The sequence below is a fragment of the Tenacibaculum sp. TB-56 genome, assembly GCF_059716275.2.
In genome coordinates, this window is sequence record NZ_CM201367.1 from 315,001 (window position 1) to 372,671 (window position 57,671).

The 57,671-nt window shown below is 34.3% G+C and carries 45 protein-coding genes, 5 tRNA genes, 4 rRNA genes and 2 pseudogenes (2 of these 56 only partly in view); 8 read left to right on the forward strand and 48 right to left on the reverse strand.

Features of this window, described 5'->3' with window-relative positions; all coding sequences use genetic code 11:
• From AC3VI6_RS01495 to AC3VI6_RS01530, 8 genes are all read right to left on the reverse strand, one after another.
• A 16S ribosomal RNA gene (locus AC3VI6_RS01495) occupies window positions 1-523 on the reverse strand; it reaches 996 nt to the left of the window's first position.
• 1,105 nt (window positions 524-1,628) lie between these two features.
• A 5S ribosomal RNA gene (gene rrf / locus AC3VI6_RS01500) occupies window positions 1,629-1,737 on the reverse strand.
• A 100-nt stretch (window positions 1,738-1,837) separates the two neighbouring features.
• Window positions 1,838-4,712: ribosomal RNA gene (locus AC3VI6_RS01505) — 23S ribosomal RNA — on the reverse strand.
• Window positions 4,713-4,941: 229 nt separating this feature from the next.
• Window positions 4,942-5,018: transfer RNA gene (locus tag AC3VI6_RS01510), tRNA-Ala, on the reverse strand.
• A gap of 159 nt (window positions 5,019-5,177) precedes the next feature.
• Window positions 5,178-5,251, reverse strand: a tRNA-Ile gene (locus AC3VI6_RS01515).
• A 130-nt stretch (window positions 5,252-5,381) separates the two neighbouring features.
• A 16S ribosomal RNA gene (locus AC3VI6_RS01520) occupies window positions 5,382-6,896 on the reverse strand.
• The 16S, 23S and 5S rRNA genes sit together here with 2 tRNA genes alongside, the layout of an rRNA operon.
• 955 nt (window positions 6,897-7,851) lie before the next feature.
• Window positions 7,852-8,607 (reverse strand): calcineurin-like phosphoesterase C-terminal domain-containing protein, encoded by a 756-nt coding sequence (locus AC3VI6_RS01525; protein ID WP_497704917.1) that lies wholly within the window; start codon window positions 8,605-8,607, stop codon window positions 7,852-7,854.
• 605 nt (window positions 8,608-9,212) lie between these two features.
• A complete protein-coding gene (locus AC3VI6_RS01530) occupies window positions 9,213-9,410 on the reverse strand; it encodes an SMC-Scp complex subunit ScpB (RefSeq protein WP_298997459.1) in 198 nt (65 codons plus the stop codon).
• A 219-nt stretch (window positions 9,411-9,629) separates the two neighbouring features.
• Here AC3VI6_RS01530 and AC3VI6_RS01535 point away from each other — a divergent pair, with 219 nt between their 5' ends.
• The 5 genes from AC3VI6_RS01535 (at window position 9,630) to AC3VI6_RS01555 (ending at window position 11,814) form a co-directional block, all read left to right on the forward strand.
• Window positions 9,630-10,385: a hypothetical protein gene (locus AC3VI6_RS01535; protein WP_464837871.1), complete on the forward strand. Its 756-nt coding sequence runs from the start codon at window positions 9,630-9,632 to the stop codon at window positions 10,383-10,385.
• A 2-nt stretch (window positions 10,386-10,387) separates the two neighbouring features.
• Entirely contained in the window at window positions 10,388-10,834 is a 447-nt protein-coding gene (locus AC3VI6_RS01540; RefSeq protein ID WP_298997465.1) for a DUF5675 family protein, read from the forward strand.
• On the forward strand, window positions 10,812-11,051 hold the full coding sequence (locus tag AC3VI6_RS01545; protein WP_497704918.1) for a hypothetical protein: 240 nt from the start codon (window positions 10,812-10,814) through the stop codon (window positions 11,049-11,051). Before AC3VI6_RS01540 ends, AC3VI6_RS01545 begins: the two co-directional genes overlap by 23 nt.
• Window positions 11,041-11,211, forward strand: a complete 171-nt coding sequence (locus tag AC3VI6_RS01550) for a hypothetical protein (protein WP_497704919.1) — start codon at window positions 11,041-11,043, stop codon at window positions 11,209-11,211. Before AC3VI6_RS01545 ends, AC3VI6_RS01550 begins: the two co-directional genes overlap by 11 nt.
• Before the next feature lie 276 nt (window positions 11,212-11,487).
• The gene (locus AC3VI6_RS01555) at window positions 11,488-11,814 is read left to right on the forward strand and encodes a YegP family protein (RefSeq protein WP_497704920.1); all 327 of its coding nucleotides are present in this window, start codon (window positions 11,488-11,490) and stop codon (window positions 11,812-11,814) included.
• A gap of 343 nt (window positions 11,815-12,157) precedes the next feature.
• Here AC3VI6_RS01555 and AC3VI6_RS01560 read toward each other — a convergent pair whose 3' ends face one another.
• The 38 genes and pseudogenes from AC3VI6_RS01560 to AC3VI6_RS01745 all read right to left on the reverse strand — a co-directional run bounded on the left by AC3VI6_RS01560 (window position 12,158) and on the right by AC3VI6_RS01745 (window position 51,350).
• A complete protein-coding gene (locus AC3VI6_RS01560) occupies window positions 12,158-12,343 on the reverse strand; it encodes a hypothetical protein (protein WP_497704921.1) in 186 nt (61 codons plus the stop codon).
• An 81-nt stretch (window positions 12,344-12,424) separates the two neighbouring features.
• Entirely contained in the window at window positions 12,425-12,604 is a 180-nt protein-coding gene (locus tag AC3VI6_RS01565) for a hypothetical protein (RefSeq protein ID WP_497704922.1), read from the reverse strand.
• Between the two features lie 6 nt (window positions 12,605-12,610).
• Window positions 12,611-12,925 (reverse strand): nucleotidyl transferase AbiEii/AbiGii toxin family protein, encoded by a 315-nt coding sequence (locus tag AC3VI6_RS01570; protein ID WP_497704923.1) that lies wholly within the window; start codon window positions 12,923-12,925, stop codon window positions 12,611-12,613.
• A complete protein-coding gene (locus AC3VI6_RS01575) occupies window positions 12,922-13,209 on the reverse strand; it encodes a DUF6922 domain-containing protein (RefSeq protein WP_435255252.1) in 288 nt (95 codons plus the stop codon). The genes AC3VI6_RS01570 and AC3VI6_RS01575 overlap by 4 nt, the downstream gene beginning before the upstream one ends.
• A 728-nt stretch (window positions 13,210-13,937) precedes the next feature.
• Complete coding sequence (locus AC3VI6_RS01580) at window positions 13,938-14,387, reverse strand: hypothetical protein (protein ID WP_482271930.1); 450 nt, start codon at window positions 14,385-14,387, stop codon at window positions 13,938-13,940.
• A 59-nt stretch (window positions 14,388-14,446) separates the two neighbouring features.
• The gene (gene brxL, locus AC3VI6_RS01585; RefSeq protein ID WP_497704924.1) at window positions 14,447-16,459 is read right to left on the reverse strand and encodes a BREX system Lon protease-like protein BrxL; all 2,013 of its coding nucleotides are present in this window, start codon (window positions 16,457-16,459) and stop codon (window positions 14,447-14,449) included.
• Between the two features lie 37 nt (window positions 16,460-16,496).
• Complete coding sequence (pglZ, locus tag AC3VI6_RS01590; protein WP_497704925.1) at window positions 16,497-18,992, reverse strand: BREX-1 system phosphatase PglZ type A; 2,496 nt, start codon at window positions 18,990-18,992, stop codon at window positions 16,497-16,499.
• 3 nt (window positions 18,993-18,995) lie between these two features.
• A complete protein-coding gene (locus AC3VI6_RS01595) occupies window positions 18,996-20,438 on the reverse strand; it encodes a hypothetical protein (protein WP_497704926.1) in 1,443 nt (480 codons plus the stop codon).
• A 4-nt stretch (window positions 20,439-20,442) separates the two neighbouring features.
• Window positions 20,443-22,185, reverse strand: a complete 1,743-nt coding sequence (locus AC3VI6_RS01600; RefSeq protein WP_497704927.1) for a hypothetical protein — start codon at window positions 22,183-22,185, stop codon at window positions 20,443-20,445.
• A 10-nt stretch (window positions 22,186-22,195) separates the two neighbouring features.
• A complete protein-coding gene (locus tag AC3VI6_RS01605) occupies window positions 22,196-23,284 on the reverse strand; it encodes a DNA/RNA helicase domain-containing protein (protein ID WP_497704928.1) in 1,089 nt (362 codons plus the stop codon).
• Window positions 23,285-23,295: 11 nt separating this feature from the next.
• Window positions 23,296-24,312, reverse strand: a complete 1,017-nt coding sequence (locus tag AC3VI6_RS01610; RefSeq protein WP_497704929.1) for a DUF1848 domain-containing protein — start codon at window positions 24,310-24,312, stop codon at window positions 23,296-23,298.
• Complete coding sequence (locus tag AC3VI6_RS01615; protein WP_497704930.1) at window positions 24,312-24,926, reverse strand: alpha-ketoglutarate-dependent dioxygenase AlkB family protein; 615 nt, start codon at window positions 24,924-24,926, stop codon at window positions 24,312-24,314. Before AC3VI6_RS01615 ends, AC3VI6_RS01610 begins: the two co-directional genes overlap by 1 nt.
• An 11-nt stretch (window positions 24,927-24,937) precedes the next feature.
• Window positions 24,938-26,050 carry a phospholipase D-like domain-containing protein gene (locus AC3VI6_RS01620; RefSeq protein ID WP_497704931.1) on the reverse strand — a complete coding sequence of 371 codons (1,113 nt, stop codon included), beginning with the start codon at window positions 26,048-26,050 and terminating at the stop codon, window positions 24,938-24,940.
• Window positions 26,051-26,053: 3 nt separating this feature from the next.
• Entirely contained in the window at window positions 26,054-29,551 is a 3,498-nt protein-coding gene (pglX, locus tag AC3VI6_RS01625) for a BREX-1 system adenine-specific DNA-methyltransferase PglX (protein WP_497704932.1), read from the reverse strand.
• A gap of 29 nt (window positions 29,552-29,580) precedes the next feature.
• Window positions 29,581-31,428 carry a DUF262 domain-containing protein gene (locus tag AC3VI6_RS01630; RefSeq protein WP_497704933.1) on the reverse strand — a complete coding sequence of 616 codons (1,848 nt, stop codon included), beginning with the start codon at window positions 31,426-31,428 and terminating at the stop codon, window positions 29,581-29,583.
• A gap of 22 nt (window positions 31,429-31,450) precedes the next feature.
• Window positions 31,451-34,924 carry a BREX system P-loop protein BrxC gene (gene brxC / locus AC3VI6_RS01635; protein ID WP_497704934.1) on the reverse strand — a complete coding sequence of 1,158 codons (3,474 nt, stop codon included), beginning with the start codon at window positions 34,922-34,924 and terminating at the stop codon, window positions 31,451-31,453.
• Complete coding sequence (locus AC3VI6_RS01640) at window positions 34,921-35,505, reverse strand: DUF1788 domain-containing protein (RefSeq protein ID WP_286853575.1); 585 nt, start codon at window positions 35,503-35,505, stop codon at window positions 34,921-34,923. The genes brxC and AC3VI6_RS01640 overlap by 4 nt, the downstream gene beginning before the upstream one ends.
• Complete coding sequence (locus tag AC3VI6_RS01645) at window positions 35,498-36,103, reverse strand: BrxA family protein (RefSeq protein ID WP_520436364.1); 606 nt, start codon at window positions 36,101-36,103, stop codon at window positions 35,498-35,500. The genes AC3VI6_RS01640 and AC3VI6_RS01645 overlap by 8 nt, the downstream gene beginning before the upstream one ends.
• A 5-nt stretch (window positions 36,104-36,108) precedes the next feature.
• The gene (locus AC3VI6_RS01650; protein ID WP_476236966.1) at window positions 36,109-36,285 is read right to left on the reverse strand and encodes a helix-turn-helix transcriptional regulator; all 177 of its coding nucleotides are present in this window, start codon (window positions 36,283-36,285) and stop codon (window positions 36,109-36,111) included.
• Window positions 36,286-36,419: 134 nt separating this feature from the next.
• Window positions 36,420-36,812: a hypothetical protein gene (locus AC3VI6_RS01655; protein WP_497704936.1), complete on the reverse strand. Its 393-nt coding sequence runs from the start codon at window positions 36,810-36,812 to the stop codon at window positions 36,420-36,422.
• 21 nt (window positions 36,813-36,833) lie between these two features.
• On the reverse strand, window positions 36,834-37,790 hold the full coding sequence (locus AC3VI6_RS01660) for a HipA domain-containing protein (protein WP_497704937.1): 957 nt from the start codon (window positions 37,788-37,790) through the stop codon (window positions 36,834-36,836).
• Complete coding sequence (locus AC3VI6_RS01665; RefSeq protein ID WP_497704938.1) at window positions 37,787-38,104, reverse strand: HipA N-terminal domain-containing protein; 318 nt, start codon at window positions 38,102-38,104, stop codon at window positions 37,787-37,789. The genes AC3VI6_RS01660 and AC3VI6_RS01665 overlap by 4 nt, the downstream gene beginning before the upstream one ends.
• Window positions 38,076-38,315 (reverse strand): helix-turn-helix transcriptional regulator, encoded by a 240-nt coding sequence (locus AC3VI6_RS01670; RefSeq protein WP_482271945.1) that lies wholly within the window; start codon window positions 38,313-38,315, stop codon window positions 38,076-38,078. Before AC3VI6_RS01670 ends, AC3VI6_RS01665 begins: the two co-directional genes overlap by 29 nt.
• 515 nt (window positions 38,316-38,830) lie before the next feature.
• Window positions 38,831-39,019, reverse strand: a pseudogene (locus tag AC3VI6_RS01675) (ATPase); the annotation flags it as partial.
• 263 nt (window positions 39,020-39,282) lie between these two features.
• Window positions 39,283-40,548 (reverse strand): type II toxin-antitoxin system HipA family toxin, encoded by a 1,266-nt coding sequence (locus AC3VI6_RS01680; protein ID WP_497704939.1) that lies wholly within the window; start codon window positions 40,546-40,548, stop codon window positions 39,283-39,285.
• 1 nt (window position 40,549) lies between these two features.
• Window positions 40,550-40,813 carry a type II toxin-antitoxin system RelB family anti-toxin gene (gene relB, locus AC3VI6_RS01685; RefSeq protein WP_435255264.1) on the reverse strand — a complete coding sequence of 88 codons (264 nt, stop codon included), beginning with the start codon at window positions 40,811-40,813 and terminating at the stop codon, window positions 40,550-40,552.
• A gap of 68 nt (window positions 40,814-40,881) precedes the next feature.
• Window positions 40,882-40,992 (reverse strand): annotated as a pseudogene (locus AC3VI6_RS01690) (ATPase); the annotation flags it as partial.
• A complete protein-coding gene (locus AC3VI6_RS01695) occupies window positions 40,993-42,243 on the reverse strand; it encodes a type II toxin-antitoxin system HipA family toxin (RefSeq protein WP_482271946.1) in 1,251 nt (416 codons plus the stop codon).
• 1,252 nt (window positions 42,244-43,495) lie between these two features.
• Window positions 43,496-43,738 carry a helix-turn-helix domain-containing protein gene (locus AC3VI6_RS01700; RefSeq protein ID WP_435255266.1) on the reverse strand — a complete coding sequence of 81 codons (243 nt, stop codon included), beginning with the start codon at window positions 43,736-43,738 and terminating at the stop codon, window positions 43,496-43,498.
• Window positions 43,739-43,882: 144 nt separating this feature from the next.
• The gene (locus AC3VI6_RS01705) at window positions 43,883-44,557 is read right to left on the reverse strand and encodes a P-loop NTPase family protein (protein ID WP_497704940.1); all 675 of its coding nucleotides are present in this window, start codon (window positions 44,555-44,557) and stop codon (window positions 43,883-43,885) included.
• Between the two features lie 436 nt (window positions 44,558-44,993).
• The gene (locus AC3VI6_RS01710) at window positions 44,994-45,566 is read right to left on the reverse strand and encodes a hypothetical protein (RefSeq protein ID WP_497704941.1); all 573 of its coding nucleotides are present in this window, start codon (window positions 45,564-45,566) and stop codon (window positions 44,994-44,996) included.
• 380 nt (window positions 45,567-45,946) lie between these two features.
• Entirely contained in the window at window positions 45,947-46,225 is a 279-nt protein-coding gene (locus AC3VI6_RS01715) for a helix-turn-helix domain-containing protein (protein WP_497704942.1), read from the reverse strand.
• Between the two features lie 319 nt (window positions 46,226-46,544).
• The gene (locus tag AC3VI6_RS01720; protein ID WP_497704943.1) at window positions 46,545-47,390 is read right to left on the reverse strand and encodes an RteC domain-containing protein; all 846 of its coding nucleotides are present in this window, start codon (window positions 47,388-47,390) and stop codon (window positions 46,545-46,547) included.
• Between the two features lie 108 nt (window positions 47,391-47,498).
• Entirely contained in the window at window positions 47,499-48,719 is a 1,221-nt protein-coding gene (locus AC3VI6_RS01725) for a site-specific integrase (RefSeq protein ID WP_497704944.1), read from the reverse strand.
• 231 nt (window positions 48,720-48,950) lie between these two features.
• A tRNA-Arg gene (locus AC3VI6_RS01730) sits at window positions 48,951-49,024 on the reverse strand.
• A 6-nt stretch (window positions 49,025-49,030) separates the two neighbouring features.
• Window positions 49,031-49,105 (reverse strand) — tRNA-Pro (locus AC3VI6_RS01735).
• A 23-nt stretch (window positions 49,106-49,128) separates the two neighbouring features.
• Window positions 49,129-49,211, reverse strand: a tRNA-Ser gene (locus AC3VI6_RS01740).
• Window positions 49,212-49,307: 96 nt separating this feature from the next.
• Window positions 49,308-51,350 (reverse strand): HD family phosphohydrolase, encoded by a 2,043-nt coding sequence (locus AC3VI6_RS01745; RefSeq protein ID WP_497704945.1) that lies wholly within the window; start codon window positions 51,348-51,350, stop codon window positions 49,308-49,310.
• Between the two features lie 161 nt (window positions 51,351-51,511).
• On the opposite strand from AC3VI6_RS01745, the gene AC3VI6_RS01750 reads away from it, so the two are divergent.
• Genes AC3VI6_RS01750 through AC3VI6_RS01760 form a run of 3 tightly spaced genes read left to right on the forward strand, consistent with a single transcriptional unit; the run spans window position 51,512 to window position 53,868 of the window.
• Entirely contained in the window at window positions 51,512-52,687 is a 1,176-nt protein-coding gene (locus AC3VI6_RS01750; protein WP_497704946.1) for an acetyl-CoA C-acyltransferase, read from the forward strand.
• A gap of 27 nt (window positions 52,688-52,714) precedes the next feature.
• On the forward strand, window positions 52,715-53,077 hold the full coding sequence (locus tag AC3VI6_RS01755) for a four helix bundle protein (RefSeq protein ID WP_497704947.1): 363 nt from the start codon (window positions 52,715-52,717) through the stop codon (window positions 53,075-53,077).
• A 17-nt stretch (window positions 53,078-53,094) separates the two neighbouring features.
• The gene (locus AC3VI6_RS01760) at window positions 53,095-53,868 is read left to right on the forward strand and encodes a C40 family peptidase (protein ID WP_497704948.1); all 774 of its coding nucleotides are present in this window, start codon (window positions 53,095-53,097) and stop codon (window positions 53,866-53,868) included.
• A gap of 78 nt (window positions 53,869-53,946) precedes the next feature.
• On the opposite strand, the gene AC3VI6_RS01765 is transcribed toward AC3VI6_RS01760, so the two are convergent.
• Complete coding sequence (locus AC3VI6_RS01765) at window positions 53,947-55,185, reverse strand: tetratricopeptide repeat protein (RefSeq protein ID WP_298997533.1); 1,239 nt, start codon at window positions 55,183-55,185, stop codon at window positions 53,947-53,949.
• An 18-nt stretch (window positions 55,186-55,203) separates the two neighbouring features.
• A protein-coding gene (gyrA, locus tag AC3VI6_RS01770) for a DNA gyrase subunit A (RefSeq protein ID WP_497704949.1) crosses the window boundary here: on the reverse strand, window positions 55,204-57,671 show its 3' portion. The gene runs 34 nt beyond the window's last position; only the last 2,468 of its 2,502 coding nucleotides appear in the window; its start codon lies beyond the right edge, outside the window; its stop codon occupies window positions 55,204-55,206.

Below are 57,671 nucleotides of genomic sequence, written 5' to 3' on the forward strand. Positions count from 1 at the left end.
CGGCTGCTGGCACGGAGTTAGCCGGTGCTTATTCTTACAGTACCGTCAGTTAGTTACACGTAACTAAGTTTCTTCCTGTATAAAAGCAGTTTACAACCCATAGGGCAGTCTTCCTGCACGCGGCATGGCTGGTTCAGAGTTGCCTCCATTGACCAATATTCCTCACTGCTGCCTCCCGTAGGAGTCTGGTCCGTGTCTCAGTACCAGTGTGGGGGATAATCCTCTCAGACCCCCTACCTATCGTTGCCATGGTAAGCCGTTACCTTACCATCTAGCTAATAGGACGCATAGTCATCTTGTACCGATAAATCTTTAATTTAAAAATGATGCCATCTCTAAACATTATGGAGTATTAATCTTCATTTCTAAAGGCTATCCTCCTGTACAAGGCAGATTCTATACGCGTTACGCACCCGTTCGCCGGTCGCCGACATCTAGCAAGCTAGATTCGCTGCCCCTCGACTTGCATGTGTTAAGCCTGCCGCTAGCGTTCATCCTGAGCCAGGATCAAACTCTTCATTGTAAAATCTTTAATTATTTTAAATGTTAAGTTCCAAAAGAATTTTTTCGGTAATCTTTTAGATTATCCGTGGTAATTCTACTCTTTTAATTACGCTGTCAATTTCAATATTTTCAATGAACGTGGCGAGTCGCCAATAACAAGTCTTAAACTCATCTCTTTAACTCAACCTTCTTGTAGAAACACTAGACTCGAACTAGTAGCTTATCGCTTTCCAAAATCTCTCTGATCGTAACCGCTTTCTTAAAGCGGGTGCAAACATACAAACTCTTTTTACTCTGACAAAAACTTTTTTGAAGTTTTTTTTGTTTGTTTACTGCACTATTTTAATGAACTACTTCCCGTTAAAATCGGACTGCAAAGATACTACGTTTAATCTAAATAAAACAAGAAAAAATTAATCTATTTTTTAACCTTTTCTTTACGTATCTTACTCCCTATTTTAATGAACTATTACTAACTTCTTAAGCTTACCGCTTTTCCGTTTGCGGATGCAAATATAGATACCTTTTTCCTTATAACAAGCTTTTTTTTTGCCTTTTTTCTAAACCTTTTTTTAACACTTTAAAAATTAACACTTTACGTGTGAAAGTTTTTTGATTTTGAAATTCGATTACTTTACTAAATGTCCCTTTTTAAGGACTCTTCCTTCATTTATTAACCTTGGAAACCTGTTTAAAAACTCTAAAAATTAGGGGTGATGTAACATCTCTGCTTAAGTTATCAACAACTACTTCTTCTTTTTCTTGCGATCTCGCTTCTTCTTCATCCTTGAAAACATAGCCTTATACTCCGAAACATCTACGTATCCTCTACTCTTTGATACTATAACCTTACAAACTTGCTATATAACAGCAAATAATACCTTCTTCTAAAGTCTACGTGTTTTTATCCCTTTATAGTAGTTTAAATCCTATGATAACACTTAGGCTATAAATATAAGAGGTTAGATAAAAGCTTAAGTTATTTGTAGGTTTTCTATAATTTACTTTCATAGCCATTGTAAAATCTACCTGTATACCTATTTCCTGTTAAGGATATATTATAGTATTCTAAAAAAAATTGCAAAAAAAAACCTCAATCTACTAAAAGATTGAGGTTTGTTAAAGAAAGGCAACGACCTACTCTCCCACCAGTGGCAGTACCATCGGCGCTAATGGGCTTAACTTCTCTGTTCGGAATGGTAAGAGGTGAGCCCCATTGCGATAATCACCTTAAATCGTTGCAGTATATTTCAACTGTAAAAGTTAACATATTAGTAAAATCATATCATAAATCTATCAAAGAGTTTGCTCCCGGCCACTAGGACCGGGATACGTACATAAGCCTATGGGTTATTAGTACTACTCAGCTACATACATTACTGCACTTACACTTATAGCCTATCAACGTGGTGATCTTCCACGACCCTTTAAAGAAATCTCATCTTGTGGTGGGTTTCGCGCTTATATGCTTTCAGCGCTTATCCCTTCCCGACGTAGCTACTCTGCAGTGCCCCTGGCGAGACAACAGATACACTAGAGGTCAGTCCAACTCGGTCCTCTCGTACTAAAGTCAGATCCACTCAAATTTCTAACGCCCACAGCAGATAGAGACCGAACTGTCTCACGACGTTCTGAACCCAGCTCGCGTGCCACTTTAATGGGCGAACAGCCCAACCCTTGGGACCTTCTCCAGCCCCAGGATGTGACGAGCCGACATCGAGGTGCCAAACCCCCCCGTCGATGTGAGCTCTTGGGGGAGATCAGCCTGTTATCCCCGGAGTACCTTTTATCCTTTGAGCGATGGCCCTTCCATGCGGAACCACCGGATCACTATGCTCTACTTTCGTACCTGATCGACCTGTATGTCTCTCAGTCAAGCTCCCTTATGCCATTGCACTCTACGCACGGTTACCAAGCGTGCTGAGGGAACCTTTAGAAGCCTCCGTTACTCTTTTGGAGGCGACCACCCCAGTCAAACTACCCACCACGCACTGTTCTCATTGCTGAGTTAGGCTCTAGATAAGCAAAGGGTGGTATTTCAAGGATGACTCCACAACGCCTAGCGACGCTGCTTCAAAGTCTCCCACCTATCCTACACATTACTTATCCAAAGTCAATACGAAGCTATAGTAAAGGTTCACGGGGTCTTTTCGTCCCGCTGCGGGTAATCGGCATCTTCACCGATACTACAATTTCACCGAGCTCATGGCTGAGACAGTATCCAGATCGTTGCACCATTCGTGCAGGTCGGAACTTACCCGACAAGGAATTTCGCTACCTTAGGACCGTTATAGTTACGGCCGCCGTTTACTGGGGCTTCATTTGATTGCTTCGCCAAAAGCTAACAACTCCACTTAACCTTCCAGCACCGGGCAGGTGTCAGGCCTTATACATCATCTTTCAATTTAGCAAAGCCCTGTGTTTTTGATAAACAGTCGCCTGGATCTTTTCACTGCGGCCAACATTGCTGTTGGCGACTCTTCTCCCGAAGTTACGAGTCTATTTTGCCTAGTTCCTTAGCCATGAATCTCTCGAGCACCTTAGAATTCTCATCCCAACTACCTGTGTCGGTTTACGGTACGGGTTCTTATAACCTGAAGCTTAGAGGTTTTTCTTGGAAGTTTTTAGGCACACTATCCACGCATCCGAAGACTTGTGGTACTATCACACTTCAGCTAAACCAGCGGATTTGCCTACCAGTCTAATACCTAAATGTTTCAACGAACTATTCCGTCAGTTCGCGGTGCTTTCACTACTCCGTCACCCCATCGCAGTTATAAGAAGTACAGGAATATTAACCTGTTGTCCATCGACTACTCCCTTCGGATTCGCCTTAGGTCCCGACTAACCCTCAGCTGATTAGCATCGCTGAGGAAACCTTAGTCTTTCGGTGAGGGGGTTTCTCGCCCCCTTTATCGTTACTTATGCCTACATTTTCTTTTCTATACGTTCCAGCATGCCTCACAGCACACCTTCAGCACATATAGAATGCTCCCCTACCACTTTTAAAAGTCCATAGCTTCGGTAATATGTTTATGCCCGATTATTATCCATGCTCGACCGCTCGACTAGTGAGCTGTTACGCACTCTTTAAATGAATGGCTGCTTCCAAGCCAACATCCTAGCTGTCTGGGCAGTCAAACCTCGTTTTTTCAACTTAACATATATTTGGGGACCTTAGCTGATGGTCTGGGTTCTTTCCCTCTCGGACATGAACCTTAGCACCCATGCCCTCACTGCTGAAAAACATTTTATAGCATTCGGAGTTTGTCAGGAATTGGTAGGCGGTGAAGCCCCCGCATCCAATCAGTAGCTCTACCTCTATAAAACTTTTATTCAACGCTGCACCTAAATGCATTTCGGGGAGTACGAGCTATTTCCGAGTTTGATTGGCCTTTCACCCCTACCCACAGGTCATCCAAAGACTTTTCAACGTCAACTGGTTCGGCTCATCCACTGTGTGTTACCACAGCTTCAACCTGCCCATGGGTAGATCACTCGGTTTCGCGTCTACTACTACTAACTATATTCGCCCTATTCAGACTCGCTTTCGCTTCGGCTCCGATCCTTAAAATCTTAACCTTGCTAGTAACAGTAACTCGTAGGCTCATTATGCAAAAGGCACGCCGTCACACAGTTAATGTGCTTCGACCGCTTGTAGGCGTACGGTTTCAGGTTCTCTTTCACTCCCTTACTTAGGGTTCTTTTCACCTTTCCCTCACGGTACTAGTTCACTATCGGTCTTTCAGGAGTATTTAGCCTTACCGGATGGTCCCGGTGGATTCATACAGGATTACACGTGTCCCGCACTACTCAGGGTACTGCTATATCCTCTTCGATTACCTGTACGAGACTATCACTCTCTGCGGTTCGTCTTTCCAAACGATTCCAGTTCTCTTAGATTCTAATGTCGCAGCCCTACAACCCCAATATTGCCGTAACAACATTGGTTTGGGCTAATCCGCGTTCGCTCGCCACTACTAACGGAATCACTTTTGTTTTCTCTTCCTCTGGTTACTTAGATGTTTCAGTTCACCAGGTTTGCCCCACTTACGTGGTAATACATCTTCAATGTACTGGGTTGCCCCATTCGGAAATCTACGGATCATAAAATATGTGCTTCTCCCCGTAGCTTATCGCAGCTTATCGCGTCCTTCATCGCCTCTGAAAGCCTAGGCATCCTCCATACGCCCTTATTTAGCTTATTGTACTTTTTGCTCTAGCTTTACGCTAGAACGAGCTCTTTATAATTCTTGTTCTTATAAAAATATGTTGTTAGATATTATCTAACTCTCTATCTTGATTCTTTACGATATCATTTTACCAATATGTCAATGAACGTTGTGGCGAGTCGCCACTGACAAGTAATTAAACTTGTTAGTCACAATCTGCCTGCAATACTCTTGAAGATAATATTACTTATCTCTAGGCATCGCCTGGTGGAGAATATCGGAGTCGAACCGATGACCTCTTGCGTGCAAGGCAAGCGCTCTAGCCAGCTGAGCTAATCCCCCATCTCTTTTAGTTATGAGTTATTAGTCGTTAGTTATTAGTTGGTGTGAGTTTAACTTAAAACTTAGCACTCAACACGTAAAACCAAATCCCTCAACTTCTAAACTTTCCTTTAACTAAAATCTTTCAATTCTTTAATCATTCAATCTTTGAATAATTTGTAGTCTCGGGCAGACTCGAACTGCCGACCTCTACATTATCAGTGTAGCGCTCTAACCAGCTGAGCTACGAGACTGTCTTAGACAGCTTAGATATTAATATCAAACATCTAAAATTATCTCCTTTTTAAGATCTTAGTCTAAATTTTTAAAATTAACAGCAAAGAGTAAAATATACCTCTTATGTAACTCACCATCTTTCTCTAGAAAGGAGGTGTTCCAGCCGCACCTTCCGGTACGGCTACCTTGTTACGACTTAGCCCTAGTTACCAGTTTTACCCTAGGCAGCTCCTTGCGGTAACCGACTTCAGGCACCCCCAGCTTCCATGGCTTGACGGGCGGTGTGTACAAGGCCCGGGAACGTATTCACCGGATCATGGCTGATATCCGATTACTAGCGATTCCAGCTTCACGGAGTCGAGTTGCAGACTCCGATCCGAACTGTGATATGGTTTATAGATTCGCTCCAACTCGCGTTGTGGCTGCTCATTGTCCATACCATTGTAGCACGTGTGTAGCCCAGGACGTAAGGGCCGTGATGATTTGACGTCATCCCCACCTTCCTCACGGTTTGCACCGGCAGTCTCGCTAGAGTCCTCAGCTTTACCTGCTAGCAACTAACGATAGGGGTTGCGCTCGTTATAGGACTTAACCTGACACCTCACGGCACGAGCTGACGACAACCATGCAGCACCTTGTAAAGTGTCCGAAGAAAAAGATATCTCTACCCCTGTCACTCTACATTTAAGCCCTGGTAAGGTTCCTCGCGTATCATCGAATTAAACCACATGCTCCACCGCTTGTGCACGCCGTCAATTCCTTTGAGTTTCAATCTTGCGATCGTACTCCCCAGGTGGGACACTTATCACTTTCGCTTAGTCACTGAATTTGCACCCAACAACTAGTGTCCATCGTTTACGGCGTGGACTACCAGGGTATCTAATCCTGTTCGCTCCCCACGCTTTCGTCCATGAGCGTCAGTATATACGTAGTAGACTGCCTTCGCAATCGGTATTCTAAGTAATATCTATGCATTTCACCGCTACACTACTTATTCTATCTACTTCCGTATAACTCAAGTCAACCAGTATCAAAGGCAGTTCCATAGTTAAGCTATGGGATTTCACCTCTGACTTAATTGACCGCCTGCGGACCCTTTAAACCCAATGATTCCGGATAACGCTTGCACCCTCCGTATTACCGCGGCTGCTGGCACGGAGTTAGCCGGTGCTTATTCTTACAGTACCGTCAAGGTCGTACTCGTACGACTGTTTCTTCCTGTATAAAAGCAGTTTACAACCCATAGGGCAGTCTTCCTGCACGCGGCATGGCTGGTTCAGAGTTGCCTCCATTGACCAATATTCCTCACTGCTGCCTCCCGTAGGAGTCTGGTCCGTGTCTCAGTACCAGTGTGGGGGATAATCCTCTCAGACCCCCTACCTATCGTTGCCATGGTAAGCCGTTACCTTACCATCTAGCTAATAGGACGCATAGTCATCTTGTACCGATAAATCTTTAACTAAATTGTGATGCCACATCTCAGTATTATGGAGTATTAATCTTCATTTCTAAAGGCTATCCTCCTGTACAAGGCAGATTCTATACGCGTTACGCACCCGTTCGCCGGTCGTCAGCGGTGCAAGCACCCTGTTACCCCTCGACTTGCATGTGTTAAGCCTGCCGCTAGCGTTCATCCTGAGCCAGGATCAAACTCTTCATTGTAAAATCTTTAATTATTTTAAATGTTAAGTTCCAAAAGAATTTTTTCGGTAATCTTTTAGATTATCCGTGGTAATTCTACTCTTTTAATTACGCTGTCAATTTCAATATTTTCAATGAACGTGGCGAGTCGCCAATAACAAGTCTTAAACTCATCTCTTTAACTCAACCTTCTTGTAGAAACACTAGACTCGAACTAGTAGCTTATCGCTTTCCAAAATCTCTCTGATCGTAACCGCTTTCTTAAAGCGGGTGCAAACATACAAACTCTTTTTACTCTGACAAAAACTTTTTTGAAGTTTTTTTTGTTTGTTTACTGCACTATTTTAATGAACTACTTCCCGTTAAAATCGGACTGCAAAGATACTACGTTTAATCTAAATAAAACAAGAAAAAATTAATCTATTTTTTAACCTTTTCTTTACGTATCTTACTCCCTATTTTAATGAACTATTACTAACTTCTTAAGCTTACCGCTTTTCCGTTTGCGGATGCAAATATAGATACCTTTTTCCTTATAACAAGCTTTTTTTACCTTTTTTAAAAACCTTTTTTTAATACTTTAAAAATTAATGCTTTACATACGGAAGTTCTTCTGATGTGTGATTAACTATTAATTCAAACGAACAATTATATATAATATATGTATTGATAAGCAACCTCACGTTTGTATGTCTAATTGAATAAACTATAAGTCAAATGAGAGATATTGTTTTAAAAATATTATTATCTGGAGTTAATGCTAAAAAAACAAGTATATACTGAAACAACTGTAACCCCTACCTTTAAAAAATAGAGGAGGTTACAGTTACTTTATAAATAGAGTTCCTTTTTAATTTTACAACTCTTCAAAATAAGAGGAGCAAGGAAAGCTTATTAGTTAAAGTAACCTATACAAAGCTTTCGTGTTTCTATTTCCAGTCTAAACATCAACCTTCAAGAAACTACCCCTGCACTTTTATTTTTGCTTATAAAAAATCCTTACATCTTCTGCCTGTAACTTTAATAAGTCATCTTTTACTCTAACTCTTATTAAATGCATTCCTGTTGAAAGGTTTTCAGGCATTTTAAACCTCCATAAGTGTTTACTTTTTGTAGTTGGTTTAGGCATTTTTGACAATTTTTGTCCTTTATACCTTCCTAATTCTTGAAGTAAATAAAATCTTTTTAATTCTGGCGCTACTCCTTGGTGATACTCCATAGACTGCCATGCTATACCATCAAAAGAAACCTCAACTTTTGTAGTTTCTCCTCCTGCAAACACATTTACATATACATAAGGCTCATTTAAAACGTTCATTTCTGTATCCCATTCTTTGTTCTCTGGAACCCAAATATGTATTTGCTTTTCTGTAGGCGCTCCTGAAACTTTATAGTTAAGTTGACAATCGCTATCTTCTGTCTCTAAAATCCAATATCCTTTTGGAGTACCATCATACATTATAGCAAATGGAACTCCATGAATGTCATATGCTCCTTGCCACCAGGCACCACAAACCGCTCCTCCTACTAACTGATGAACTACTGGCTTTTGACTTCTTTTAAAAAAAGTATGATACTGTGTATGCGTATGACCTGCGGCAACCAAAACCTTTTCGAAAGGATTCATCAAACCTATAAGCTCTTCTTTATTTCTTGTATACTCTAAAGGAATGTGCGTGAAAATTTTTATTGAATTATATTTCTTTTCAAACTTCTTGATTATGTTAGACACAAATGTTAATTGATCTTCATCAAACTTACCTATATACTCACGGTTATTTATTGGAAAATTGTTGTTGAATACCAAAACAGGTTATCTCCATATTCAAATTCATACTTATAAGGCATATTACAATAAGAAGAATCAATTAATAATTTCAGGTTTGTTATATCCTATTACTTCAAACAATATCAAAAAAGAACCTGTTAATAGCATATTGAATGATTATACAAAGTTTGTAATTAGTGGTATTAACATTGAAGATATAGAGTGTACAGATAAATCATTGTTAAAATTTAAAGAATCATCAGAAGACCTCCTACTATCAATACAAAATCAGATATAATTTATTTCTCAAGCTCCCTATCCCCCCCTAAAACACAAAAAAACCTTGAAAATCAAAAGATTAACAAGGCTTATTGTGATCGCGACAGGAACATATCCTAATCGCTGTATACCTTATAAAGTCTATGATTTTTGATAACTAAAATTTAAGTGTAACCGAATTACGCACTTAAACATTGGTGGTAAATAGTGATTTTTATTTGCCTAATTACCTAGTAAATTTAAGAATTATACTATTCAAAAGCAACTAAATAGAGCTTAATAATATTACCTTAATCGGTAATGTATTCTACTATTAACTCCTCTTCTATCCCACTATATTCTGCAAATTCTTTTATCGTTACAAACTGGTAAGATTCTTTTCCAAAGTAATTTCTTATGTCATTTAAAAGCTTACGCCCGTAGCGTTCACTACGTCCTGTGATACGTTGAATATCTTTTGGGTATATGCACACTCTTTTTAGATTCATACTGCTTTATATATGCTTTATCCATACTTAAACTATACCTCATCTATTTATGATGGTGATGATAATCCGTTGTTAAAATGTTGGTAACACGCACGTGTTATCAATATTTTAATGACGTTTTTGGTTGTATCGGTATCGATGACCAAAAACGGCATCCTGTTTTTTTCTGGGAAACATAAAGTTACGTGATTTGAATTAGTAATCAAAAAACGAATTATTATGGCAAGACAAACAGGAATTATTAAACTAAAAGGAACTATCGGAGGTATTTCTTTTTACAAAACAAGTGACGGATACCTAGCACGTGAAAAAGGTGGTGTTGACGCCAATCGTATTGCTAATGATCCTGCGTTTCAAAGAACGCGTGAAAATGGGTCTGAATTTGGACGTGCTGGTAAAGGTGGTAAGCTATTGCGAAATGCTATTCGTATTCTTTTGCAAAACGCAAAGGACAAACGTGTGGTTTCTCGTTTAACTAAAAACCTTGTTGCTGTTACCAAAACCGACTCAACAAATGAAAGAGGTTTACGAACAGTTCAAGATGGGGATTTAAGCTTATTAGAAAGCTTTGAATTTAACTTGAACGGAAAGTTAGGAACTACTCTTTTTGCTGCTTTTGCAAATGCTTTTGACCGTGTATCTGGAGAAGCAACGTTAACTATCGATGCTTTTTCTCCGACTGTTAGAATTGCAGCTCCTACTGGAGCAACGCATTTTAAAGTAGTAATGGGAGCTTCTGAATTGGATTTTGAGAATGAAACCTCAACTTTTGAGCATGATGAAACTGCTATTTTACCTTACACAGCAGCTGATACTGCAGCAATCGCTTTAACAGCTTCTTTGACTGCAAACTCTACCTTACCTGTTGTACAGGTTCTTGGTATTGAGTTTTATCAGGAAGTAAACGGTCAAATGTATGCTTTAAAGAACGGAGCTTACAATGCTTTGGCTGTTGTGATTGTTGACACTCCTTAATTATGGAGTTAGTACTGTATAGAGCCTATTATAAAGAGGGTACCAACGGTACTCTCTTCATTTGGACTACGCTCAATGAACGTGCTCAAAATAGATTTCTTTGCTATACTATTGAATTGCCCTGGAACAATAACAAACGAAATATCTCTTGTATTCCTGAAGGGAAGTACGAGATTGAACCTCGTTTTTCAAAACGTTTCAAACATCACCTAATCTTAAAGGATGTTATAGGAAGAAGTTTGATTCTATTTCATCCCGCTAATGATGCTTTAAAAGATTTAGAGGGTTGTATTGCTCCGGTTACTTATCTCACTGGTATTGGAAAAGGACTCTACTCAAAAGGTGCTATGCAGCAATTATTGTCTTTAGTATATCAAGCTAAAGAAAGAAATGAAACTGTTTTATTAACTATTAAATCTCAAAATTATGAACATTGTAGAACGTTATAAAAAACCGACTCCTAAGTTTTTCAAGACTTTACGTAATATAGGTATTGCTTTGGCTACAGCTGGCGGTGCCATTATCGCTGCTCCAATTGCTATGCCCGCTGTGATTGTAACTATTGCGACTTACATGACGGTTGCAGGAACTGTTGCTACTGCAGTAAGTCAAGCCGTTGTAAAAGATGAGGAAATCCCTAAAGAAGATGCTGAGCATGAACCATAATACAAAAGCGGGTATTATTGGAGGCACTCTTTTATCTTCTATTGTAAACATTGGTGTAGAAGATATCATTACAACTGTAATTTTAGCCATTATTGGAGCTGTTGTCAGTTTTAGTGTATCCGCTTTTCTTAGGTGGTTATCTAAACAACTCAAATTTTAATTTAAACCGAAAAAGGAAAGAGAAAGCGAAGAACATCAAGCACGATAGTGCTTACTTTTGCTTCCTCTTTCCTTTTTTACTTTAATAAACACCCTTATTACTGGAAACAGTTCTTCACTGTTATATGTAAAAACATATAATTCTATCGAAAAACATTAAATTATATCTAAATACATATAATCACCGTATTAATACATTTTGTAAAAACCTCATCATGGATTCTTTCTTTTAAGAATACTTTTTTGTTATATTTAGATTCAAAATCTATCAAATATTATGGCAAAATTCGAAGTTTATCAAGATTCAAAATCTGAATATCGTTTTAGATTAAAAGCAAGCAATGGTCAAAAAATTTTAGCAAGTGAAGGATATACTGCTAAAGCAAGTTGTATGAATGGTATAGAATCCGTTAAAACCAATTCGCAAGATGACAGCAAATTTGATCAAAAAGTATCTAGTAACGATAAGCATTATTTTAATTTAAAAGCTAGTAATGGTCAAGTTATTGGTACTAGTGAAATGTACGAGAGCTCTTCAGGTATGAAAAACGGAATTGAATCTGTAAAAACAAATGCTCCTAAAGCACCCGTTGAAGAAGTATAATTAAGAGTATATTTTCAGGGGCTGAATGACGTAAGTGTACGTAATTTTTAAAGTTCAGCTAGGAGAAATAAATAAAGGACGTTTGTAACGTTCTTTTTTTATACGCGGTTTGAGGTGTATAGAGCGTCTGCCTTCTAAGCAGATGCTCTATATACCGCAGACACATGAAAGACTTTAAAAATTGCTGGAACTTACACCGCTAAAAGGGTCCTTCGACTACGCTCAGGATACACTTGGGGAATTGTGGCTCCCTTGTTTGTTAGTGAAATGAAACCAACAAAGACTTGAGGTAAGGAATACTTGGACTTAACGAAAGTTTTGTGCAGCTTGAATGAGATAACAATTAAACACTTCTTCCTTTTGGTTTTGGAAAATCTAACTCTAAATGGCGATATAAACTTCTCATTTTAGCACGCCATTCAATACCTGTGGTTATCCAAGTTTTACTATTGGGAACAGTTTCGATTAAATCGTTTGAATGATTTGGACGCGATGACTTTCCTTGTTTAGGGTTATCAAAATCTAACAATAAGTGTGGGTTTTGAATCGGGTTTACTTTGCCATCTAAATCGAAGATCGTTTTATCTTCTTCTGAATTGTAACGTTCTTGTTACGTTGCTAAATCTTTAAACAATTCGATAAGGTTATTATTATCTGTAATATAGTTTAGATCGTAAATATCTTTTTTTGCTAATCGACTTGATGCACTGATTAATTTGAAGACTCCAATATCTTTTGTTGAAATTAAACGGATACCATTAATTGTATCGGTATCATATATTAATTTCATGTTTTGTTATATCTCCACTTTAATAGTAGTCCCATCAGGTTTTGATATAAAAGTTCTTAAAAAGATATATTGATCGTTAATTTTACAAGGGTAATCAATCCCTAATAAATTATCTCCGTAAAATTCTTTGAGTTCTTTTTCTATGTTTTCAAATCCGTTAAAACCTATAATTTCACTACAAAATAAATCGATATCGATTGACTTTCGATGGTTATATCGAATTGCTAAATTGGTACCACCGCCTAATGCAAATTTTGATAGACTTGGTAAGTTTTGTAATTCTTTAATGGTTTCTATAAGTACTTTGGAAACAGCACTCATAATTTGTAACGATAAAAAACAGGAACGTTGTAGTGTTTAGCAACTAACTCACAAACGGCATTACTAATTCGTTCTTTGGTATTTTGTAAGACTGATAAAATATCTTGAAATGAATACAAGTTTTCTAATTTGGCTATATCGTTTTTAAACGTAGCCTTGGTTGTCGCATACAAAGCTCTTGGGATTATAATCTCTTTATCTTCTTCTAAAGATAATTTACTATAATCCATATCCCAAAATAAGTGTTTTGGAAATGTATTCGCTATGTTACTATTTGTTTTCACCTATTGTACCTAACGGTTTTATAGTACAAAGATAATCAAAAAATGTTCCAAATACTGTGAATATATCCTTTACTAACTCTTATGTACTTATGAATAGCCCTAAATACTATTTATAGTTACCATTTAAAGCGTTAGAAGGCGGGCTATTTAGTTCGTGTCATTATATTTTTACATTAAGGTACTCATGAATAGCCCTAAATACTATTTTCAGTTACCATTTAAAACGTTGGGATGCGGGCTATTTTACATAATGGAGTTATGGCTACCTGGAGTTTACGGAAAAGTACCATAACTACCCGTTATGTAACTTAGCTTTGGGGAGTTTAGTGTTTTTATGATAAAATAAAACGGAATAGCTTGTTGCAGTTTGGTTTGATTTTATGAAAACCAAAGCTGTAATGTGCTATTACCTTAAAGACCAAAAAAACGCTAAACTTGTTAGGTAAGCGGAACAACACAAAAGATATTTCGACTACGCTCAATACAGGCTATGGGTTATTGCTTTTTTTGCAAAAAACTGGGTTTTGTGTTGTGGGGGATTAAAAGAATATAGTTTAAATGCCACTACGCCAACTGGCCTTTTTGCTAAATCTATACACTGGATAGATTCTACACGCTCGATCCGGGTTTTGGGTTGTGGGGAAATTAATAACCGTTATTTATTCTGGTTTACTAAAATCCCGAATAAACCTATTAAATAAATATAGCCTTTATCGATTGCAGTGTAGTTAATTTTTATGCCATCGATCAAAAACACGATTTTGTATCTTCTCTAAAGAATATAAATCAACTACTTTTCCAATATCATAGTCGTCTTCTATAAAAGAAATGCCAATTACTCTTTTTTGATTTAAGTCGAATTTTAATTTTGTTGAAAAGCCAGTATTTACACATCCCATGAAATCACATACTATTGATTCACTTTTTAACAATTCTTCCTTATCTAAAACTAAAATATATTCATGATCACCATAAAACTGGTGTGCACTAATTTTTCCGTGTAGTTTTTCTGTAAATGACTGTTTTGTATGACCATATAGGTTTATATTTTCATTCAAAAGAAGATAAAACTCAAAAGTGCTAAATGATAATACTGCGTACCAAAATTTTTGTAATTCAGATAAGGATTTAACATTTTTGAAATCTGCTATTTCTAACTGTATTTTATCATTCAACATAATATATAATGCTTATTTTTTATTTTTTTTTATTCAATGAGTTGTTTTAAACATAATTATCACAAATTTTTGAGAAATGTTACCTCACAAGCTTTACAAATACGTTGCTCTTGAACATACTCGCTTATATCATACCAACCACCCGTTTTTTGCCAAATGTCTAAACCTCTACCCAAAATTATTTTCCAACCATTATCAGATATGATAGACCTATCATGAATAAAATCATCAAATTCATAAGAAAATATAATGCCCATAGACTCTAAAGAATATGTCATTTGATTAAATGCTTCTTTAACATTTTCTATATAGTCTTCATTATTACTTGTAACTAGATGTAATTTGACTTCTGCATCCGTTTCTTTCTTTTCTGCTATTAATTTTGCAAACTCCATTAAATTCCGCAATTGATAAGGTAATCTTATGTATGGATCTACAAGTGTAATATTTGAGCTGTTTAGCAGGTACGCACCAAATAAATTATCATATGATATACCTGTTTGGTTATCCCTAATGATTTTTTGACCAGGATTTAAATGTATACCTTCTTGTGTTTTATTATTACTTTCATTTGAAACCATTTCAGGCTCATTTTCTTCAGAAACAACGGGCTTTGGTTTGTATTGAATTTCTTCTAAAGTTTCTATGTCAAATGATTCACCTGAAGATTTGCTCACATAACTAAAATCAACTTCTTCAAAAGTTTCATCCATTTTACGTAATTGGTCTTTGACACGTTTCCTATTTTCAATTGCAAAATCTAAAATTTCTTTTGCTTCCATTTCTGAATATACATCATCTGGATAAATGACTTTAATTAAACCTGCATAGGTTTTTGCTATTGATGTTTTATCTCTTGTTGTAATAGAACTGGATAATTCAAAAAACTTCGTGTAATCGTGCGTACGGTCTTCTTTACGCAAGTTTTTTAATATTTCAGCGAGATAATCTACTATGAAACCGTATTCTGAAGTAAACATTTCGTTTCGTAGTTTTTGCACTTCCCAACCCGGTAAATACCCATGCATTCGGTCTAAAAAAGCGGTGTCGTAGTAATCTTTCGGTAGTGCATCAAATAAATCACAATGTTTTAGCATATAAGCTACAGAATGATCTGTATTGCCCACAAAAACCATAGAAGCAGATGCCCCATATACTTGTGTTCCTCTTGAAAATGACTTGTTTGCCATATAGTTTTTCATGATGTCTACTAAACCACGATCGACTCTTTTTGTTTTACCTGCAAATTCATCATAAGCAACTACATCCCAATACCCTACTAAACCAATTTCACCAGAACTGTTGTTAACAAATAACTTTGCTTTAGAAACTTCACCGCCAGATATTAAAATTCCATGTGGTGACATTTCTGAATAGATATGAGATTTACCAGTTCCTTTTGGCCCTAATTCAATCAGGTTATAATTGTTTTCTACGAAAGGTACTAAACGCGTTAGTTGCAAAAGTTTTGATCTAAACGTAAATTCACTCGGATTTAAACCAATAGATTGCATTAGCATATCTATCCATTCTTCTTTTGAAAACTCTTTTCGTGTACTTTTATATTCCTCAATATCTACATTGGATACCTGAATTGGTTTTAAGTTTTCAACAAACCAAGGAATATGATCTCTTTCGTCAGAAGGTGAGTACCCTAAAGTAAGGATGCACCAAACACCGCTTGATAACAATTTTTGATGTTCTTTTATGATGCTGTCTGAAATTGGTATTCTAGTCAGTCCTAAATTAGCGAAAGACGCTTCATACCTGTCTTGACGATCATTTAATTGTACAGCTATTTTATCAATAATTCTATGTGACCCTTTTTCTCGAATAATAGATTTTATAATTTGGGATTCCTCGCGATGTACAAAATGTTTAGCTATAATAGTTTTGACTGTTTCAACCCCTTGAATAATCGTTTCTTCATCATCAGTCGCACAATATTGACCTAATAGATATTCTAAAACGTAAGTGGGTACAATAGCATTACCTTTAACCAGTTTTGTTAAATCTTTACGGACTACTTTACCTGCGAAGTGGGTGTTTATTTTTTCATTTAATGTTTTCATATCCATTAGCTATTAGTTACTAGCGACTAGTTACTAGTTAAAATCCGTCAAAATCAGTTGTAAATGATATGTTAAGCGTATAGTAATATTCTTTATATACTTTCCATTTATTTGAACGATCCATAGGTTCTTCGAGGACTAATTTTACACGTTGGTTTTTATATTTACCGCTTGCCAATGCTGTTAATTGAAATCTGTGTTTCACTTCACGTTGCCTTTGGTTTTCATCTTCGCTATTAAATACGTATTTAAACTGGTCACTTAATAGCGTATTATCTTCAGCGAATAAGGCTGCTCGTATGGTTCTGCCTAAACTGTTTTTAGTTACTGCATTCATTTGGATAAATGAAACAGGCAATAAATTGGTTGTTATTTTATCTGTTGATTTAATAATATCAATTTCTACAGATGCTGTGGTGTCTTGTCTTTTTTTGTTGACCTTTATTACCGGAATAACAATTTCTTGTAGCGAGGTGCCTCCATGAACGAATTTAGAACCTGCTCCTTTTACTCGCAGTCTGTTTACTGATTTTGGAATTAAAACATCTCCAGAACTTGTAAGTCCTAATTGTTTTTGTGTAAACTGTTTTACAGTGTCGTTAGCGGTTATATCATTGCCTAAAACAAAGCGTCTATTGTATTTCACGACATCACCTTTTACTTCTAATTTTATATAATCACTTTCAGCAATATTTTGATACTGATATAAGAAACCATGATCTGAAGTGATGAGCATGTTATTACCATTCATATTGGCAATTTTCTTCAGCATTTCCATAAAGAAGTCCAATTCATCTTCAACTGCATCAAACACCTTATCTTCGGTTGTTTTATCATCTCCAGTTTTATCAATTCGATTATGATAGATGTAAATAACATCATATTGTTTTACGAACTCCCTTCCATCTGTATTGGCATTTAATTGCATGAAATCTTCCGCTTTTATTGCCGTAGCTCTTGCTTCTGAATTTTGTTGTAAAATTTTTGCTCTTCCAACAACACCAGAAGCAGATATGCCATCCACACTTACGGCATCGCTACCTTCATCAATTTTTATTTCTGTATTGGGAAGCAATGACGCCATACCTAATTGCGTATAGGAAGGTATTGAAGCTACCATACCTTGTATTGAGGCATCATAGCGATTTTCTTTTACTAAAAGGCTATTTAATTCTGCCCCACATTCGTAACGAAGCGCATCTGAAATAATCACAAAAACGCGTTGATTCTTATCAACAAATGGTTTTACGTGCTGCTTATAAAATTGGCGTTGGGCATAACTTTCGTTAATTGGCCAAGTATTAACATTATTAACGACTTCTTGCCATTGGTTATTAGATTTTAATAACCAAGTATTTGCATATAGTTTTTCTATAGTATTTGCTAACTCTCCTAAAATACTATCGTGGTTCGATTTTCTATACCATAGTATGAACTTACGATACAAATAGTCTATTTCATAATAGGTATTGGTATAGTTTTGTAGACCATCGGTAATGGATTTAAAAATACTTTGTGTGGTTTTTATTTTATCCTGTAATTGTGAAGCAAATGCTATGCATTGGTAGTAGGGTTCGAAAGTTGTATACCAAAATTTATTTTCTCTAGACTTAATGCTTGTTTGAATACTCTCATTTGATATACTTTCGTCAATTAATCGATGAACCAATTCGTGAATTATTTTTTTATCTATTAATTTGAATAGATCTTCTTCTAGAATTGTTTCAAGGTTTATGGTATTTAATTGGTCTTCTATGTTTAAATCTACAGCAATTCTTTCTGAAATGGTATTGAACCCTGTTCTATAAGTGATGGTGTCTTTCCAAAGCGACAGTAACAATTTAGACTCTTTTGATAATTTAGATGTTTCCGTTGTAATGACACTATTACTAAAGGCTTCAATTAAGAAATCATAAATTTTAGGTGCTTTATTTTGGTACTTAAACTTATCATTAATTTCATTCCAATAGAAATCCACTAAATTGTAACGCTCCAGATCACGATCCATTTTTTCGTTGCCATTGGCAAATGCGGTTCCATGTGCATGAATAAAGGTATTAAGGTTAACATGTTCTGTATTAAACACTACTGCCAGCATTTTATAGCGAATATCATTATGGCTATCGCCATTACCTAATAGACTTTTTAAATTGTCTAAACGCTCTTTAGATTTAAAAAACAATAGATGCTTCGCCACTAATGCTTTAAAATTGAAGTCTAACCCTAATTCTTGTAATATAATGGCTTCTTGATCTGTATGGAATTGGTGGTAGGCCAACTCTAAATCCAACAACCAGTTTTCGTTGTTTTTTGGTTTTTTGGTATTAAAGTACAGTAAGTATTTTTCTTCAGATGATTTAGTTGTTACACGGTGTTTTACTTCAAATTCATTACCGTTAACGTGAATTTTCTCAATAGTATTAAATACTAAATTTTCAAAATCTTCTTTGAGTTCACTGTTCTCATCATACCAAAATATGACATCGTGGGATTTAAATTTATGCTCTAATGCTTCTTGTATTTTTTGGCTCATTTTTTATAGTTCAATTTTAAAAACACGTATTACTTTTGACCACCCATTAATCCATGCTCCCTTCGTTTTTGTTTCTTCTAACAATACCATGCCTTTATTGAGTATTAATTTGGATACAAAAAGATTTATTCTTTCCGTTTTAGCAACATCAATATATGGACTACTTAATATTATATATTGAATTCCTGTAAAGCTTTGCTCAATCTTATTGATGAGAGACGATAAATTAAAGAAATCCATATCAATAACATTAGAAAATAAATGCACGTTTACAACATTTGGTATTGATTCTTCTTTTAAATCAGATACCTCTAACTCATCAAACCCTTTATTTATAGTTTTAATGTTTTCAACATCGTTGCTAACATGAAGTGACGCCCTTTTTAAAGCACACTCTGAAGGCTCTATTAGTGTTACAGATTTTACTACGCTTGCGCCAAAAGTATCTATGAACATTTTAGAAGCAATACCTTGACCACAACCCCAATCAATTAGTTTAACTTTTTTAAAATCAGCAGTGTTAATTATTTTAAATGCATCTTTGAGTTTAGCAATATGCTTTTTACCGTGCGCATACATATAAGCTAATAATTGTTTTTCAGATGCTAAAATAGCTGTACCACGACCTAATGAATAAAATATTTCATTAGACTGAATTGGCATATAAAGTCTTTTATTTAATTCCTGTATCTCAGAAATATTTAAGTTGTTACCGTTTAATTTTAATGCATAATCTGTGTTTTGCTCTAAAAGGAAACCCGTGATGTAAGATGAAGGGATTTCGTGTCTTTCGAGAAACCTATCCAGTAAATTCTGAATGTTGGTGTAGGGATCTGTTTTATAATCTAAATCAACTGCAAAAATATCCTCAATAAACTTATCATTTAAAAACGCATATGTTTTAGAGTTGTAGCTTGTCTTTATTTTTTCTTTAAGAATTAATACATCTTCCCGAGCAAATTCAGCAAAGTATTTAACAAAAAGGGCATAAAAATATACTAATATCGCGATAGGTTCTTTATTGCTATCTGTGTCATTTTTATAGGTTTCTTCGAGTAAATTAAGCATTGCATCGTAAGCATTTATAAAATCATGCGATGAGCGTGATAACATAAACAATGCACTAGCTTTTATTAGATTTGATTGGTTTAAGTTTTTTTCAACTAATAATCTATAAAACTGCTGGAATACAAATAAGTCACCCAATCTAACCGATGTATTTAAAACGAGGTTTACATAGGCTTCATTTTTTTTAGCATTAAAATCTAACGCTCTTATCGTATTTATGCGTAATGCGAGCCTGCTAAATTCTTCTCTGTTTTTTGAAATATTTTCGTGATTTGACAAGCTATAATTGTCATATATTTTATCAAAATTAGAATTGATGAATTCGTGTAAACTATCTGGGTTGCTTAAAGCATTATTATAAGATTGTATAAAACTCATGTAATTACTCTTGGTTTGAAAGTATGTATTGAATGATTTCTTTTTTTAGAGTAATATTTTTAGGTATTTCTATATTTAACTCATTTGCTAACTTTTTCAATTTTTCTATGGTAAAGCTTCTTTTACTTAACTCATCAGCATTATAAACTCTATTTTTTAATTTGGATTCTTCATTTAAATTTGAGTTAATTTCAACTTCTGCATTTTTGGTATTTGTACCACTAAATAAATCAGGCTTGTCATTTATAGGCTCTTCTTTTTGTTCTTCATTTGTTCTACTTTTTTCTTTAACAAGCTCAACAACATTTGTACTTAAAACTGTTTCTTTCGATTTGGTTTCATTCTTTACCTCATCAGTTATGACTGTTGGGGTGCTAAATTTTTCATCGTCCTTTATTTGATAAAGTGCTTCGCTGTCTGACCTAACATTTTCGATTAAACTGTTTAGTTTAGGATTTATAAGTGTGTTTAATTTATCTGATAACTTATTATCATCTATAGTAAATAATTCAGTCGGAAACCATTTTGAAACTTCTTTTATTAAGGCATCAATAATGTTAGTTTTTTGAAGTTTATAATCCACTTTTTTGTAAGGATAGTAATCGCTTAAAACCTTTATATACTTATATTTCGGGTTTCTTTTAGATATAGCTTGACTTGAGAGAAAATTAACACTCAAATATTCGAAATCATTACTAATTGTTTTGTTATGAAATGCGTATTGATATATAGATTCAATTGTGTAAAAATCTATTTTTGAGTTTAAATCAAATTTCACCTGTATTTTCTCATTATTAATTTTATAATAATTCCTTAATGTGTTATAACCAACATACAATCCATAAATTAAAGCTATTTCTTCACTGATATCTTCTTCAAGATTTGAAAGTAAACTATTAATTAAGTCTTCGACACTTTTAGAACTGTCTTTGCCAAAGGATTCTAAAATGGCTAATTTAAAGGTCAGTGAATTTTTAGGTAGGTTATTTAAATCTATAACACCAAATTTAGACTTTAATTGAATGCATTCCTGTTTAGATACGTTCTCAATTAGAGGCATGTTAATTTGCTTTGCTAGGTAATTAACAATCCTTGAATCACCTTTAAAAATATCATGGAACCGATCATCTACGGTACTATTATTCTTTTTAATGTCAGATGCAATTCTCTTATTGAAATAGGCTAATGTTGAGAAATAGCTTTCAGAAAAGTTAATCTGATTTTCAGAATTAATAGCCGCACTAACTTTTAGAAATGCCAAACCACCTAATAAACGATCAAAGCGTTTTAGCATAACTTCTAATTCTTTAGTTTGATCTTTTTTAGCGCTATGTGTAAACGGAAACTCTTCTGCTATTTCAGAATCCTCTTTTTCTGCATAGTTTATTGCCCATTTAGGCACAAATGCTACAGTACTGTTAATATTCCAGATTACCGTATCGGCTTTTTCTTTGTCTTCAAAATAGATTGCTTTTATACGAGATATTGGTATCGCTGTATGACATAAAAAAAAGTCTGTTGACATTATTCGTTCTAATGCCTTGTCTTCATTATTGTTTAGAACTATTTCAATAGAACAATCACTGGTTTTATTCCATTTTTTTAAGGATAAAATAATTTGATTACCACTATTACTCTGGAAATCATGTTCTCTATTTTTTATCAAGTTTGCTGGACGCATAATGCCATCTACCAAATAATGAGGTAGTGTGTTGGTGTTGAGGTGTATATAATACTTGTTTTCCATTTTTTATTTTTTAAAAAGGAAGATCGTCATCGTCTTCTATTATTCTTCTGGTTGGTGCTGCAGTTCTTAAATAACTTTTATCTACCTCAACAATACCATCACGTATTTGATTTTGAATAAAAGGAATGCTCGAATTACCGTTTACAGTTGGTCTGTGATCTATTAAGATTAAATTTCTTCTCGTTCTTGTAAATACTACATAGTAGTCTTTTTCTGTAACCACATGTAAACCATTAATAAAATCCTGGTATTTATTAAAATTAGGTATTATAACGGTATCAAACTCGAGTCCTTTACAAGACTTATAAGTGGTTACGTGAATATTTTCTATAGTATTCATTTCTTCTTCTGTATTTACATACATACTGCATGTATAACCACTGTTTTGTAATTCACTATGCCAATAACGCACATGACCTTCTAATGGTACTAAAACTGCGATATTATGTGTGTTACTTTGAAATGTATCGATAACATCTTTAATAATTTGTGTTTGGTTGCCATTAATGCCGTCACTACAAATTAATTGCGGTTTTGGACCATTAGACTGACCGTTTGAAATTATAGTTTGTGGGAATAATGACCGTACAAAACGTACCACTTCATTAGTGTTTCTATAATTTGCATGTAAAGTGAATCTAGGGTTATTAAAGAGCTCTTGTAATTGTGCCTCTGTAGTGGCTCTATTTGGATATAATATTTGGTTATCATCTGCAGTGTAAGAGACCATATTGGTTAAACTATCTATTTGCTCGTAACGGTATCTGCTTACATCTTGGGCTTCATCAATAATTATTTCGTCGTATTCGTCTGTAGCTTCATTGGTTGTCCACCAATACGTTCTATTTACATTGGAACCAGCTGCAGGATTTTCAGAGCTAGCAGATGACGCCAAATAGCTTTCTAAAGACACGGTGTAGGTTAATAGCAAACTATGTCTTCTGCCCATACCATGGTTTTGAATGTGACGCCACAACGAGACTACACTTTTTCCTGTACCAGGACCACCAGAAACGGCAATAGCATTAGGTTCGTTTAAAACCGCTTGTTGCTCTATGGTTAAGTCTGTTAATACCGGAAGTCTAAAATAATATGCCATATTTAATCCTTTTAATTACCAACTATGGTATCTGCAAATTGGTTTTCTTTATGTTTTTTGTAATTTTTTAATGCTAACTCTTTAGAGGTATTTGCATAGCAATACACACACTCATGCGGACAGGTATTATATTGCCCAATATCTTTACTCATTATACAACCACAAGCTTCGCGTTGCCCTTTGTCTTTTAGCACTTTTGTTTTTTGAATTGTATTTGATGTTTCAAACAAGGTTGCTTCTTCAAATTTTACTCCTAAAAAATCCATTAATGCCTTATCGTTACTAAATAATTCTATCATCAAGTCGTCGTCAACACATTTATTGTGTTTTACACCATACTGTTCTAATGGTATTTTTTCGGCACAGGTGGCTATTTCCAGATTCCAACTTTTGTTTAGTTCTTGAAGTCCTTTTGCGAATTGATGCATGGTATCTTGTGTGAACTCTACATAATTGATACTTTCTTTTTTAAGGTTATTTGCCACTTTTTTGTAAATAGCTATATCAGCAAAACTGAACACTAATTTTCTGGTATAGTCTTTTAACTGATCGCCAATGTTTTTTACGCGTTTCAGTAATTCATCAACATCAATTTCAGCAGTCAAAATCATAGGATCAAAGCGCCAAACCACACGTTCTTTCCCAATACGATTAGACAGATCAATAAACGATTTAATACGGCTTTCCAGTCTAGGTACTTTGCCTTCAAAACCTTCCTTATCGTAATCGTTTAACGAAAATTGGAAATAGTAATTTTGTACATGCTCCTCTAAAAAATCGATATGTTTCATAATGGGTTTTGGATTTTTTGTCCAAAACACAACACATCTTGTATTTTTAAAAGCGACATACGAAGGCACACCATTAAATGGATTCATCCATTTTACGTAACCTTTTTTCCAACGCTCCACAAACCAATCGGCATAGAAGGTTGGGATGTCTGTAGAGCGACTTGCAGAAATAATTACCGGTGCTTGGGCGCTAACCATGTCGCCATCATCATTTTGTATGTCTATTTTTTTCCACATTATTTTATCACTCTAAAGGTTAAATTCACACGCTCTTGCGTTATGGTTTTGCTTTTTGGTATTTGGTGTTTCCAGAAATGTTGTAATTCGCCTTGCATGATTAATAAACTGCCATGTTTTAACAGAATATCAATACGCTCATTAGTGACTTTATGTTTTAGTTGAAACTTACGTTCTGCACCAAAATTTACGGATGCTATTACAGGATTTTCACCCAGTTCTTTTTCGGCATCTGTATGCCATGAAATGGAATCGTTACCATCGCGATAGCGGTTTAACAGCACACTATTAAAAACCACACCGGCTTTAGGTTCTATATCTGCTTTAATTTTTGATAAACCGGGACTCCAAGGATGCGGTTGTAGGGTAATGCCAGAAAAACTATAGGGTTTGTCATTATCACCATACCAAGCTGTTAAACGTGGAAACGGGATTTCCTTGCCATACATTTTCATAGACTCTTGTTTCCATTTAATATCGCTTATTAAACGTTTTAAATAAGTATCTGCTGTGGCTTTATCATAAAAATTTGGAATATAAATGTATTCCCCATTATTTATTTTTATGGGTTCGCCATAAACAGGTTCATTTGAAAAGATGTCTATTTGATCCATAAAATTATGCTTTAATCATTTTCAGTTGCTTCTTTATATAAATACAAATCAAGAACTGCCATATTATCCATGTTAGATTCTCTAGCTATTTCTTTTAAAAAACTATTGACTGCTTTATACTTTTCTCCCTTGGAAATTCTTTTTGGGATTTCAATCCCATAATTTACTAAAACATCATCAATTTTTTTATTTCTTATTGAATATTCCTTTGGATTGTGAATTGTTAATATTTTTGAAACCATAGCTTCAGCAACACCACGAATTTTTAAATCTCCGGATAGCACTTCGTTAATTCTTAAAGCAATATCTATACTGTCATCACAAAGATATTTTAGCATCCGCCTAAACTTTTTAATCTCTCTTTTAAGTGTTGGTACTGGTATCGCTATTAAATGGCCTAACTCCCATATGGCAAAAAATGCATCTACATCTACATTTTTAAATGCAGGATAATCTAGACTTTCGCGAAGCCTTTTTACATTTTCTTGACGTTCTGCTTTGTGTTGTCTATAGATTGGTTGCTTGCGATGCCATTTCAAAACTTCTATGAGCTCGGTTCTAGCAGCCATGGTGACTTCATGTTCTTCCTTTAATTTTTTCTTTAGCCTTTGCGCTACTTTTTCATCTTTCAGCTTTCGTTCTTTCCGTTTTATAAAACTTTTTTCATACTCTTTTAAAAAGCTTTCTGTGATACTGAAGGCATCCTCGTTTAAATTTTCAAACCATTTTACAAGTTTTTTACAATCGGTTTGGTTCTCTATTTTATAGCTTAATTCAATGTTTTTTGACAATCCACTATTAGTGCAATTGGCAGAACCTATAAATGCGATATAATTTGAACCTTTTCTTATGAGGTATACTTTGGGATGATAAAATTCTTTTTCTGTATAAATTCGAGATTGAATTTTGTCTTTTACTTCCAGTCTATATAATTTTTTTAGTGCATTAGGTTCTGTAGGCAGGTTTATGCCTATCAAATAATTTTGAGCTGCATCTTCTGGTACTTGATTCAATATAAAATCCAAAGCATTGGTTGTTATCAAAGCAACTGCTATCCATACTTCATCAGCACTTTTAAGTTCCTTAAGCAAGGACGTTTTTAAATTTTGTATGATACTACTCATCGATTATCGTATTTCCGTTACATCTATCCAATCAAATTTTCTCACTTTGTCTTTGGCTTTTTTGTCGTTAAGACCTTTTACTTCTTTAATAATCTTACCAAACTTGTTGTAGTTAACCAATACGCCATCATCTAAATCGATGCTGATGCGTTCTGTGGCTAGTTTGTAAAGTTCGCGTTCGTATTCTTGTAATTCCAGTAATACTTTGTGTATGCGGTCTTCTTCTTTTTGTGCTAGGGTTTGCTCTCTGGCGGTACCTACATTTTTAATATGCGCTTGTCGGTCTAACTCTGCGGTTAGTTTTTCGCGGTAGTCTTTTAAGTAACCGTTTAGTATTTGGTTTAGGGTATCTGGTGTGTAACGGTGCATGTAAATGAGTACATTAAACGCACCAGAAGGCGATGAGAACATCCAGTAAATTGGGCGTTTTTTATAACGCTTCCAATGGTCATTGTAAAAATCTTTTAAGAAATATTTACGGATGTCTTTACCCAAACACTCTTCTACAAACGCTAGGTTTTTCTCGAAGTTGGGTTTACCAAAGGTGACTTTTAAAAACTCGTAAAAACGCCCTACAATGTCATCTTCAAACCATTCGTTGTCTAGGATTGGGATGATGTTGTCGTCGTCGGGAAGGAATGAGGTCTCGACTGCGCTCGAGCTGACAGCTTTAAGGTAGTCTTCTAGGGTTTCACCTTGGTTGGCGAGGATAAGACCAGGTTGGTCTAGACTGTAGCGCCCAAACATACAACCTACTGCATAGCTAACAAATTGTTGCAACACCTCTTTGGCATTAAACACCAACTCACCATTTACAATGTCTGTTTCTTCTTTTAAAATGGTAATGTATTCTAACGGCACGTCTGGTGTAAGCTCGTCTTGTAAGCCGTAAATGTCTATAAACTGTTTGTTAAGGGCTTCTTCATTTTTGTGCAACTCAAAAAACTTGTTTTGCCAATAGTGGCAATAGCTATCATAGGCTTCCTCTATGTCTTGACCATTGATGCGGATGAGTTCGTTTTGTTGGAAATCCCATGAGGTTTCTCGAGAATTCCATTCATTTTTAGATATTAAACAACATTCTTTCGAAAGTTCAATAATAACTTCATTTGACTTATTATAAAATGGAATACTTTTTATATCTCCAACTTGATAATTAAGAGTTGGTGCTAATACCTTCAAAAATTCAAAGCTAACATTAGAATTTAAATAAGCCATTAACAAAAATCTATCAACCTTTGGAAATAATGAAGAGCCTGCAACATCAAAAATAAATCCGTCAGGATATAACCTAGCACCAAAAGTCCCTGCACTTATAAATGACCAAGATATTGAAGGTTTAAAATAGTAGATTTCATTTTGAGGTCTTGAACGTAATTTGCCTTTATCATTTTTAAAATTTTTAATTTCATAACCGTCATTTTTCCAATTTACGACCAATTCCTGATTACCAAACCATTTTCTAAAATCTCCTCCCTTATTGTAAGGATACCAATGAACTGTAAAACTGTCTTCTGATATTTCACTCCAAAACCTTGTAAATTTGCTGTTATCTCCAGTTTGTAAGCCAACTTTTATTTCAGACTCATCATCAATAAAATGGTTTTGGTTAAATACCTTTAGCTTATTCTCACTCAACCAATACCCAATCGGACTACCAGGTATTTTCTCAAAATCTTTTTGGTTTGCTTTGTAAAACCAACCACAATTATGGTTTAGTATGGCTTCTTTGGTTTTGTCTCGTTTTAAGGTCGTATGGTTGTCGTCAACTAATCTAATATAGCTGCTGTTTGTATTTGATTTTTTATTTACCAAAGAAAACGCTGCATTTTGCACCACTTCGCCTCCAATTTCTGGAAAGGTTCTAGCTCCTAAATGTAGTAAGGTATCAATATGTGTTTGCTTAATGAGTTTTTTACGTAGTTTTTCGTAACTACTTAAAAACATCCAAGAATGTTGGTTAATCATGCCTAAATAACCTTTAGGCTGTAGTGCTTTTAAACCAGCTTCCATGAAACACGCCATTAAATCGGCTTTACTGTCTGGGTAATTGGTTTTTACAAAGTCACCTAAAGGTTTGTTCATATTACCACCACCCATATATGGTGGGTTGTCTACCACGCAATGGTATTTTTTGCTTAAGGCTATTAACTGTTGGCAACTTGTAATAAGCTGTTGTATGTTGTCTTGAAGAAATAGGTCAGCACTTTGTTTTTTTTTGTTAAGCGTGTTTTGTGTTTCTTCTAAAACTTTAGTACTGATATGCGGTATAATTAATGAGCCTAAATTGGTAGCTTGTTGTATGTTTTGTAAATCGTGTAATAATTCATCTGTTAGTTTAATGTTACAAGCTTTAAAGGTGTCTTTAATCTCGTCTGTGGTGAGTTTTAAATCTTGATAACATAAAATATTTGGGGTAATTTCTTTTTTAAACACTCTACGTTGGTAACTGCGTGCTTTTAACATAAGGGCTAAACCTGCTAATTGTGCTGCACGCTCGTCAATTTCAAAACCAAACAAGTTTTTTTCTATAATGAGTTTTGGTATTTCACTTTCGTTATAGCCTTCTTCTTCATAAATTTTGGATAGCAGCTCAAAACCATACACCAAAATATGCCCAGAACCACAGGCTTGGTCTAATAGGGTAATCTCCTCAACCGAGTTTATTTTTAAATAATCGTCACTTTCTACAGATGGCGACTCTATAAAATAAGGCATGTGCTCTCGCAAGTTGGATTTTGGGTTGTTCTGTAACCACAGTTTCCCCACCGTATTTTGTACCATGTATTCTACAATCCAACGCGGTGTAAACAATTGCGTTGCTGCAGGAATGTCTTCTTTTTTCACTTTGCCTTTAGCTGCAAATACTTCATCTTTCTTTTCAGAAATATAAAACTGGTACAGCCAGCCTAAAATTTCTACTTCTTGGCAGTCTTGGGGTAACATGCCTTGTTTAATGTCTTCTATAATAGAAAAGCTAGAAATGAGGTCGTCTGGTAAGAGCAGCTCCGAGTAATCGTTAATACGCTCAAACAAAAACGGAAACACCGTATGCAAATGGTTACAAGCACCAACTAACAACTCTCTATAGGCTTCGTTTTGGGCATTGCTACTTGGTATGGTACCATCTAGTATTTGGTAAATACGTTGGTGATTTACGGGTAACTCTTGCGGGATGTTGCCAGCTTTGGCTTCTTGCAACAACTCTGGCAAGGTGGCATTAGTGGCTGGTGATACGACTTTTATGCCTATGGGTTCGTAACCGTTTACATCCATAAACCGTAAGGCTACCAAACGGTTAAACCAGGTGTAAGCAACCGTATCTATAACCTGTTGCTTATTACTTTTATTAATGGCTTCTTGCAACTGTTGTATTTGGTTGGCTTTTTCGCGTAACTCTGCCGAGTCGGTAGTGAGTACCTTTTCGAGTTTTGCGCCAATTTGGTCCAGTAGTTTTAAGCGTGCTGCTTGTGCGAAGCGTTTTAGTTGGTTTGTATTCATTAATACGTTCTTTAAATTGGTGGTAATGGCTAAACAGTTTCTAAAATTTCTTCTTCCTCTTCAATATCTTCTATCTCTTTAGGTACTTTATAATGTTGGTCTATTCCCCATCTATCTATAATCCATTTATTAAGTGTATCTTTTCTTTGTTTACAGCTTTCTGTTGTCCAATCTGCAAACTCTGCAATTTTACGCTCTTGTCGTATGTCTGAATTGGCATAGCAATGTCCTATTCCTGCTTCTCCCTTCTTTCTGGAAAACTCGAAATTTAAATAATGAGAATTGTCTTTGGTTAAAACAATGTTTGAGATGTCGTGTAGATAGGTTTCAATGTCTTCATCTGTCCATTGTTGTTTCCATATAGAATCCTCTTTTGGTGTTTGTGGTAAAATATGCTCAAAAGTGGCATCGGTTAATTCGTCCCAAGCTAGTTTAGGCTTGGCGCCTTTTCCTTCTTCTGTCAGTAAATCTAGTTCGTATTCATACAATGTATATCGTAATAATCGTCTCCAATGATACCAATCGTAAAAATCTTCTTTAAGTTCTTTTCTAAAGCTATTTTCATTAGAATACCAATTAATGGTACCTAAAATCCATTCAGTTACTGCTTCAATATCATGTTTTTTTGAAAAGATATCATCTGCCCATCTGTAAAATTTAGAAAGTCCTGCATTACTACGTTTCCCTTGCCATAAAAACACGCGATACGAAAATAGCTCTAATGCTTTTAGTAAGTTAATATATTTGTCATGAGGAATTTCATCTGCCATAACACCCAAACGAGTAGCTACCATAAGTGGTAAAAAATTTGCTATGTTACCCGCATTTTTAATTTTAGTTAACCATTTAAATTCATCTACAATTGGTGAACTTTTAGAAGGCTGTATAATAGCAGCATAATGCATAGAAATTTCTGCTAATCCTGAAGTAAACTGGTTTATAAACTGTTGGGTATCTGCTTTCGTTTTTATAGAAAAGTCTCTTAATGGAATAACATCATTGTCCTTAAAGCCTTTATAACCCTTCCAGTTTTTTGGTGTGTGCGAATGATATAATGTCCACGCTATTCTTAAACATTGATTTTCGCTACCATTACATTTTGCAATATTAGTGTATACCTCTTTCCAAGATTTATTAATCGTATTGGTAACATCCTCTTTTTCGTTTTCTTGTGTGATATTTCTATACACCCAATGCATCAGGTAGTTTTTTAATAACTCTAACGCTGAAAGTCCTTTCCCTCTGGAATTCATGAGCTCAAAAGTCATCCCAATTTCACTTTCAACTTCAATAGGATAAAACGAAAAATTAAGTTTGCGTATAATGGCATCAAATACATCTTTTAGATAACTTACACCTTCAGTACCTTTTGAATCTAATTGCTGTTGAATATGTGATTTAAGGTAATTGTGAGCCTCTAAAAGTCTTTTTTGATGTACCGTTATTGCAGCAACGTTTGTTGTACCTTTTGAGATAAGGTCAAAAAAGAAATCTGAAGTATCGTTATTTAAAATAAGGCGACTTTTAGTTCCTGAAAACAAAAGTGGTAATTTAGTGTCATAATCTTTTTCTCCTTGCTTTATTAATTCTTTCAATATAATAGACAAATAAAGACTTGACGTTGTTAATCTTTGTTGACCATCTACAACATCAACTAGTTCCAGTCTATCAATTCCATAATATTCTGTAGGCTTTTCTTTAGATTGATAAATAACAATGGTACCTGTATAATGATTAATTATTTTATCATCAATTAAAGCATCTATATCTTGAACAAAGTCTTTCCATTGTTGTTCTTCCCAAGCATAACCTCTTTGATAGTCAGGTATTTTGAGTATTTTTCCCTCTAAAATATTTGATAATGTTTTTTTTTCCATTGAAAGCGGTTCCGTTGATTGATTATAGTGTTATTCTAATATTGTCTTTTATTCTTTTTAAATAGGCTTCTTTTACGGCTTCTATATAGGCTAACACATCGGCTTCGGTGTGCAGTTCTTTTTTATCAAAATCGATATGTACGTTAGATCTACGAATGTATTTTGTAGTAGGTTCTGCTGCCTTACCATCTTCTTGAGGTTTCGCTAAATAAGTCGCCATGAGGTTTAAGGCGGCTGTATGCAACTCGGATAACTGATTGTAACTTTGGCGGATGTTAGCGATAAATCGCTCGTCTTTTAAGGCTTTTTTACGTTGCTCTAAACCTGTAATGGTTTGCTGTTGTTGTGTAGTCTCTAACGCCTTGTATTCTTTACGTGAAGTAATATCTGTAATTAAGTCTTCTGCCTTTTTTGTAGCCTTTTCTTTTTCTTCCTCAATTAGCGTTAATACTTTAGTTGCTAATTGGTCTTTGGCTGCTTTAGCTAACTGTACGCCATTGCCTTTATAAGGTGTGTTACTCGTTAAAAGAGTTTTTAAAATATCTAGTTCATCGCCTTGAATGTAATCGAAATTAGCCGTGTTACCATCGAGCAATTTTTTAACCTGATCGTAAATATTACGTTGCTCACCATTCATAAATCTCTTGATAGGATCTAGCAAATCTTCTTTAGTATCTAGTAAAGCATCTTCAAAATCGTTGGTATTGATTAAGAAATAGGCGTACTCCTTTTTAGACCACTTTGCTAACTGGTCTGCAAAAGTTTCTAAACTGCTTAAAAATGGATAGTCTCGTTTACTTGCCAATAGTTGACTGACTTGTATAGACATGTCCTTTAGTTTTTCTTTGAATGCAGTCGCAACATCTTTTGCTTCGCGGAAGGCGCAGCTTTCATCAAACGCATCTTTATAGATGTCTTTTAATTTTTTTACTGTAGCATCATTAAAGGTTGCTTGTGGTTCTAATAAAGTATTGCCATGGTTTGAGCTGTTTAATAGGGCATTTAACACCTCATCATTTTCTAATAAATTGGCATTTTGTGTTAATTCTATTTTACCACGTTTATACAATTTGGCAATGGTAGTCCACACCGCATTAGGGTACCAACCATACGGTTTTTTTATAAACTCATTTTTTACATCATTTAGTGATGTACGGTCGCTTTGTTTTTTACGCCTGTTGATGAGGCTTAATATTTCTGTTTCAGCTTCGGACATGGTGGCATCGTCACCAGAAAATAAATCGTCTTGTTTGGTATGTATGGTTGTTTTAATGGTATCTTCTGTAAACGCCACGCCTTTAAGCATGCGTAAATTAGGATATACGGCAGCCACTAAATTTTGAAATACGTTAATGACTTTGGTTTTACCATCGGCTGTAGAAGACGCTTCTAATTTGCTACCATTTACAAAAGCATTAGATTCTGCCAATGCTTTGTTGGCCAATGTGATTAAGTTCTTTTTACGTGTGACGTTCTGAATGGATTTTTCCTGTAAAATACGTGCTACTTGAGGACTGGTACTGTTACCTCGATTTTGCCTTTCGTACTTTGCCGTTTTTATGTACATGCGTATATCTCGCATAAAGGTTGGACTGGGTGACAACAACAATTTCATGGCAGTACTACCCATAGTTTGTGATTGGATATAGGTTTCGTTGTTTTCGAAATCGTCGGTTATGATTTCAATTTCCAGTTCTTTTTCACGGCCTAATATGGTTCCGTTTATTTTACTAGTAAAATCGTAAGCTTGTTTGTTGTTTAGGTATGTAATACGATTGTCTTTGATAATCTCATCAAACAGAATTTCCTTTAATAAGGTGGTTACTGCCTGATCATCAATGTCTGTATTTTTAATTTCTTCTTCAATATCTTTTTCATCATCGGTTAGAAACTCATAGATGTCGCCATTACGTTGTACATAACTTTGGTTCTCTAAAACGGTTAGTGCTTTTTCTATTTTTTCTTCGTGGGCTTTTAAATCGACATTGATATCATCTATCAATAACACCGAAATATTGCGTTTGGTGGTTTTAAAACTATTGAAGTACTTGACTAAAAAGAGCGTTTTTAATACTTTGATTTCGAATGGATCGTTTAGTTGTCGCTCTCCTAATTGTAATGATTGTTGAATGTCTCCACGTAATTCATTACGAATCCCTTGAAACATTAAATCGAAACTTACTAACGCGTTTTCATCTCTCTTTTCTATGGCTTGAATAACCTGTTGAAACACACCAAGCATAGAACGCTCTCCTACGGAAGCATGTTTTCCTTGAAAAGCATTGTGGTTGGATAAAGCAATACGACATTGTTGAAACAAATCGAATTGATACGGTGCAAAGGGAAATTTATTTGCGAAATCCTTATCGCTTTTAAAACCTTTAAACTGCACACCAGCTTCTGAAAAAGACAAGAGCGATTGTAAATGAGCCGCATTGGTTTTATGTGCGTTTTCTAATTGCTTTTGATAGGTATCTTTTTTGTGAAGCAATCGTTTTTCAATTACCTCATCTACATTGGCAGAGGTTAATGGTATTTTTATTTTAAAACGTGCCTGAATACGAGAAAAGTCGTTTTGCTGGCTTTTGTTCATATCACCAACAACCGTTTCCATATCTTCTTGCGAGGTCACTAATATCCAAGAGTTTCCTTTGGTTTTGGTTGCTAAAGTTTCTGCAATAGTTTGCAAGTTAAGCATAAGCTTTGTGTTGTCGCTTATATACTGGCCAACCTCATCTACAAAGAAATTTAAACGGAAGCCTTTGGGTTTCGTGTCAATGTAGCTTTTTACACGATTACAAAAATCTTCAATAGACTGTTTGTTCCTGTCTTCTAATTCATCAAGGATATTTTCATATTTATCAGGACTTTCATTAAAAATTGTTGCTAAAATATCTTTCACCTCAACAACAAAATATTCTAATCGATCTACTTCCCAAGTAATACCGTTTACTTTTTCATACTCTGTTTTAAATTCCTCGTATTTACCTTTGCTATCTAACCACATTTCAAACTCTGCTACATGCGGTTGAAATCCGTAATAGCCTAAATGGTCATAGAATACTTTATAAAATACAGCAAGAATGGCATTAGCGTCTTCTTTACTGGTAATTTGTGCTTGTTGATCTATGTTGAATAGTACAGACTCTGACGGAATACGTGTTGCGTTTAAAATATCGGCTTTTAACATGGCATCGTCGTCTACCTTTTCAGCAAACAATTCACCAGAATGATATCCATCGTATTGTTTGTTTTCTAGTACATAGGAAATCATTTTTAATAAATGTGATTTACCACTACCGAAGAAACCAGAAATCCAAACACCATTGGCACCAGCATAATCATTGTAAGCTTGAAAAAAATCTCTTATTTTTTTAGCAATTTCGTCTGTAATAACGTATTCGGTAACTTCTGTTGCTATATGGTCTCGATCATCTGCTTTGATAACCGTTTCGATAGGTCTATTTATGTCTTTTTCAAAAAAATCTTTGATCATATTTTTGCTTCTATTTTAAAAATATTAAATGCTCTGTAGTAATTGTCGTCTTTTAGTTTGCCAAACAGATTTAACGAATGCCCATTATATTCACCTGGAAAAAAAGCGACAGTTGGTGCTTCTTTTGCAATGTTTTGTAAATTATTTAATACGTTGTGAGACCGTATAAAAGGAAACACCAAGCCAATACCAGTTAAGAAATATACTTTGGCATTACTCGCATCGATTTTCTCTTTAATTAAAGGCATTAATACTTGATGGATGTTTAAAGACGATTGTAAGGCTCTTAAAAACTTGTCTTTGCTTTTTGCTTTTTCAATTTTAAACATGCGCTCCATACCGCCTTTTGCTTCAAGGATTTCGCATGTAAGGTCATATAAGTTTAATTCTAATATTTCTATACCAGAATTTTCTAGTTTTCTTTTTAGTAGTTTTATTTCTTCTCTGCAGTCCAATTCTTGTTCAGCCTCGTAAGCTGCAATAAAGAAAGGAATTTCTCCACCTAAAGATTCCTTATTTAGAAAATTAGAGGATGAAATCACACTATATAAATGTTCAAATTTTTTGTTTAAGCTATTCATAGGCTTCTTGTAATCTTTGTATGTCTATATCTGAATACAGAAACACTTTTAATAATTCTGGATTATCTTTTACTATTGCTTTTTTCGTATCTGACTCTAACAATTGAGGTTGAATGATTCTGGACTTCACATTATTTATTATACCTGCTTGTTCCAACATTTTAAAGGTTACTTGTTTTATTTTCTTTTGTGTTATCTCGGTTAGATTTTCCATTTCTGGATGAAACTCTGCTTTTCTTCTAAAGAAAGATAGATAATCGCCATCGGTAAGTTCATAATCAAAAACCATATATTTTTCTCTTATGACTTCTATTACGAAATCACGTATAAAGTCAAAGTATTTACATACTGCTAAAAAGGCAATTTCGTTTTGTGATTTAAAACTGCCATTTTGCAGCACATTTATTTGATGTTTGGTTAATGTACTTATCCAATTGTTTAGTTCTAATAATAACCGTTTACCGGTTGCAGATTTCCCATTGCCTAAAGTTAATTCAAGATCATGAGTATTATTTGAGGTTTCCGATAAAACGACTGTCACTAAATCTTTAGTTCTTAAAGACGCTGCTGTAAAAGAGAATTTATATTTTTTTTCCACCACCATTAATTCATTAAATCTTTTAGAGGAATATTTAAAGCTTCACTAATTTTTTGATAATTTTTATCACTTGGAATTGACTTCTCTTTTACCCAATTGCTTACGGTTACTTCACTAACACCAATTTTGTTAGCGAGCCATTTTTGTTTTACCCCTTTTAATTTTAAAAGTTCTTTTAGCATATTAAGTTTAATAAAAATTAAAGTTTGCCTTCACATCAAATTTATGGAATTGGGTTTATATAAAAGAGTATTTATCTCACTTATTTAAAAAAAACAGTGATTTTAAGGATTGTATGAAATAAGTACTTTGAAGTTTAAAAAGGTAACATGCCGTTTAACCAGTCTGATTGTTCTGAACATCTGAATATATCTGTTATTTCACCTTGAGTGAATTGGATATAAATGGCATATTTATGACCAGACTTATTACCAGTGAGCACAAAAACGGGTTCGCTACATAAACAACCAGTACATATATTTGTAGAAAGATTTAGATGTGTATCTCCTTTTTTTCGAAGCTCTTTAAAGATTTGCATTTGCTTATAGATGAACGCTGTTTTTTTAATGTCTTCGTAATAGGAATCGTCATCTAACAACTCATTTAGCTTATGGTAGTCCAAATTCTGAAAGGCTTCGAGCACTTGTATAAGGTGTGATTTGACTTTTTCTGAAGTTTCGATATTTTGAACTAGTCCTTGTACTTGCATGGTGTTTGTAATTTATTAGCTTTAAAATTTAGTGTTTAATTCTAATTGTTTCGCTCTGTTTTCTATTAGTGCTATTAAAGTGCTTTTGTTTTCATCACTTAACAAGCTACAGGCAATTAATTCTTGCCATTGCAGCATCCCTTTTTCTATACGATTCCATAGGTTTTCAATCGCTTTTGCAGGAATTTGTGCTTTTGCCATAGCTTCGTTAAAATCTAAACGTTTAATTTTTCGCTTTTTTCCGTTGAGGTTTAGCGCTAATTCTTCTTGATCTTCAGGAATTAATAATTTAACTGCTACCATATCATAGGCTGGAGCCAATGCATAGTGTTTACTGTCTTTTGCTATGAGTGAAAAGTTTTTTAAATGCATATCGTTATTTCCAATGAGGAAAGAAACAATAACTTGCTCATAAAATTTTACGGCATCCAGTAATGGGTTTTGGGCATAGTTTATAATGCCTTTTGCAATTTGCTCGTAAGAACCACGGTATTTATGCTCTGTGAGTCGCTCTGTGAATTGACAAGCATCTTCCATTGGGTATTTTTTGTTATTGGCAGTTCGATCTATACGTTTGGTTAAATAGGCTAAAGCACCATCCTTAAGAGGTATTAATAAAAAGGGTACTGTTGCTATTCCACAAGCTTGTGTTAATAACATAGATAGTGCTTCAATTTCCGGCATTTGTGGATACATTTGAAATGGTGGTTTTAAAATATACCTGCCATTTAATGCGCCTACAATGGTTAGCCTATTTTGAGCATTTTCTTGCGTGAAACCTAATGATAATTTTGGTTGTACGCCTGTAACAATAATACGTTGTGCTACGTTTTCTTTTGCGAGTGCTTCTATTTGAGATAGCTCATAGTCTAATTTTAGCACAGGTGTGTCTTCTTGCCAAAATGCTATTAGGCAGTTTTGATGGTAGTTTATATCGCTATCTTCTAATTTTTTATGACATGCTAAACAATAGTTCATACTTTCTCTATAATGCTAATATTGCCAATACAATCTCTACAGGTGGTTAATAATAGCCCCATGCGATCTCGTGGATTTATTTTCCAATTTTTATGTGCAATGTCCAATAACCAACCTTCCGGAATTAAACCATCGAAGAAGGGGAATAGGTATTCGGCACTAAACGGTTCTTCCTGTAATGGTAAGGTTAAACTGACTGCTAATGTGCTTTCTTTTTCTAGGTATGCTTTGTCATACTTGAAATGATAACCATTATCGTCCTCGGTTAATATACCAGCTAACGTTTTATTTACCCATATTTCTCCTTGTCTCATTGCTTATAGGTGTTGGTGTTAGTGTGTGTCCAAAAAATAACAGAACCTGATTTACTTTATCGGTCATTACATTTGGTTTTCCCTGTTCGAGTTCGCGTACAAAACGCAAGCCTACACCAGTGAAGTCTGATAACTCTACTTGTGTTAGATTTGCTTTTTTGCGTCTATCCCTTACAAATTGGGCTATGGTGTTTTCTCTATCCCATTCCATTATATTATACCTTTATGGGTACAATATAGGGAATTATTTTATAACTATACCTTAAAGGGTGTAAAATTTGTATTTAGATGTTTTTTTGTACCTTATCGGGTGTAGCTATAATTTTTGGTAGGTGTTGGTTAGTGTCTGAAAATAAATTTAATAAAGGTTTAGAGAGAGTTAATATACTTTATGTTTTATTCTTTTTTGCATTGCCCAAAAAAGAAACAAAAAACGCTAGTCTTGAATCTTCGGCGGTCAATTACGTTTTTGTTGTCTAATAGAAATGAACTGTTCGTGTAATTCTTGTTTTTTAAGGGACTCACGAATCTTCGATTTCGCAAAAGCTCAAACAGCATTTTTTTTAACGACCACTTCAAACTATTGACACTCGCCTGCCAGATTCTATGTCGGTTTTAGATTCTGACTTATTTTATGAGATTGCTTCGGTGTGCCTTCTCGCAAAGACGGTAAATGAGAGTGAATTATTGGTTATTTTACACTCGTTTAATAAACATGGGTAAAATTTACCTTCGTTTATCTACATTTTCTATATCAAAAGCAATAAGATTAAATAGCTGTCGCATTCTTGATCGAACACGGTTTCCGTATCGTTCTTCTAGTTTTTGTACGTTGAGTTTGGTAGTGCAATGTGTTTTAACCCTTCGACTAAACTCAGGATGATAAAAGAGGTCGTAACAAGATAAAAGGATTTCTCATCCCGAAGTGTCGGGATTCGAAATGACGTATTGGTTACATTGGTAAGATTTAGCTTCGCTGAACCTTGCGATTTCTCACCCTGAAGTGTCGGGATCGAAATGACAGGTTTGTGATTTTACATGATGAGATACTGAAGTCTTCCGAAATTTCGGAACAGCATGACGTATTCGAGAAGTTATGAGGTGTGTTAAATTATTTTAGGGGGTCTAATTCATTTGCTTGGTAATAGACCCATTTGATGTATTTTTCGTAATATTTTTTATAAAAAAGTTAGAAACTCCTTTTTAATACTATTTCTCACTTTTTCCGGTATTTCTAATTCTTTGGTAATGCTTTCCCAACTTTCCTTTACATTTTGAACTTCCTTTATAATTCCTTTAGGATTTTTTATTGCATAGGTTTCGGCAATCGTCATGATATCTTCTAAAGTGATCTCTGCTCTTTTATTATTGATAGATAATGCTCTAGCTATATTATTATAATTGAAATTGATATTCAATGGGTATGTTAAATCGTACGCAGGGGCTAAACTCCATGAATTTGTTTCTTTGTTATATATAAAACTGTGATTCTTTAAGTGGTCATCAATATTAGCAAAAACCAAATTAAACACCATACGCCTGAACAATTCTTGTATGTCTTTATAAGGCACTTTAAGGTCTAACGCTAATTTGAATACATTTTCATAACTTCCATCCTCTGGTTTTTTAAAATCCCATCCCGTTAAACCTGTTGCTGTAAGCACATGTTGTTTTTCTCCCTTTTGTCTGTCGTAACGCAGCGTAGCAAAATGTTTATTTTCTATTAGTTTTGAAGGCATCATTTGAATACCTGTTTCTTCTGCCATTAGGTAATACGCATATTCAACTTTTTCTCTGTTATACCCCCATTCTTCATTCATACATAACTTTACTAAATAGTGGTTATAATCATCTCCATACTCAATATCTCCAGGAATTATTTTACCTGTTTCTTTATGTTCTGAAATTAAAATTTTGGGTCTAGCTCCTCCAGCTGAAGTTCCTATTTTAAAAACGTTTAACAGCGCTGCATCATTTAATGTCTCTGCTGTTGTTTCATTTTTTAAATCTAACACTTTATTTAAAACTTCAACAATTTCGTCAATATTAATTGTTGATGACTTCGGTATTTTAGCAGTAGGTTTATATTCTAAGGCTCCCATACCTCTATTTGAAACATAGGTTAACTGTTCTAATGGTGTAATTTTTTTAAACTCTTTATTTTTAGCCTCAAACCACTCTTTAAAAATAATATTTCCGAACATATCTGGTAAAGAATCGGCAATCATTGGCGGTAGTCCCCTAAATGTTTCTCCTTCAAATTTATTAAATACCTGTACTGGTTTTATTCTTTTAAATACGTAGGGAAAAATATTGGTGTATTGGTTGGATTCTAAAAAATCGGGATTGTATTGAAAATAAGAATTCCTTTTATCTACATCATAGCCTAGTTTTCCTATCTCTTGACCAAATAACATAACTTCTATAATCTTATTTTTAGCCATCTTAGTACATTGAATTTATATCGTTTGACTTTTCAATATCTTTTAAAGCTTGATATAGACTATTTAATAAATCAAAATGATTTGCTATTTTTAAGACGGTATCTAATGTCGCATTTTTACCATTTTCAAATTTTTGAATGGTATATCTAGAGATTCCTAATGCTTCTGCTAGGTCTTGTTGAGACATCTCGTAATTTTGTCTCTTCTGCTTACAAAGTTCTCCTAATTGTAACTTAACGTCTTTAATTGTAACAGCATCAATCATTATATAGTTTATTATAATACACAAATATAGCAAAAAACAACATAATTGTTTATTATAATACACATTTATTATATTCTTTTATCCGATGAGCTTTGGTTAAAAGCTATTAAATTGAAGAGTTGCCGCATTCTTGATCGGACACGGTTTCCGTATCGTTCTTCTAGTTCTTGGCGATTTATTTAAACATTAAAAGCCTTGCTCATTATTTGTTGTTCTCTTTTTGAAATTCCAATCTTGTCCGCCACTTCTTTCCAAGTTCCTACTACTTCTACTACTTCTTGAATGATTTTATCCATTTGTTTGTTATCTAAACGGAAAAACTCTCCTACACTTTTTACTAAATCATAGTCAAGCGCATTATTATCCATATCGATATTAAGTGCCAATCCATCTTTATCTATAGAGGGATTCAAATCATAGGCTGGTGACAATACCCAACCTTGATTGGTTAATATAAAGCCATGGTTGCGTAAATGGTCATCGGTATTTGAAATAGCAATATTAAATACTACTCTACGCCATAACTGTTCTAAATTATCGTTAACCATTGCTCCGTAGTTTTGGATAAATTCTGCCAAATCCAAATAACTTGCGGGGTTATCTCTTATGGTATCTTCGTTATTACCTGTCATGGTCATAGCCGAAGCGAAATGAAGTCTAGCCCCATCTTCACGATCAAATCTTTTGGTAAAAAATGTATTGAACTTACCACTAATCTTTTCAATTTTTGATGGCGCCATAGGAATTCCTGCCTTGGTCGCTAACTGATACGCTAAGTATTCCCAAGCAGCTTTGTCTATCGTATCGTTTTTTGAGGGAAATTTTGCAATTAATAACTCCTTATTTTCATCTAATATGTTAGCCTTTGGTCTTGCACCTCCTAAAGAAGATCCTGGTGCCATTAATACCGCTAGCCATTTTCTTACCTCATCATTATCATCGTCGTTTTCAAAATTCTTTGCTGCTTCTTGTAGTTCTCGAATAGATGACCACGGCGGTGTTGGGTTTAGTTCGTTGTCGTCTAAAAACTGTCCTTCAGGGTCTAGTTTAAAACGTAAAGCTCCCATTCTGCTTTCATCATAAACCCCTAACAAGTAATCAATTTCGTATAATGTCTTTGCCTTCTCTCCTTTTTCAATTGCTTGCTGCGCTGCTCTTCGTTTCATTAAGGTTCGTCCCCAAGTATCTGGCATACTGTCTAAAAACACTCCGAAATTTTCTTTTTTATTGGGATATTGTGGTCCGCTATAGAACTGTATATCTGGATCTAACAGCATCTGTTCTTTAGATTTTAACCAATCTTTATCATACTCGAAACTGAATGCTTTTTTTCCTTTAGCGTACAATGCAGAAAGTATTCCCATTAATTGAGGTTCTTCCAATCCTTTCCAATGTGCGTAGATGAATATATCTTGTTTACCTTTTGCCATTTTTTTTGTACTTAAAGTATACTACTGTTTTTATTTTATGTTGTTCATTTTTTTAGTTCACAAATCTTTTATCTGTTCATGGTGTTCATGAATCAACAAAGTTGATTTCATTGATAAAAAAAACGAACCAAAAAAATCTAGACTTGGATTTTCAGCGGTCAATCTGATTTTTAATAGCTAAAAGAAAAGAACTCGCTTCACTCAAACAGCTTTTCTTTTTTGCGCTATTTTCAAATGTTTGACACTCGCTTGCAACTCTTAGGTCACTGGTTTAACTTTAACCTCAGAGTTATGAATCCTGAGCTCTGATTTATAAAATTGCCACGTCACTAAGTTCTTCGCAATGACGGATTTTATTTTTAGTTCTCTTTTCATTTTTTTCTAGCGGTGTAATCATCCTTTTTAATTCTTTTCATTTTGCCTTGATGCAAAACGAAACAAAAAATCAAGACAAACTTTTCCTTTTTTTGAATTCTACGTTGTATTTCGTATTCGAATCCAGACCGTAAACTCTTTGGATTCTCTTATACTCAATAACCTTGAATTCTACTAAAACAAAAATAGGTCGGCTACTAAAATTTTATTTTACTGTCTTTAAAACTCAGGGTTATGAATCCTGAGCTCTGATTTATAAAATTGCCACGTCACTAAGTTCTTCGCAATGACGAGTTTTATTTTTAGATCTCTTTTCATTTTTTTTCTAGCGGTGTAATCATCCTTTTTAATTCTTTTCATTTTGCCTTGATGCAAAACGAAACAAAAAATCAAGATAAACTTTTCCTTTTTTTGAATTCTACGTTGTATTTCGTATTCGAATCCAGACCGTAAACTCTTTGGATTCTCTTATACTCAATAACCTTGAATTCTACTAAAATGAAAATAGGTCGGCTACTAAAATTTTATTTTACTGTCTTTAAAACTCAGGGTTATGAATCCTGAGCTCTGATTCATAAAATTGCCACATCACTATATTCCTCGCAATGACGGATTTTATTTTTAGATCTCTTTTCATTTTTTTCTAGCGGTGTAATCATCCTTTTTAATTCTTTTCATTTTGCCTTGATGCAAAACGAAACAAAAAATCAAGACAAACTTTTCCTTTTTTTGAATTCTACGTTGTATTTCGTATTCGAATCCAGACCGTAAACTCTTTGGATTCTCTTATACTCAATAACCTTGAATTCTACTAAAATGAAAATAGGTCGGTTTTAATAATTTTATTTTTTATGCGTTGTTACTCTTGCTCTTTGGTTTATATTAAATCAAGGTCTTGCAACTTTCTTCCAAATTCATCATCGGCTGCAAGCTTAAGGAAATCGTCTTGTAATCCAAGTACCCGAAGTACATTGAAATAAGCCCCTATGGTTACACTTGAGTTTCCTTTTTCGATTTTATACAGGGTCGTTCTATCTATACCTGCTCTTTCTGAAACCTGAACAGTTGTTAGTTTTCTTCTTTTGCGTGCCAGTTTGATATTTTCACCCAAACGCTCCATAATTTCCTGATGCTTGGGAAAGAGTATATTTCTCTTCGAACTCATTATTGTTGCTTATTTTCAACAAAAATACACATTATGTTGATAATACGCAACAACGTAGTGTTGTGTTGGTTTTTAAAACCAAAATTAATAGGTCTTATTTTATATTCTCTTATCTATACTTTCCTTATCAAAAGCTATTAAATTAAAGAGTTGTCGCATTCTTGATCGAACACGGTTTCCGTATCGTTCTTCAAGTTCTTGTGCGTTGAGGTTGGTGGTACAATGTGTTTTGACCCTTCGACTAAGTTCAGGGTGACAAAAGAGGTCGTAACGAGATAAGAGGATTTCTCCCATTACATTACAATCTTTTCCGTAATGTCTGCCAGATGGTTCTATTCCTAAATCGTCAAAGCAATAAAACCCATCATTACCGTAATCGTCTATTGTTTTAAATCCTAAATGGTTAAAACTAAATACTGTGTTACGACATGGAATGATTTTGTATTTCTTTTGATGTGGTATCATATAACGTAATAGTTTCATCAACGAAGTTTTTCCGCATCCTACAGGACCCGTTAACAATAATCCTTTATGAATATCTATGTTCATTTTTTTACACGCTTCCTCATCCTGAATAAAGTAACAGCATAGCTTGTAAATAATCTGCATGTCTTCTTCATAGATTTTAAATGATTCGCCAAATAATAATTTTCCTTTTACATTGAGATAGACAAGTATTTTAGTAAAGTCGTAGTGTATGTGATTGTTACTTAAACTTCCTAATTGGTACTCTACTCCGTTTTCGTAAATGATATGTGGCGTTTTGGTTTTCATTTTTTTTAAAAGAGGTTTTCGTCTATACTTAAAATTTCTAGTAGATTTTACTCATAAGATTAACACGTAAATGACATTCATCGTAATGACGGATTTTATTTTTAGATCTCTTTTCTTCTTTTACTAGTGGTGTAATCATCCTTTTTTAATTATTTTCATTTTGCCTTGATGCAAAACGAAACAAAAAATCAAGACTTGGATTTTCAGCGGTCAATCTGATTTTTAATAGCTAAAAAGAAAAGAACTCGCTTCACTCAAACAGCTTTTCTTTTTTGCGCTATTTTCAAATGTTTGACACTCGCCTGCAAATCTTAGGTCGCTATTCTAACTTTAACCTCAGGGTTATGAATCCTGCGCTCCGATTAATAAGATTGCAACATCACTAAGTTCCTCGCAATGACGGTTTACTTTTAATTGCTTAATTCTCGTAATGAGATTAAAGTGGTTCATTGTAATTCTTATCGTTACTTATTTTTAGGTTGTCCTTATTTGGGATACTTCGACTTCGCTCAGTACAAGCGTTTCTGTTTTGTTTGTCGTAACCTGTATGTGCTTCATTATCTGATTGAAAACCTTTTTCTCGATTTTTTTCATTTTCACCGTTTATATTGTTTTCTATAGTTTGTATATGTTTATATATAGGTACCAATGCTTGTTTAGTACTTATACCATTTTTGGTACTATTGTGTCCTTCTACTTGTTTAGAGGTTGTACTGAATTTGAGCATCTTTATTTTACTACCTCGATATGGATTATGTGAAGGGAAATAGACAACGTAACTCCAATGATTCAACTCCTTCAAACATCTATGATACGTTGATTTTGAACCTATTTTTGACAGTTGCATTACTTCTTCCCTATTGATAAAAAAATCTTCTGGGAATCGGTTTATATTCCATAATTGAAACAAGGCCATATACAAACTGATATGAGTTGGATTTAATCGCTTGTCTTTTGAGAATTGAAAGAAAACAGTATTTAAGTGTTTTATGTAATTGACTTCTGACATATGTGTTTTTATATGTTCTTTTTCTTGCCTTGGTGTATTAGGTCTGTATCCATGTTTCCATTTTCATTTTTTACTTATCCAATAAACAAATTACACATCGTGTTTTATTTATGTTGTTCATTTTTTCCATTGATGAAAAAACGAACCAAAAAAATCTAGACGTATTTTCCTTTTTTTTGAATTCTACGTTGTATTTCGTATTCGAATCCAGACCGTAAACTCTTTGGATTCTCTTATACTCAATAACCTTGAATTCTACTAAAATGAAAATAGGTCGGTTATGTTTTTTATTAATGAGCTTTTTCGCCTATACCTTGGAATACCAAACAAATTCTATTCATAAGATTACCATGTCACTGTTGCCCTACGCAATGACACCTCTAGAATTTGTTATGGATTTTGTTTTCTTCGATTACTTTTAGGATTTCTTCGTAATCGTAATAAATTACTCCACCTACTTTAGAATATGGTAAAGTTCCATTTATCCTGAGGTTTTGTAATGTTCCTGGTGAGATGCTTAATAACTCCCTTACTTCCTGTGATTTTAACCACTTTTTAGGTTTTGAAGCAGATCGTGAATTCAATAGTTCTTTGATATCTCCTAATAACTCAAGTTTAAACTCTCTTAAATCGTCTGTTGTAATGATTGATGTTGGCATTTGTAAAATTCATTTTAATTAAAGAAGCTGCAGAATGCCCCCACAATTCATACAGCCTCTTCTTGTTGATTTAACTCACGAACTTTACTATTTTGATAAACAAGTGCTCGTGAATCGTTGATTTGATTTTTGTATTGCAAATGTGAGTGTGTTTTTTTGAACTATTTCGATATGTACTAGGTAGTAACGAAAAATAATTTTTCCATACTTCAAGAGTATTAATGTAGTTTTTAGAATAAAACAAGCATTATAAAGCCAACTCTAGCACTATAATTTCATCTAAAAACTACTATCGTAGTTACGTATGTATTACGAATAGTTATAAACTATCATCATAATCGAGTTTTGCTTGTAAACTCTGGACTAATTTGTTGAGAAATTTAGTTCTGTCTTTACTTCGATTCTTGATTTCTGAATAGGTTTTATAAAAATTACCCAATTCTACATTAAATAATTCTGAAAGTACTTTAGAGATTTGATTGATATTTCCTACTCCGCCATCTATAGCTCCAGAAACTTTTAACGCATAAATTAATTCTATTAAATCGGTTTTAGATGCTGTCCAATTGATATTCCAATCTATAGATGATTCTACTGAGGTATTGAAATGACCGCTTTCAATTTTCTTAAAGTTTAAAAGCTCTTTTTTGTAAAATTCTGTCAATAAATCATAACTCAACACCTGAGATGCTAAAAGACAATGACTCGTAAAAAACTCAGGATCTAAGGATGGGATTAGACTCACATTGAATAATTCTAGCTGCTCGTTTCCTCTTAGAAAATAAATATGATCTAACACCGTCCCTTTTTGCTTGTAGTATTTATAGAAGGCTATATTTTTCCTTTTATGGGATTCCAGCTTTTTCAATACAGACTTTACATATTGCTTTTGAACACTTATTGATGAATTCGGTTTTAAAACCTCATACTCTAGTTGCTCTGAATAAAAAGTTAAATCTGCACTAATCTTTGGTTTTACATTTTTGAAAAAATGAATTTCATCTTTATCAGATTCAAAATGATTTTCACGTATAAAAAGCCTAAGTTCATACAGAAAAACCTTTGCTTTATGTATGTGCTTTTTAAGTATTTCTACTTTAGAACCTACCTCTTGGGCAGTTCTCTTTTGTTGAGACTCATAGTTCTCAATTGAAGGGGAGATCATTTCATAGTTTTTAGCACCTCAATTTTGTAAAAAAAAATGAGACACCAAACATAACACACTAAAAACAAACACATTATTAAAAAAAACCATAAAATTACTACCTGTTTTTTATGAAATCCGTGTTTTTAACTCTCTCATATCTTCACTTACCTTCTTATCTAAGATTCTAGCGTAAATCTGTGTCGTAGCAATCTTCGTATGCCCTAACAGCTTTGAAACAGTTTCAATTGGCACTCCATTACTTAGTGTTATTGTCGTTGCAAACGTATGACGAGCCATATGAAATGTTAAGTTCTTCTTTATAGAACATATATCTGCTATCTCTTTCAAATAGCTATTTACTTTTTGGTTTGAGACTACCGGAAATAATGTATTGGAAAAAGCTGTTCTTTGATGATCACGATATTTCTCTATTAAATATTTGGGAATATCAAACAATGGAACCTTGATAGAAGTATTTGTTTTTTGTCTTTTTGTAACTATCCAATCTTCTCCATCAATACCTTTCATTATATTATCACTAGTCAGCTGCATAATATCAATATACGATACTCCTGTATAACAACTAAAAACAAACAAATCTTTAACAATATTCAATCGATTAATTGAACTATTAAATTCCACCAATCTTTTTAATTCTTCTTCTGTTAAATACTCTCGTTCTCTTTTTTCAAACGATGATTTGAATTTTACAAATGGATCTCTATCAATCCATTCATTGTGAAAAGCCATCGTCACCATTTTACGAAGTCTTTGAAGGTGTTTCATAGCCGTATTATTACTTATCTTTCGTTGATGATCGTTTGGTGTATGTGCTTTTAAAAAGTGTTCAAAATCTACGATAAAAGCATAGTTAAGGTTTCTTAGGTAGTCATCATTTTTTTTATATTTTTTTGCTAGAAAAAGCTTGATATACTTTTGAGTTGTTTTGTAATGTTTCATTGTATACTTGTTAAGTTTATGCTCTGAAACAGTATTGTGATACTCAAACAACTCTTTAATTGTGTAATGTTTTGTGTCTTCGCCAAAGTACCTAGCTTTAATGGATGCTGAAGTAATTAGCTTACCTTCTTGTAGCAACTCGTTATAAGCCATATTTATTTGGCCTTTTACGTGCTCTAAGTAGTTGTTAATGACTCTGGAATTTTCTTTGCTTCCTTTTATTCTCCCCTTTTTTGAATCCCACTCTGATTTAAGAATATTCTTAGACAAACTAAATTCTATCCTTTTACCGTTTACGGTTATTCTCGCATAAATTGAAGCATTTAAAGCACTATCTTTTGAAGTTCTAGCCCAAAATAGCAGGCTAAATGATTGGTTTGTTTTCATAGTTACTGTCTTAAAAATTAATAATTACCTAAGACAAAAATCAAATCAACTATTTAAAAACAAGATTCTTACATCCAATTCGGTGACACTCAATTAAATTTAATTAGGTGTCACCGAAAGTGTCACCGAATTGTATCAAATTATACCATTTAATATGATGGCCTAAAAACTAGAAAACCTTGCAAATCATATAGTTTGCAAGGTTTTGACACATTTTAATTGTGCTTCCAGTGATCGCGACAGGATTCGAACCTGTGACCGTCTGCTTAGAAGGCAGATGCTCTATCCAACTGAGCTACGCGACCAGTATGTCGGGGTGGCAGGATTCGAACCTGCGACCTCCTGCTCCCAAAGCAGGCGCGATGACCGGGCTACGCTACACCCCGATAGGGTCATCTACAATTTTTTGCGGAGAGACCGGGATTCGAACCCGGGCATCGAAAAACGATGACAGCTTAGCAGGCTGCTGCATTACCACTCTGCCACCTCTCCTTCCTTAATTCTGTGCCGAAGCGTGAATTAAAAATTGCGAGTGCAAATGTATAACTATAAATACGTTTCTACAAACTTTTTCTCGAAAAAAATTCGCTATTCTGGATACTCTACACGTAAGTGATAGATATTCATCAACTTATTCTTTATAATTTTTTTTATTTTTTCTATTTCTCTAAACGTAATATCCGAATTTATGAACTGATTATCGTTTTTTTGCTTATCAACTATCCTATCTATTAACTGATCTATAGATTGTGCGGTTGGGTTTTTTAAGCTCTTAGAAGCCGCCTCAGCAGCATCACACATCATTAAAATAGCCGTTTCTTTAGAAAAAGGAATAGGTCCTTGGTATTGAAACTTCTTAATATCAACTTCAGGGTTGTTTTCTAACTCCATTTTATAGAAGTAATACGTAACGCTTGTTCCATGGTGTGTTCGAATAAAATCAATGATTCTATCTGGTAACTTGTTCTTTTTAGCTATTTCTATTCCGTTAATTACATGATCTAAAATAATACGAGCGCTATCTACTGGTAACAAATCGTTATGCGGATTCACCCCTGTTGATTGGTTTTCGGTAAAGTACATCGGATTCACCATCTTTCCTATATCGTGATATAAAGCTCCTGTACGTACTAACATAGAGTTTGCTCCTATTTCATTCGCTGCAGCCTCAGCTAAGTTTGCTACTTGCATAGAATGCTGAAAGGTTCCTGGAGCTTTTTCATTTAAATCTCTCAATAGCTTAGAGTTTGTGTTCGATAACTCTAGTAATGTGACATCAGAAACCAATCCGAAGAGTTTTTCATAAAAATAAATGAAGAATACCGCTAAAAACGACAACAATCCATTAGCAGCAAATAATCCGAAATACTCCCAATTTATTTTATCTGCATTTCCTTCTTTCAGAATAGAAAACGCAAAATAAGTTAGCATATAAATCAACGTAATTTGTCCTATTGACATAAACAAGCTTGCACGTTTATACAGTTCTGAAACCGTTAAAATAGTTACAATTCCCGCAATAATGTGTAAGTAAATAAACTCAAAACTGTTAGGCACTATGAACCCAAGTAACAACACAGTAAGCACGTGTGTAAACAACCCTAAACGTGCATCAAAAAAAGCTTTTAAAACAATTGGCAAAATACTTAGCGGAACAACATACAAATAATCTGAATTGTACTTTACCACCATGGTTTGCACCAAAATCATCAAAAAGACATTGAAGAAGATAAACGTTACTTTGTTGTTATCATTAAAAATTTCAAGTCTGTATTTTTCTAAAAAAAGCAATAACATCAAAAGCGCAAACGCCACCAAAATGGTATAACCGAAAACAATCCAGTTGTAATTAGATTTTGTCCAAATGAGAGAACTAGAAGCTACTTCGTACGATTTTAAAACATTGAATTTTCTTCCTTCAACAATATCTCCTTTTAAAATAATTAATTCTCCTTTTGATACTTTTCCTTTTGCATAAGATACACTTTTCAAAAGCTCGTTTAATTCTTTCTCGCTAAACTTATAATCATACGTTACGTTCGGTTTTAAATTACTTGACAAATAGTTTATAAGTATTCTTTGTTTGTAATACGGAAACGCTTCTGTATTTACCCGTAAAAACTTTAATATTTCCTTAGATTGTATCAATTTTGAGAATGGAACATCATCTATCGAATTTCCTTTTCTTAAAACTACGATATCATTTATACGAGCTTTATCATTACTTGCATCATCTAAAAAACCATAGGTGTAAATTTTATTAATAATCTTTTCTCCTTCATTAACTATATCGCGTATAGCGGAAGTTGACAATGAATCTAATGAGTTTATATCTTTTGAAAAAGAATTTAGCACGTCATTTTTTACAGAAGTATCAACTTCGAAATATTTTTTTGAATTTGATTCAATTTCCTTTTTCTCTGTTGCAATCTCTTCAGGAGTTTTTTGAATAGCAAAATCAAAAGGTGCATATAAATTATCATACTGCCAAGGTTTACCTTGTGGAAAATCGTACTTAAACTGTCCTCCTTTCGGAAATAAATACACAATAGCTATTACTGTTATTAAAAATAATAGCACTTTGTAAATTATCGTATTGTTTTTATATAACCTATTGATTAAATCGTTCATTTTAGATATTTATAAAATGTAAATATAACCTTTCTCTATTATTTGAGTACTTACTATAAAATGGTTATTTTCGCAAAGCAAATCTTAATACAACATATTCAATACAATAAACCTACCCTTTAAAAGGTTTATCAAAAAGAATACAATTAACAATATAACAAATGAAAGAAGTAGTAATAGTATCAGTAGCTAGAACTCCAATTGGTAGTTTTTTAGGATCCTTATCAACTATACCAGCACCGAAATTAGGTGCGGTAGCTATTAAAGGAGCTCTAGATAAAATTAACTTAAAACCAGAAATGGTTGAAGAAGTTTTTATGGGAAACGTAGTTTCGGCAGGTTTAGGTCAAGCACCAGCGCGTCAAGCTGCTATTTTTGCTGGAATTCCTGACACTGTGCCTTGTACTACTGTAAACAAAGTTTGTTCTTCAGGAATGAAATCTATCATGTTAGCTGCGCAAACCATCGCTTTAGGTGATGCTGAAATCGTTGTAGCTGGTGGTATGGAAAACATGAGTATGATTCCTCATTACCAACACGCAAGAACAGGTTCTAAATTCGGACCTATTAAGATGGAAGATGGAATGCAAAAAGATGGATTAGTTGATGCTTACGAGCAAGTAGCTATGGGAGTTTGTGCTGATGAATGTGCTGTTGAATATGAATTTTCTAGAGAAGACCAAGATGCTTTTGCTGTTGAATCATACAACCGTTCTGCTAAAGCTTGGAGCGAAGGGAAATTTGCAGATGAAATCGTTCCTGTAGAAATACCTCAACGTCGTGGTGAGCCAATCATTTTTTCTGAAGATGAAGAATACAAAAACGTAAAAATGGATAAAATCCCAGCTTTACGTCCTGCCTTTACTAAAGAAGGAACCGTAACTGCTGCAAACGCATCAACTATTAATGATGGTGGAGCTGCCTTAGTATTAATGTCTGCTGATAAAGCTACTGAGTTAGGATTAACTCCATTAGCTAAAATTAGAGGATATGCAGATGCTGCTCACGAACCAAAATGGTTTACTACCGCTCCTGCAAAAGCACTACCAAAAGCTTTAGCTAAAGCTGGAGTTGCTATTGAAGATGTTGATTATTTCGAATTAAATGAAGCATTCTCTGTAGTTGGTTTAGCAAATATGAAAATCTTAGGACTATCAGCTGATCAAGTAAATGTAAATGGTGGAGCTGTTTCGTTAGGACATCCATTAGGAGTTTCTGGAGCTAGAATTATCATTGCTTTAACTTCAATTTTAAAACAAAACAACGCTAAAATTGGTGCTGCTGGTATTTGTAACGGTGGTGGTGGTGCTAGCGCAATGGTAATTGAAAGAGTATAGTTTTTAATTATTATTTACTAATTATTAATGAAAGAGCAACTTTTAGAACGAACAAGATTATTCGCACACACAGCTGTAGACGTTGCTCTTTCATTACCGAATACTTACCTTGGAAATCACATAAAAGGACAATTAGTTAGAGCTTCAACATCTGTTGGTAGTAATTACCGAGCTGCTTGTTTAGGACAATCTAAACGTTCTTTTGTAGCTAAATTAAGTATTGTTATTGAAGAAGCTGACGAATGTATTTTTTGGATTCAGTATGCAATTGATAGAAATCTACTTACTGATATAGATTCAAAAAAAGCATTAAAAGAAGCTAAAGAATTGACTTCTATTTTTGTCGCTTCAAGAAAAACAATTTCCACTCAAATAAACAATAATAAATAATCAATAGAAACCCATCAATGTCTTACGGAATTTGTAATTTAAGTATTGTTCCTCTTCGATTAGAACCTTCTGATGCTTCGGAAATGGTTAGTCAGGTTCTTTTTGGTGAACACTTTGAAGTTATAGAAAAGTCAAAAAAATGGAGTAAAATTCGTTTAGATTTTGATAGCTACGAAGGATATATCGACAACAAACAATACGAAGAAATTTCAGAAGAAACACATACACTTCTATCAAAAGAAAAAAAGCAGTATGCTGGTGAGTTAATTGATTTTATTACGGATAACAATAGTAATCTAACAACAATTCCTATGGGAGCTCGTCTTCCATTATTCAAGGAAAATAAAATTAACATTAACAACATTTCGTTTTTTTACGATGGTAAAGTTTGTGGTAATAAATTAGAAAAACCTACTATTGTAGAAACCGCTTTTTTATTTTTAAATGTTCCTTATTTATGGGGAGGAAAATCCCCTTTTGGAATCGATTGTTCTGGGTTTACACAAACCGTATATAAATTATGTGGATATAACCTTCTTAGAGACGCTAAACAACAAGCCACTCAAGGTGAAGTATTAAGCTTTATAGAAGAGAGTGAACCAGGGGATTTAGCGTTTTTTGATAACGAAGAAGGGATTATTACTCACGTTGGAATTATCATGAACGATTATAACATTATTCACGCCCACGGAAAAGTTCGTATTGATAAATTAGATCATAGTGGTATTTACAATGTTGACACCCATCAACACACGCATAAACTAAGAGTTATTAAACGTTTAGTTGACTAAACATTTTTCAACTTTTTATCATAATAAAAAAGCGGAACTAAATTTAGTTCCGCTTTTTTTATGTCTTACAACAATTATTTATTGCATAGATTTGTATAACTCTCTGTATTCAGAAGCTTTATCACTCATTTCTAAAACTTCATATAAATTCATTAAAGTTTTAACTGTATCAATACTTCTGTTTAAGCTATCTGCCTTTTCTAAAAACGGAATTGCTTCTTTGTAAACTTCTTTTTGTTTAGCTGCTAACTCGTCATACTTTTTAAAGTTAGATAAGTTCTTGTTCATTTCCTCAACAATCGCTTTCTCTTGGTCTAAAATTACTACAGCTAAGTTCATATAAGCATCTGCATGATCTGGCTTTAACTCAATTGTTTTTTCGTAGTACTTCTTAGCATCTTCCATTCTACCCTGATTGAAGTTTACTACTCCTAAGTTATAGTATAAAGTTGGATTTTCAGGATCTAAAGCTACTGCTTCGCTCATCAATTCACCAAACTTATCCATTTTACCCATCTCAACATATAATTGAGCTTCGTTTAAAATTAAGTTAAGATCTTTAGGGTTAGATGTACGAGCATCTTTAAAAGCTGCAATTGCCTCTTCTGTTTTTCCTTGCTCTTTTAAAATTAAAGCTACGTTTTTAACTATGGTTGCTGTTTTTGACTCTGAAGATCTTACATCTGGCTTAAGGTAACCACCTGATTTTACCATTAAATCTCTTCTTGCCTTGTCATTACCAAAGCTTTCTACTTTTCCTGAAGCTTTATCTGTAGCAACGAATTCTTTTTCAATTCCTGTGTACCCTATTTTTTGTAACTCTCTGTAGTACTCAATAGCTTTATCATAATCTTTAGCTTGTGTAGCTGAAACTGCTGCATTGTAAGCAAAAGAAGTATCTGCAGGACTTAAAAGATAGGTTAAGTAAAAGTTCTCAGCTGCATTTTTGTAATCTTTCTTATTGTTATAGAAATCAACAGCTTTATTTGATACTTCTTGAATCATTTGATTTAAGATAGGACGAGCTTCATCTCCGTACTTGCTTTCATTCATTGCAAATAAAGCGTTTAAAGACTCTGCTGCTCCTTTGTAATCTTTTTGTGCTGCTAATGCTTTACCTTTTAAAAAGTAAAACTTAGACTTGTACTTGTCTTCACCATTCATCATTAAAGACCCTTCAATAGTTTTAAGAGTGCTTAATGCCGTAGTAAAATCTTGTTTTTTAATTGCTTTTTCAGCTTCTTTTAATTCTGATTTTTGAGCCACTGCCCCTAACGACATCAATCCTAAAGAAAGGGCTATAAATTGATTTTTCATTTTTTTGTTATGATTTATTTATTGTTGTTCTTGACTTTCGTTTGATTCATTTTCAATTTCTATGCCATTTTCTTCTTCGTCTTTTTCATGCATTACTTTTGCAACTGCAGCAATATCGTCATTATCTTTAATGTTAATCAACTTAACCCCTTGAGTTGCACGTCCCATAACACGTAAATCTTCTACTGCCATACGGATGGTTAACCCAGATTTGTTAATAATCATTAAATCGTTAGAATCATCTACATTCTTGATTGCTACTAAATTACCAGTTTTATCTGAGATATTCAATGTTTTTACACCTTTACCTCCACGGTTGGTAATACGATAATCTTCTAATTTAGAACGTTTTCCATATCCTTTTTCAGAAACTACTAAGATATCACTTTCAGCATCATCTACAGCAACCATACCGATTACCTCATCTTTTTCATGCGCTAAGGTAATACCACGAACTCCAGATGCTGTTCTACCCATCGGACGCGTTTTCTCTTCTTCAAAACGAATCGCTTTTCCTGATTGTAACGCTAACATTACTTGGCTATCTCCGGTAGTTAACTTCGCTTCTAATAACTCATCTCCTTCCTTAATAGTAATAGCGTTGATACCATTAGCTCTTGGACGAGAATATTGCTCTAAAGGAGTTTTCTTAACCTGACCTTGTTTTGTAGCCATGATTACGTAGTGACTGTTGATGTAGTCTTCATCTTTTAAATCACCTGTTACTAAGTATGCTTTTACTTTATCGTCTTGCTCAATGTTGATTAAATTCTGAATTGCTCTACCTTTGGTACTCTTACCTCCTTCTGGCACTTCGTACACACGCATCCAGAATACTTTTCCTTTTTGAGTGAAGAACAACATATACTGGTGATTTGTACCCACAAATAAGTGCTCTAAGAAATCTTCGTTACGAGTAGTTGCACCTTTTTGCCCACGTCCACCTCTATTTTGAACTTTATACTCATCTAAGTTTGTACGTTTCACATAACCTGCATGTGAAATAGTAACCACTACCTTAGAGTTAGGAATCATATCTTCGATACGCATATCACCTCCAGCGTATTCAATTACTGAACGACGATCATCACCATATTTTTCTTTAATATGAAGTAATTCATCTTTAATAATTTGGTAACGTCTCGGTTCATTATCAAGAATATCTTTTAAATCTGCAATAGTCTTAATGATCTCATCATACTCAGAACGTAATTTATCTTGCTCTAGTCCTGTTAACTGACGTAAACGCATTTCAACAATGGCACGGGCTTGAATTTCTGTCAACTCAAAACGCTCCATTAACTTTTCACGTGCTTCATCTGCATTTGACGAACCACGGATAATTGCAATAACTTCGTCAATATTATCCGAAGCAATAATCAACCCTTCTAAAATATGCGCACGAGCCTCCGCTTTCTTTAATTCAAACTCTGTTCTACGAACAATTACTTCGTGTCTGTGTTCTACAAAGTAATGAATTAACTGCTTTAAATTTAACTGCTCAGGACGACCTTTTACTAGGGCAATATTGTTTACACTAAACGAAGTTTGTAACTGTGTATATTTAAATAACTTATTTAAAACAATGTTAGGAATTGCATCACGCTTTAACACGTACACTACACGCATACCTTTACGGTCAGATTCATCACGAATACTCGCAATTCCTTCTAATTTCTTTTCGTTTACCAAGTCAGCAGTTTTCTTAATCATCTCTGCTTTATTTACTTGGTAAGGAATTTCTGTTACTACGATACACTCACGACCTTTTACCTCTTCAATCGTAGCTTTTGCACGCATTACAATACGACCACGTCCTGTATGGAAGGCTTCTCTTACACCGTCATATCCGTAGATAATTCCTCCTGTAGGAAAATCTGGAGCTTTGATGTGTTGCATTAACTCATCAATTTCGATATCACGATTGTCTATATAAGCAACGGTACCGTTAATAACTTCTGTTAAGTTGTGTGGCGCCATATTGGTTGCCATACCTACTGCAATACCTGAAGCTCCGTTCACTAATAAATTAGGAATACGTGTTGGTAAAACCGTTGGTTCTTGTAAAGTATCATCGAAGTTTAACTTGTGATCTACTGTGTCTTTTTCAATATCAGATAACATTTCTTCTGATATTTTTTGCATACGCACCTCTGTATAACGCATTGCTGCTGGACTATCACCATCAACCGAACCAAAGTTCCCTTGTCCATCAACCATCATGTAACGCACACTCCAGTCTTGTGCCATACGCACCATAGAGTCGTACACCGAAGTATCTCCATGTGGGTGATACTTACCTAACACCTCTCCTACAACTCTTGCAGATTTCTTATATGCTCCTGTAGCTTTTATTCCTAATTCATGCATTCCAAACAACACTCTTCTGTGTACTGGTTTTAAACCATCTCTTACATCTGGTAATGCCCTAGATACTATCACCGACATTGAGTAATCGATGTATGCCGACTTCATTTGCTCTTCAA

Bases quoted from the DNA above. Each gene is read 5' to 3' on its own strand.
- AC3VI6_RS01610 (WP_497704929.1), bottom strand. From the start codon at position 24,312: ATGTGGAAAAAAATAGACATACAAAATGATGATGGCGACATGGTTAGC.
- AC3VI6_RS01695 (WP_482271946.1), bottom strand. From the start codon at position 42,243: ATGGCAAAAGGTAAACAAGATATATTCATCTACGCACATTGGAAAGGA.
- AC3VI6_RS01595 (WP_497704926.1), bottom strand. From the start codon at position 20,438: ATGAGTTTTATACAATCTTATAATAATGCTTTAAGCAACCCAGATAGT.
- AC3VI6_RS01765 (WP_298997533.1), bottom strand. From the start codon at position 55,185: ATGAAAAATCAATTTATAGCCCTTTCTTTAGGATTGATGTCGTTAGGG.
- AC3VI6_RS01760 (WP_497704948.1), top strand. From the start codon at position 53,095: ATGTCTTACGGAATTTGTAATTTAAGTATTGTTCCTCTTCGATTAGAA.
- brxL (WP_497704924.1), bottom strand. From the start codon at position 16,459: ATGAAAACATTAAATGAAAAAATAAACACCCACTTCGCAGGTAAAGTA.
- AC3VI6_RS01545 (WP_497704918.1), top strand. From the start codon at position 10,812: ATGAACATTGTAGAACGTTATAAAAAACCGACTCCTAAGTTTTTCAAG.
- AC3VI6_RS01530 (WP_298997459.1), bottom strand. From the start codon at position 9,410: ATGAATCTAAAAAGAGTGTGCATATACCCAAAAGATATTCAACGTATC.
- AC3VI6_RS01715 (WP_497704942.1), bottom strand. From the start codon at position 46,225: ATGCCAACATCAATCATTACAACAGACGATTTAAGAGAGTTTAAACTT.
- AC3VI6_RS01615 (WP_497704930.1), bottom strand. From the start codon at position 24,926: ATGGATCAAATAGACATCTTTTCAAATGAACCTGTTTATGGCGAACCC.
- AC3VI6_RS01755 (WP_497704947.1), top strand. From the start codon at position 52,715: ATGAAAGAGCAACTTTTAGAACGAACAAGATTATTCGCACACACAGCT.
- AC3VI6_RS01570 (WP_497704923.1), bottom strand. From the start codon at position 12,925: ATGAGTGCTGTTTCCAAAGTACTTATAGAAACCATTAAAGAATTACAA.
- AC3VI6_RS01640 (WP_286853575.1), bottom strand. From the start codon at position 35,505: ATGAATAGCTTAAACAAAAAATTTGAACATTTATATAGTGTGATTTCA.
- AC3VI6_RS01660 (WP_497704937.1), bottom strand. From the start codon at position 37,790: ATGAACTATTGTTTAGCATGTCATAAAAAATTAGAAGATAGCGATATA.
- AC3VI6_RS01710 (WP_497704941.1), bottom strand. From the start codon at position 45,566: ATGTCAGAAGTCAATTACATAAAACACTTAAATACTGTTTTCTTTCAA.
- AC3VI6_RS01745 (WP_497704945.1), bottom strand. From the start codon at position 51,350: ATGAACGATTTAATCAATAGGTTATATAAAAACAATACGATAATTTAC.
- pglX (WP_497704932.1), bottom strand. From the start codon at position 29,551: ATGAATACAAACCAACTAAAACGCTTCGCACAAGCAGCACGCTTAAAA.
- AC3VI6_RS01650 (WP_476236966.1), bottom strand. From the start codon at position 36,285: ATGCTAAAAGAACTTTTAAAATTAAAAGGGGTAAAACAAAAATGGCTC.
- brxC (WP_497704934.1), bottom strand. From the start codon at position 34,924: ATGATCAAAGATTTTTTTGAAAAAGACATAAATAGACCTATCGAAACG.
- AC3VI6_RS01750 (WP_497704946.1), top strand. From the start codon at position 51,512: ATGAAAGAAGTAGTAATAGTATCAGTAGCTAGAACTCCAATTGGTAGT.
- relB (WP_435255264.1), bottom strand. From the start codon at position 40,813: ATGATTGATGCTGTTACAATTAAAGACGTTAAGTTACAATTAGGAGAA.
- AC3VI6_RS01550 (WP_497704919.1), top strand. From the start codon at position 11,041: ATGAACCATAATACAAAAGCGGGTATTATTGGAGGCACTCTTTTATCT.
- AC3VI6_RS01535 (WP_464837871.1), top strand. From the start codon at position 9,630: ATGGCAAGACAAACAGGAATTATTAAACTAAAAGGAACTATCGGAGGT.
- AC3VI6_RS01705 (WP_497704940.1), bottom strand. From the start codon at position 44,557: ATGAAAACCAAAACGCCACATATCATTTACGAAAACGGAGTAGAGTAC.
- AC3VI6_RS01630 (WP_497704933.1), bottom strand. From the start codon at position 31,428: ATGGAAAAAAAAACATTATCAAATATTTTAGAGGGAAAAATACTCAAA.
- AC3VI6_RS01540 (WP_298997465.1), top strand. From the start codon at position 10,388: ATGGAGTTAGTACTGTATAGAGCCTATTATAAAGAGGGTACCAACGGT.
- AC3VI6_RS01700 (WP_435255266.1), bottom strand. From the start codon at position 43,738: ATGGAGCGTTTGGGTGAAAATATCAAACTGGCACGCAAAAGAAGAAAA.
- AC3VI6_RS01670 (WP_482271945.1), bottom strand. From the start codon at position 38,315: ATGGAATGGGATAGAGAAAACACCATAGCCCAATTTGTAAGGGATAGA.
- AC3VI6_RS01665 (WP_497704938.1), bottom strand. From the start codon at position 38,104: ATGAGACAAGGAGAAATATGGGTAAATAAAACGTTAGCTGGTATATTA.
- pglZ (WP_497704925.1), bottom strand. From the start codon at position 18,992: ATGAGCCAAAAAATACAAGAAGCATTAGAGCATAAATTTAAATCCCAC.
- AC3VI6_RS01620 (WP_497704931.1), bottom strand. From the start codon at position 26,050: ATGAGTAGTATCATACAAAATTTAAAAACGTCCTTGCTTAAGGAACTT.
- AC3VI6_RS01720 (WP_497704943.1), bottom strand. From the start codon at position 47,390: ATGATCTCCCCTTCAATTGAGAACTATGAGTCTCAACAAAAGAGAACT.
- AC3VI6_RS01555 (WP_497704920.1), top strand. From the start codon at position 11,488: ATGGCAAAATTCGAAGTTTATCAAGATTCAAAATCTGAATATCGTTTT.
- AC3VI6_RS01680 (WP_497704939.1), bottom strand. From the start codon at position 40,548: ATGGCTAAAAATAAGATTATAGAAGTTATGTTATTTGGTCAAGAGATA.
- AC3VI6_RS01725 (WP_497704944.1), bottom strand. From the start codon at position 48,719: ATGAAAACAAACCAATCATTTAGCCTGCTATTTTGGGCTAGAACTTCA.
- AC3VI6_RS01565 (WP_497704922.1), bottom strand. From the start codon at position 12,604: ATGAAATTAATATATGATACCGATACAATTAATGGTATCCGTTTAATT.
- AC3VI6_RS01600 (WP_497704927.1), bottom strand. From the start codon at position 22,185: ATGGAAAACAAGTATTATATACACCTCAACACCAACACACTACCTCAT.
- AC3VI6_RS01655 (WP_497704936.1), bottom strand. From the start codon at position 36,812: ATGCAAGTACAAGGACTAGTTCAAAATATCGAAACTTCAGAAAAAGTC.
- AC3VI6_RS01580 (WP_482271930.1), bottom strand. From the start codon at position 14,387: ATGTTGAATGATAAAATACAGTTAGAAATAGCAGATTTCAAAAATGTT.
- AC3VI6_RS01605 (WP_497704928.1), bottom strand. From the start codon at position 23,284: ATGGCATATTATTTTAGACTTCCGGTATTAACAGACTTAACCATAGAG.